The sequence below is a fragment of the Chitinophaga rhizosphaerae genome, from assembly GCF_003958645.1.
Classification (GTDB): Bacteria; Bacteroidota; Bacteroidia; order Chitinophagales; family Chitinophagaceae; genus Chitinophaga; species Chitinophaga rhizosphaerae.
This window is the reverse complement of the sequence record NZ_RXLO01000011.1, coordinates 57,672-115,342: the sequence shown is the minus strand read 5'-3', so window position 1 is coordinate 115,342 and position 57,671 is coordinate 57,672. Positions and strand designations below refer to the sequence as shown.

At 55.7% G+C, this 57,671-nt stretch carries 40 protein-coding genes (2 of these 40 cut by a window edge); 23 read left to right on the top strand and 17 right to left on the bottom strand.

Annotated elements, in window-relative coordinates:
• From EJ361_RS21815 to EJ361_RS21775, 8 genes are all read right to left on the bottom strand, one after another.
• Window positions 1–343 carry the beginning of a SusD/RagB family nutrient-binding outer membrane lipoprotein gene (locus EJ361_RS21815; protein WP_126248315.1) on the bottom strand. 1,148 nt of this gene lie to the left of the window's left edge, so 343 of the gene's 1,491 nt are visible here — the first part of the coding sequence; the start codon lies at window positions 341–343; the stop codon falls past the left edge of the window.
• A 2-nt stretch (window positions 344–345) separates the two neighbouring features.
• Entirely contained in the window at window positions 346–3,714 is a 3,369-nt protein-coding gene (locus EJ361_RS21810) for a SusC/RagA family TonB-linked outer membrane protein (protein ID WP_126248313.1), read from the bottom strand.
• Window positions 3,715–3,741: 27 nt separating this feature from the next.
• Window positions 3,742–4,815: a FecR family protein gene (locus EJ361_RS21805; protein WP_126248311.1), complete on the bottom strand. Its 1,074-nt coding sequence runs from the start codon at window positions 4,813–4,815 to the stop codon at window positions 3,742–3,744.
• A gap of 62 nt (window positions 4,816–4,877) precedes the next feature.
• Window positions 4,878–5,450 (bottom strand): RNA polymerase sigma-70 factor, encoded by a 573-nt coding sequence (locus EJ361_RS21800; protein ID WP_164714360.1) that lies wholly within the window; start codon window positions 5,448–5,450, stop codon window positions 4,878–4,880.
• 422 nt (window positions 5,451–5,872) lie between these two features.
• Window positions 5,873–7,222, bottom strand: coding sequence for a DUF3526 domain-containing protein (locus EJ361_RS21790; protein WP_126248306.1), 1,350 nt, complete (start codon window positions 7,220–7,222; stop codon window positions 5,873–5,875).
• A gap of 3 nt (window positions 7,223–7,225) precedes the next feature.
• Window positions 7,226–8,662, bottom strand: coding sequence for an ABC transporter permease (locus EJ361_RS21785; protein ID WP_126248304.1), 1,437 nt, complete (start codon window positions 8,660–8,662; stop codon window positions 7,226–7,228).
• A gap of 44 nt (window positions 8,663–8,706) precedes the next feature.
• Window positions 8,707–11,199 carry a TonB-dependent receptor gene (locus EJ361_RS21780; protein WP_126248302.1) on the bottom strand — a complete coding sequence of 831 codons (2,493 nt, stop codon included), beginning with the start codon at window positions 11,197–11,199 and terminating at the stop codon, window positions 8,707–8,709.
• Window positions 11,200–11,261: 62 nt separating this feature from the next.
• Window positions 11,262–11,966, bottom strand: a complete 705-nt coding sequence (locus EJ361_RS21775; RefSeq protein ID WP_126248300.1) for an ABC transporter ATP-binding protein — start codon at window positions 11,964–11,966, stop codon at window positions 11,262–11,264.
• A gap of 9 nt (window positions 11,967–11,975) precedes the next feature.
• Here EJ361_RS21775 and EJ361_RS25690 point away from each other — a divergent pair, with 9 nt between their 5' ends.
• Window positions 11,976–12,116: a hypothetical protein gene (locus EJ361_RS25690; RefSeq protein ID WP_164714359.1), complete on the top strand. Its 141-nt coding sequence runs from the start codon at window positions 11,976–11,978 to the stop codon at window positions 12,114–12,116.
• A gap of 516 nt (window positions 12,117–12,632) precedes the next feature.
• On the opposite strand, the gene EJ361_RS21770 is transcribed toward EJ361_RS25690, so the two are convergent.
• Window positions 12,633–13,250: an RNA polymerase sigma factor gene (locus EJ361_RS21770; RefSeq protein WP_126248298.1), complete on the bottom strand. Its 618-nt coding sequence runs from the start codon at window positions 13,248–13,250 to the stop codon at window positions 12,633–12,635.
• Between the two features lie 112 nt (window positions 13,251–13,362).
• On the opposite strand from EJ361_RS21770, the gene EJ361_RS21765 reads away from it, so the two are divergent.
• From EJ361_RS21765 to EJ361_RS21705, 13 genes are all read left to right on the top strand, one after another.
• Window positions 13,363–14,325, top strand: a complete 963-nt coding sequence (locus EJ361_RS21765) for a FecR domain-containing protein (RefSeq protein WP_126248295.1) — start codon at window positions 13,363–13,365, stop codon at window positions 14,323–14,325.
• Between the two features lie 218 nt (window positions 14,326–14,543).
• Window positions 14,544–17,732: a TonB-dependent receptor gene (locus EJ361_RS21760; RefSeq protein ID WP_126248293.1), complete on the top strand. Its 3,189-nt coding sequence runs from the start codon at window positions 14,544–14,546 to the stop codon at window positions 17,730–17,732.
• Window positions 17,733–17,749: 17 nt separating this feature from the next.
• Window positions 17,750–19,363, top strand: a complete 1,614-nt coding sequence (locus EJ361_RS21755; protein WP_126248291.1) for a RagB/SusD family nutrient uptake outer membrane protein — start codon at window positions 17,750–17,752, stop codon at window positions 19,361–19,363.
• Window positions 19,364–19,412: 49 nt separating this feature from the next.
• Window positions 19,413–21,200 (top strand): alpha-L-fucosidase, encoded by a 1,788-nt coding sequence (locus tag EJ361_RS21750; protein ID WP_164714358.1) that lies wholly within the window; start codon window positions 19,413–19,415, stop codon window positions 21,198–21,200.
• 135 nt (window positions 21,201–21,335) lie between these two features.
• Complete coding sequence (locus EJ361_RS21745; protein ID WP_126248287.1) at window positions 21,336–21,911, top strand: hypothetical protein; 576 nt, start codon at window positions 21,336–21,338, stop codon at window positions 21,909–21,911.
• Window positions 21,912–22,336: 425 nt separating this feature from the next.
• On the top strand, window positions 22,337–24,322 hold the full coding sequence (locus tag EJ361_RS21740) for a DUF4135 domain-containing protein (protein ID WP_126248285.1): 1,986 nt from the start codon (window positions 22,337–22,339) through the stop codon (window positions 24,320–24,322).
• Between the two features lie 462 nt (window positions 24,323–24,784).
• Window positions 24,785–26,758, top strand: coding sequence for a DUF4135 domain-containing protein (locus EJ361_RS21735; RefSeq protein WP_126248283.1), 1,974 nt, complete (start codon window positions 24,785–24,787; stop codon window positions 26,756–26,758).
• 14 nt (window positions 26,759–26,772) lie between these two features.
• A complete protein-coding gene (locus tag EJ361_RS21730; protein ID WP_126248281.1) occupies window positions 26,773–31,524 on the top strand; it encodes a DUF6603 domain-containing protein in 4,752 nt (1,583 codons plus the stop codon).
• A 3-nt stretch (window positions 31,525–31,527) separates the two neighbouring features.
• On the top strand, window positions 31,528–33,681 hold the full coding sequence (locus EJ361_RS21725; RefSeq protein ID WP_126248279.1) for a hypothetical protein: 2,154 nt from the start codon (window positions 31,528–31,530) through the stop codon (window positions 33,679–33,681).
• Between the two features lie 3 nt (window positions 33,682–33,684).
• Window positions 33,685–37,746 (top strand): hypothetical protein, encoded by a 4,062-nt coding sequence (locus tag EJ361_RS21720; protein ID WP_126248277.1) that lies wholly within the window; start codon window positions 33,685–33,687, stop codon window positions 37,744–37,746.
• A 30-nt stretch (window positions 37,747–37,776) separates the two neighbouring features.
• Window positions 37,777–41,307, top strand: a complete 3,531-nt coding sequence (locus EJ361_RS21715) for a YncE family protein (RefSeq protein ID WP_126248275.1) — start codon at window positions 37,777–37,779, stop codon at window positions 41,305–41,307.
• A gap of 18 nt (window positions 41,308–41,325) precedes the next feature.
• Entirely contained in the window at window positions 41,326–41,817 is a 492-nt protein-coding gene (locus tag EJ361_RS21710; RefSeq protein WP_126248273.1) for a hypothetical protein, read from the top strand.
• Window positions 41,818–41,829: 12 nt separating this feature from the next.
• The gene (locus tag EJ361_RS21705; protein ID WP_126248272.1) at window positions 41,830–42,366 is read left to right on the top strand and encodes a hypothetical protein; all 537 of its coding nucleotides are present in this window, start codon (window positions 41,830–41,832) and stop codon (window positions 42,364–42,366) included.
• A gap of 125 nt (window positions 42,367–42,491) precedes the next feature.
• Here the strand turns inward: EJ361_RS21705 and EJ361_RS21700 are convergent, their stop codons facing one another.
• A complete protein-coding gene (locus EJ361_RS21700; RefSeq protein WP_126248271.1) occupies window positions 42,492–43,982 on the bottom strand; it encodes an endonuclease/exonuclease/phosphatase family protein in 1,491 nt (496 codons plus the stop codon).
• A gap of 330 nt (window positions 43,983–44,312) precedes the next feature.
• Between EJ361_RS21700 and EJ361_RS21695 the strand changes: the two genes are divergently transcribed.
• Window positions 44,313–44,768, top strand: a complete 456-nt coding sequence (locus tag EJ361_RS21695) for an OsmC family protein (protein WP_126248270.1) — start codon at window positions 44,313–44,315, stop codon at window positions 44,766–44,768.
• A 19-nt stretch (window positions 44,769–44,787) separates the two neighbouring features.
• Here EJ361_RS21695 and EJ361_RS21690 read toward each other — a convergent pair whose 3' ends face one another.
• Complete coding sequence (locus EJ361_RS21690; protein ID WP_126248269.1) at window positions 44,788–45,450, bottom strand: Crp/Fnr family transcriptional regulator; 663 nt, start codon at window positions 45,448–45,450, stop codon at window positions 44,788–44,790.
• A gap of 200 nt (window positions 45,451–45,650) precedes the next feature.
• Here EJ361_RS21690 and EJ361_RS21685 point away from each other — a divergent pair, with 200 nt between their 5' ends.
• From EJ361_RS21685 to EJ361_RS21660, 6 genes are all read left to right on the top strand, one after another.
• A complete protein-coding gene (locus EJ361_RS21685) occupies window positions 45,651–46,031 on the top strand; it encodes a helix-turn-helix domain-containing protein (protein WP_126248267.1) in 381 nt (126 codons plus the stop codon).
• A 73-nt stretch (window positions 46,032–46,104) separates the two neighbouring features.
• Complete coding sequence (locus EJ361_RS21680) at window positions 46,105–46,860, top strand: SDR family oxidoreductase (protein WP_126248265.1); 756 nt, start codon at window positions 46,105–46,107, stop codon at window positions 46,858–46,860.
• 58 nt (window positions 46,861–46,918) lie between these two features.
• The gene (locus EJ361_RS21675; protein ID WP_126248263.1) at window positions 46,919–47,266 is read left to right on the top strand and encodes a DoxX family protein; all 348 of its coding nucleotides are present in this window, start codon (window positions 46,919–46,921) and stop codon (window positions 47,264–47,266) included.
• Window positions 47,263–47,499, top strand: a complete 237-nt coding sequence (locus EJ361_RS21670; protein WP_164714357.1) for a hypothetical protein — start codon at window positions 47,263–47,265, stop codon at window positions 47,497–47,499. The genes EJ361_RS21675 and EJ361_RS21670 overlap by 4 nt, the downstream gene beginning before the upstream one ends.
• 586 nt (window positions 47,500–48,085) lie before the next feature.
• Window positions 48,086–51,115 (top strand): SusC/RagA family TonB-linked outer membrane protein, encoded by a 3,030-nt coding sequence (locus EJ361_RS21665; protein WP_126248259.1) that lies wholly within the window; start codon window positions 48,086–48,088, stop codon window positions 51,113–51,115.
• A gap of 11 nt (window positions 51,116–51,126) precedes the next feature.
• Window positions 51,127–52,857, top strand: coding sequence for a RagB/SusD family nutrient uptake outer membrane protein (locus EJ361_RS21660; RefSeq protein WP_126248257.1), 1,731 nt, complete (start codon window positions 51,127–51,129; stop codon window positions 52,855–52,857).
• 50 nt (window positions 52,858–52,907) lie between these two features.
• On the opposite strand, the gene EJ361_RS21655 is transcribed toward EJ361_RS21660, so the two are convergent.
• The 6 genes from EJ361_RS21655 to EJ361_RS21630 all read right to left on the bottom strand — a co-directional run bounded on the left by EJ361_RS21655 (window position 52,908) and on the right by EJ361_RS21630 (window position 56,538).
• Entirely contained in the window at window positions 52,908–53,360 is a 453-nt protein-coding gene (locus EJ361_RS21655; RefSeq protein WP_126248255.1) for a hypothetical protein, read from the bottom strand.
• Entirely contained in the window at window positions 53,357–54,580 is a 1,224-nt protein-coding gene (locus EJ361_RS21650) for a hypothetical protein (RefSeq protein ID WP_126248253.1), read from the bottom strand. Before EJ361_RS21650 ends, EJ361_RS21655 begins: the two co-directional genes overlap by 4 nt.
• Complete coding sequence (locus EJ361_RS21645) at window positions 54,568–54,804, bottom strand: hypothetical protein (protein ID WP_126248251.1); 237 nt, start codon at window positions 54,802–54,804, stop codon at window positions 54,568–54,570. The genes EJ361_RS21650 and EJ361_RS21645 overlap by 13 nt, the downstream gene beginning before the upstream one ends.
• A 253-nt stretch (window positions 54,805–55,057) precedes the next feature.
• Complete coding sequence (locus tag EJ361_RS21640) at window positions 55,058–55,816, bottom strand: DUF2314 domain-containing protein (RefSeq protein ID WP_126248249.1); 759 nt, start codon at window positions 55,814–55,816, stop codon at window positions 55,058–55,060.
• Window positions 55,817–55,822: 6 nt separating this feature from the next.
• On the bottom strand, window positions 55,823–56,218 hold the full coding sequence (locus tag EJ361_RS21635; protein WP_126248247.1) for a hypothetical protein: 396 nt from the start codon (window positions 56,216–56,218) through the stop codon (window positions 55,823–55,825).
• Window positions 56,218–56,538 (bottom strand): DUF4870 domain-containing protein, encoded by a 321-nt coding sequence (locus EJ361_RS21630; RefSeq protein WP_126248245.1) that lies wholly within the window; start codon window positions 56,536–56,538, stop codon window positions 56,218–56,220. The genes EJ361_RS21635 and EJ361_RS21630 overlap by 1 nt, the downstream gene beginning before the upstream one ends.
• 249 nt (window positions 56,539–56,787) lie before the next feature.
• Between EJ361_RS21630 and EJ361_RS21625 the strand changes: the two genes are divergently transcribed.
• The gene (locus EJ361_RS21625) at window positions 56,788–57,057 is read left to right on the top strand and encodes a hypothetical protein (RefSeq protein ID WP_126248243.1); all 270 of its coding nucleotides are present in this window, start codon (window positions 56,788–56,790) and stop codon (window positions 57,055–57,057) included.
• Window positions 57,047–57,671 carry the 5' portion of an SMI1/KNR4 family protein gene (locus EJ361_RS21620; protein ID WP_126248241.1) on the top strand. The gene runs 26 nt beyond the window's last position, so 625 of the gene's 651 nt are visible here — the first part of the coding sequence; its start codon is at window positions 57,047–57,049; its stop codon lies beyond the right edge, outside the window. Before EJ361_RS21625 ends, EJ361_RS21620 begins: the two co-directional genes overlap by 11 nt.

The following is a 57,671-nucleotide window of genomic DNA, read 5'->3' as shown; positions in this document are numbered from 1 at the left end:
GCAGGAACAGCCCGAGCGCCAGGTAAGCACGGCTGTCGGGCCCGCCGGTGCGCCGCGCTTCCTTTTCCATCTGCATCACGTTGCGGAGCTGGTAGTATCGGTGCGAGGCGGCACCAAAGTCGTAGCTCTGCGATCCATAGTAGGCATTCACCACACAGTGATACTGGCTGCTTCGTTGCGCAAATCCCCACTGGCTGGTGAACATATCTTCCTCCACGCCTGTCAGCACGCTGCCCGGCGTTGCCACGTTGGCTTTATTCGGGTTCTTCTGCAACTCCTCAGGCTTCATGCAGGCCACCAACAGCAACAGCAAAACAATTGAAGGCAGCAGTAACTTCTTCATGTTTAGAAATTAAGGTGTACGTTAAAGCCGATACTTCTCATCGATGGTTCTTCCAGGTCGCTGCCGGAGGTGTACGACCAGCGGTCGAGATCGATCTGTTTCTCTTTCGATAAATACATAATGTTCCGCCCCACCAGCGATACGCTTCCGCCATGCAGCCCCTTTATCCTCCGAAGCATCGCCGCAGGCAGCGTATAGGTGAGCGTAACCCCGCGCATCTTGAAGTAGGATTTGGACTGGTACCTCCGTTCGTCGGCCGTTTCGTAGGTTGTGGCCCAATCCTGTTCCAGTACGGGCGTTGTGTTGGGGGCAAAGGTCCGGGTGTCTGTCAGTATCTTTCCATCGGCGTCATAGGTCACTGTTCCGCCCGTCACCACATCGCCCACACCAATGCGCGTACCGCGATAGCCGGGGTCTTTATAATGCAGCCAGTCCTGGTACCGGAAATAATTATCCGAATCCGGGTGGGAACCGGACTGCCACATTTTCAGGTTCAGGTAATTGGAAAAAATGCCGCCGAAGCTGCCGTCGAAATCCAGCGTGAGCTGAAAACATTTATACTTCAGTTGTTGCTGCATCCCCACCAGCCAGTCGGGATCGGTGTTCCCGAAACTTACGAACCGTTGCCGGTTAATGACGGGCGTTCCGTTGGGATGGAACAGGATGGCGCCGGTGTGCGGGTTCCGTTCGAAGGGGTTGACGAACAGCTGATCGAACCGCTCGCCTACGTTGACGCGGATATGATGGTCCAGCGAATCGTAGACTTTTCTGAGATACCGGATGTTGCGGCTGACATTGCCCGCCATCGTCCAGGTAAAATGCTTGCGTTGCACGGGTATGGCGTCAACGATCAATTCAAAGCCCCGGCGCTCCAGCTCCAACCCGTTCATTTTCTGATACCCCCAGCCCGAAGCGGCGGAGATGGACAAATTAAATATCTGCGGCCCGTCTACCGTCCGGTACACCTGTGCCTTCAGGCCGGCGCGCTGGTGGAAGAAGCGGGCGTCCAGCCCGGTTTCCATGGTAGTATGAAACTCCGGTTTGATATCGGGGTTGTACAGCACGTTGTCGGGCGCGTATGTTACACCCTGGTTGCCGAGCCAGGCCGTCGCCCACCCGTAGGTCTGCGCCAGGGAATAAGGGCTCAGCCCTTCTCCTACCCTGGCCAGGGAGCCGGTCCATTTCAGAAAAGATATGGCGCGGGGGAGCTTCACCATATCGGAAATGATGGCGCTGAGGCTGGCCTGGGGATAGAAATAGATATTGTTACGCAGCGGCATATTGGAATTGCGGTCGAACCGGCCAGACACATCGAGGTATAACAGATTTTTGTAAGCCACGTCCGCATATCCGTAAAAACTGGCCACCTGCATGAGGCTGCGGTAATTCTCCGCATTATTGACAGGCATGGCGGAATTCTGGAGATTGTATACGCCCGGAACGGAAAGCCCGCCGGAGGTATGGGCGGAGTAGTTTTTCCGCCGGATGGTTTGGAGGTTGCCGCCGGTGGAAAGCTTTACCGACCAGTTGTTCTCGATCTTCCGCTGGAAATTCAGCATGAAAGAAGCATTCTGCTGGCTGAACCGGGAACTGGCTTCCATATAAGCGCCCACTTTATAGAAGTCCAGCCCGTAGAAATTCCCCGACACCGGGAAACGCCATTCCTGGCCGGTGTAATGGATATTGAAATCCGATTTCAATTGCAGGTTGAAAGCGGGCGAAATTTTATACGCTAACGAAACGAATCCCGTGAACACGTCTTTACTGAACGCTTTGGTATTTTCATACGCATTGAACCAGGGATTATTGTACCGCACATATTCCAGCCATTGCTGCTGAACGCCCTCCTGCCCCGGCTTCCAGTAGTTCCGCAGCCGCGGGTCGTTGATATCGAAATTGGCGCCGTTCCAGATCAGCAATTCGTACACCGCACTTTCCGGGCCGTAGTAAATGCTGGGGTAATTGGGAGTGTGCTGCCGGTTGTAATTGACCATCACGTCGGCCCGCAGCCGCTTGCCGATGTTTTGCCCGAGTGACATGTTCACGGTCGTAATCCCCAGCTTCGAATTGGGCACGATGCCGCGCTGGAAATGCCGGGTCAGCGAAATCCTGAAATCTCCCTGGTCGTTTTTAGTGGTGAGGGCGAGGTTGCTGATGGTCAACATCCCGTTGCGCAAAAAATCGCGGAGGTTGTTTTTATTCCGCGGCAGCCAGGGCAGCGGCACCAGGTTGCCATTGGCATCGAGGGGGCTGTCCCACTGCGTGATGAGCTGCCCTTCCATGCGAGGCCCCCAGATATTGTAATCGAAATCGTTGATACCGCCGCCCTTGCCGTCTTTGTAAGCATACTTGAAATAATCCCCCGGCCCGTAGCTGCCCTGCGAATGCGGAAAGGCCACCGGGCTTACCTGCCATTCTGTAGTGGAGCTGAACGACATTTCAACCGGCCTTTTGTTGGAAGCGCCCCGCCTGGTCTTGATCTGCACGGCGCCATTGGCGCCCTGCTGGCCGTACAAAGCGCCGGCAGCAGGCCCTTTCAGTACGGTAATCGATTCCACGTCGTCCATATTGATATCCCAGGAGTCGGTATCAACGGGTATCCCATCCACCACCACCAGCGGCCGCTGGCCCCGGAGATACAGGGAAGGGTTATTGAAGAGATAGCGGGAATTCTGCACGCCCAGGCCCGCCACTTTTCCGTACAGCGACGTAAAGGCATTCGGTTCCCGCGATTTGACGATATCCGTGCCGGCCACTTTGAATGATTGGGTGGCATAACCTATCGACCGGGTTTCTTTCGGTATTTCCAGGGCGGTGACCGTTATTTCTTCGAGGTCTTTGTGCTTTTCGGCCAGTTCCAGCCGGATGTGGGACAGGCCGGCGGTAGACACATTTTTGGCGTAGTACCCGATATGGCTGATCCGCAACACGGATTCCCGTTTGATCTCCAGGGTAAAAAATCCGCTGGAATCGGAGACTGTGCCGGCCGCTTCGCCTTCTGTATGAATGGAAGCCCCCGGCACGGGCTGTTCCCGCCCATTGGTGAGCACTCCGGTGATCGTGCGGCTGGCCGGCGCGCCGATGGCCGATATCACGATCAGTTTGTTGTCGAGGATATTGAATTGAAGGCTGTCGCCCAGCAAGCGCGACAGGATGCGCGGCAGTGTAGCCTTGTGGACAGTAAAGTTGAGGGGACTGGAGGGGATGTTGCGGGAATTATACAGGAATTTGTAACCGGTTTCCGTGCCGATTTCAGTCAATATCTGGTCCATCCCCACATTCCGGAAAGAAAAGGAATAACGCTCCTGCCCTTTGGCAGTGAGACTTACCACAACAACAACCAGCATGCATAGCCATACACGCGCGCTCATACGATTCCATTGGTTGATACTACTGAACTACCTGCGGATATACACATCCGCCCCATTCCGGGTATAGGTGAAAGGAGTTGCGATCTGCAGCGCCTTTAATGCTTCGTTGATATCCTGTTTGTCGAATACGCCGCTGAACAGTTCTTTTCCCAGCGCGGCGTCTTCGAGGTGAATCTTCACGTTATACCAGCGTTCCATATCCCGGGCGAGCGATCGGAACGGAACGTCCCGGAACACGAGCCGGTCGTTTATCCAGGCAATTTCGTCGCAATCGGCCGGGTTCACGGCCCCTACTTCCAAGGGGAGCTGCAATTCGCTATCGGCCACCCCTTCCCCGGCCACCGTGCCGAGCGTCACTTTCTGGCCCGGTGCGATCAGCAGGTCTTTTTCCTGGCCGCCGGCGGTATTGCGGAGCGTTAATTTCACTTTGCCGCTCAACAACACGGCTTGCGCCTGCCCGTCTTCCGGGTAAGCTTTTACGTTGAAGCGGGTCCCGAGTACAAGGACGTCCATGTTCCCCGTGCGGACCACAAAAGGCCGTTTTTCATCGGGCGCCACCTCGAAGCAGGCTTCCCCTTCCAGGTACACTTCCCTGTTGCTGTGGCCGAACGCCTCCCCGTACGACAGTTTGCTGCCGCCGTTCACCCATACTTTGGTGCCATCGGGCAGGCCGAGGCTGGAGCGCTCCCCTTTCGCGATAACGATGTTACGCTGCGCTTCCTGTTGAACGTCCGCTTTATCCCCGAAGAGGAAAGGAATGGCCACCGCAACGGCGATAGCCGCGGCGGCGGCGTAATACCATGGCCGCCAACGGCGGACCTTGGCAACGGGCGCGGCTTCCTTCGGGGCGGCCGGCGCTGCGGGTGCGTTCATGGCGGCTTCCAGCGAAGACCAGCTTCTTTCCGCCCACTTACCGGGATCGGCCAGTTCGGGATCGCGGCCCGGCGTTACGGTTTGTACAGCGTTCAGCACTTCCATCATAAAAGCCGCGTCGGCGTGGCCCTTCAGCAACTGCTGCAGCTCCTCCCGCTCGGCCGGCGTGATCTCGCCTGCCATATGCCTTGCCAATAATATATCGATCCGCTGTTGCTCTGCTGTCATTTCAAAATTAAGTTCTGCTGTCGTTTAGACACATTTTTTTGCCTTTACCCCCAAAAAGGCGTTTAAATATTGGAAGTACGCTCCGCCGGCCGGCCTTCGCCCGTGCGCAGGTATATTTCGTCCCCGATTTTCCGGATAGCGATGGTGACCTGGTTTTCGATCGTTTTCACGGAAAGATTGAGGATTTCCGCTACTTCCCGGTACTTCAGCCCGTCTTCCCGGATCAGTTTGAAAATAACGCGGCACCGGGGCGGCAGGCCTGCCACCGCGGTTTCGATCCGGGCCCGCAATTCGGAGGAAATCATCTGCTGCTCCGGATCGATGGCGAGTTCCAGGGCGACGTCCGACACGGTATCGATGTCTACATGCTCCCATTCCCTGTTGCGGGTGAAGTAATTGGAAATGCCGTTCCGGATACCTACGTACAGGTATACCTTGAGATCGGAAATCTCGTCGAGGTGCTGCCGCCTGTGCCAGAGGCGCAGGAACACATCGTTCACCACTTCCTCCGCAATGAACTTGCTTTTGATATACAGGTAGGCGAATTTGAGGAGTTGCGGTGCGAGGGACTGGTACAATTCCCTGAACGCCGCCTGGTCGTCTTCCTCCTGTATCCGTCTTAACAAATGCACCATAATCTCGGATAAATAATTGTTCACGTCCACGGTTGCCCCCCATCCACATGCACAATATAAGCACCAGCGCGACATTTTTACTTACTTTTTCAGAAAGTTTCCGGGTGAACAAGACCCTAGTATTACGATACTCTTACCGTGTACGGATGCATCCCGTCATTTCCTGATCTGCCCCGGGAAAACCTGTAGAAAGTCCGGGTACGCGGTACGCTCCCGCGCTATCTGCGCGCGTGCCAGACAAACCTCCGGCCTGCAACGGCTTAACGGTAACCACCGCATGGGGCAAGGCCCCGCCTGCGGTATCCGTCACCTTGCCATAGCGCGTCCGATGCTGGGCGGCCGTACATATCGGCGCCAGCAACACCAGGCAAATCGGCCAAAATTCCATGATCGGTCAAAAGGTTAAGCGGTTACATCCCGGATCAGTTCGCCGGTTTCCTGTTGAACAGGAACACGCCGGCCGCAGCCAGCACGATAATGTACAACACGAACGGCGTCACCAAAGCCGCCCAGCGAACGGGGTTTTCCGGCCGGAAATATGCAGGTACATGTTTCGCCCAATCTTCCCCCGCCACCGCACTGTCGCCGAAAATCTTCGGGTAGAAATGCAGCTTTTTGTCTTCGTGGAACACCGCCGTGCTGTCCAGGAATTGTAAATGCTGCGACAAACCCGTGCCCGCAACATCGGTAAACTGCAACTGCGCATGCATGGGCGGAAAGAAAAACGCAGCTACGGAAGCGGAAGCCTGCCGGAGGCGTAGTTTTTCGAACATCGCGCTACTGCCTGCCGCGGCCTCGTCGTCGCCTGCCTGCTGCATCGCGTAATACCACATGTAATTAAACTTTTCGCTTTTCCACCGATACTCCCTGAATTGCGGATAATGGCGGAAGAAGGCGTTCATCGTGGAGTCGGCGGGTTGATCCCATTTATTATGATACCCGTCGCGCTGTTTGAGGAAGGTGCTGAATGCTTCCTTTACGGGATAGCGTGCCGTGAGGTAATTATTGATGGCGGCCGGTACCAGCAGGCAGATCGACACCCAGGCCCCCAGCAACACCAGCGCATTCACACTACTGCTTTTACGCAGTGCGATTACCACGAAGCAAACCGCGAACCAGAAAAGGATATACAATACCGAGATGGCGGTAAATGCGAGCAGGCGCTCGTTTACCGGGATCCCCGCAATGAAGGCGGCCAGTATCAATAATACGAACAGCAACGCCAGTACCACCACGAGGCGGATGCTCAACTTCTGCAAAATGAACGTGAGCGGCCAGGGCGATTGCACCTTTACCATCGGCCAGGTGCCTTGCTCCTTTTCCTGCGACAGCGCGTTGAAGCAAAAAGCGATGATCAGCAGCGGAAAGAGGAACAGGATCAGGAAGCTGAGGTCGAGATTGCCCGCGAGCTGGTTGTAAGGGTTATACAACCCGGTATCGTAGCGCTGTCCTTCCAGCCCGCGGATGGTGAGGTACTGGATCGACGCGTTGAAGTCGCGCTGGCCGATGGCGAGCGCCGCCACCGGATCGGGCTTATCGATGAACGCGAAACGCAGGTAATACGTCAGCAGGCCAAACTGGTCGTTGACGTAAGTCACGTTCCTTTCGATCTGTTCTTTTTGCAACCGGGTTACCGCATCTGCGGAAGCCTGCTGTTTTTCCTGGAACGAGCGGCCGATCAGGATGCTGACAATGCCGGTGGCCAGGAACAATACCAGGGCGATATAGACGGCCCTGCTGCGGATGAAATGCTTGAATGCCAAACGGTACATAAGTTACAGCGCTTTCGCTTTTCTGGAGGTGAAGAATATCAGGACGAACGAAAGTCCGAACCAGGTCAGGACAGCCACGATGGCGGGCAGCTCCTGGCCGAGCACGGTGGGGACGGGTTGAAATTCATGCTGAAAATCACCGAACTCCGCCCAATGTTCCCGGCCGATCTGGTGGGGCTTTTCGTTTTTGGCAGGTTGCGCATTGGGGATGTATTCGATCTGAAGCTCGTTCATCGTTTGCGCCAATTGATAGCGGTACGCTTCCGCATCGTCCTGGAACTTGCGGTATGCGCCGAAATCGGTACCGCTGAGCGCCATGCTCAGGTTCCTGATGCCGATAACGGGATCGGCGAACGCCGCCCAGGCGCTGACGGCGTTCTGCCGGCCATAGATATCGTATAATCCCTGCAGGTGCGCGTTATACACTTCGGCGCTCATCCGCTCCCCTTCCCGCATCACGAAGCCGCCGTAGTTGAACGGCAGTTGCTGTACCGAGTCTACACCATTGGCCTTCAATACCGAATCTTTCATATGCTTGAAATGGGGATCGTTGGGATTATGGCTGTCGCCGATCGCCAGCACATCTTTTTCCACCGCCGTGTCGAAAGCGATCTTCCCCGGGGCGGGGAACAGGGCGCTGCCGGCCGACTGCAGGGTCTTGGGCAGCACGATGGTCATGAACAGCCACAGCCCCAGCAACTTCAGCAAAGCGGTACGCCCCGAATCGCTGCGGGCGGAAACGCATATCGCCACAACGCCGGCAAGCCACAAATAAGCCAGGCATATCGCCAACAGCAGGCTGCCGCGCAACAACCCTCCGGCCATGGGCGCATCCTGCATGCCCAGGAGCACCGCCACGGCAATCACCACCGGCAACAAAAAGCCGATGGCCAGCACAAACATCCCGAGACAGTTGCCCCAAATCACCGGCGTAAAGCCCGCTCCCTGTATGAGCAGAATTTTAAGGGTACCGTTCTCCTTTTGCCGCGCCACCGCATCGAAACCGAGAAAGAATAAGATCAGCGGCAACAATACGATCACCAGCATGGCCAGGCTGATTTCGCCGAAACGCAACAACCCGGTGCTGAAGCCGGCTTCGCTGAAATTGACGGTATTCTGTTTATGCGCTTCAAGGAACACGGCGTTGCCGGTAAACGACTCCATGCCGTAATCGAACATGCTCAGCGGATGCTTCTGCCGGAAAGCGAACGTCCCGAAGTGCGCCATGCGGTGCGGATGCTTGTCGGGATTGGCTTCCCAACTCTGGCGCGCGGCCTGCTGCATCTGCGTCCGAATTCCCTGCTGACCGGCATAGGTCTTCCAGCCCGTTGCCGCCGCAAAAGCAACCAGCAGCAGCCAGATAGCGTAAATGGCGGCCAGCGCCCTGTTCCGGAAAACGACTTTCAAAAAAAGACCGGCTATAATGCGGATTTGTTTCATGTAATCCCTGGTTTTCGCTACCGGCCGTTCCAGACCGGCAACTGTTAGAATGAATATGTGCCTGTTAGCATCGCGCTGCGCGGAGCGCCGGGGAACAGGCGCTGGTAGCTTTGCGCGCCGATCCAGTAGGTCGTGTTCAACACATTGTTCACGTTTATCGAGATCTGCATGTTGCCGCTGCCCGGCGCGTAATACAGCGCGAGGTCGACCAGCGTGTAGGCAGGTGTGCGGAACGCACGGGTGAACCATGGCAGCCGGTCGCCGTTATGCTGCACCCCGGCACCGATACCCACGTCTTTCAGCAGGCCTTTCGACTTAAAATTGTACCGCGTCCAAAGATTGGCGCTGTTGAATGGCGTATTCTGCTTGCGCGCGCCTTTGAGCGCGGGATCATTGTCTTCCACGATCCTCGCGTCGGTATAACTATATGAAGCGTATACCTGCCAGTTGGGCAAAAGATGGCCGGTAACGTCGATCTCGAAGCCGCGGCTCCGTTCCGCGCCCCGGGTGATCATGGAATCCGGCCAGGCCGGCAGGTTGGCGTTCATCAACAGGTTTTGCTGCCTGATCTCGTACACCGCTGCATTGACGTGCAGTTTCCCATTCCAGAGCTCCGCCTTGGCACCGAATTCCTTCAGATCGCTGATCAGCGGTTTGAACCGGGAGGCCGACTGGTCCGTCCAGAAATAACCGCCGGTATTCGGCATGAGCGTCACGGTGTTGCTCTGCGGCTGATATCCCTCGAGGTAGGTGCCGTACACGTTCACCTGTTTCGTGAGCGCGTAAGTGAGGCCCACACGGGGCAGGAGTTTGCTGTTAGTGAACGATAGCTCCCGGGGCGCCTTGTAATTAGTTACGTCTTCGAACCACTCCTGCCGCAGGCCCAGCAACAGGATGAACCCGTTCCAGCGCAACTGTTCCTGCACATACACCGCATTGGTGGTAGTGATCGCGGCGGGAATGGATATCCGGGAATTGATGTTGTAATCGCTGGCGTTGCGGATCGTATAGGCGGGATCGTTCAGATCGAAATGGGGGACATTGGGGCGGGGCAAGGTTTTACCGTTGTATGTCACCGTCTGGTAATCTGCTGCGTTCGCAGGAACAAAGGATCCCGCCACCGCACCGCTTTTCAGCAGGAAGCCCCGCGCAGCGTTCTGTCCGCCGCCTTTCATTTTGCGCCAGCTGCTCAGGTCGTACCCGGCCAGCAACTCATGTTTCGCCCCGCCGGTGTTAAAACGGAAATTGAAGTACGCGTTTACGTTATCGGTATTCCAGGTCTGTTGCCGCTGCACCAACTGCATGCCCACCAGCGATGTCACCGGCCGGTTATCGATATCCACGGCAAACGCGTTATTGGTACGGTGTTCCTGGAGGTCTTCCGACCAGGTCTGCTTCATATACGCAGCGTTAAAACTGATGGCCTCGCTGAATTTATGGGAAAGGCTGGTGGTGATGATGAACTCCTTCGACCGGAAAAAATCGTTGGGTGCGCCCAGGTTCAGGCTGACGGGGGTGCTATGCAGGTCCGTCTTGCCCGCTACCGCTCCGAAAATGGGCTGACCACGGTCCAGGTTGCCGTCCATATCGCTGTAGATGACTTCCACGTTGACGGCCGTTTTATCGTTCGGGATGTAGGAAACCGAAGGGGAGATGAGCAGGGCGTTGTTGCGGACAAGGTCGCGGTAGCTTTGTGCGCGCTGAACGGCGCCGTTGAGGCGGTACAACAGCGTCTTATCTTTGTTAAGCGGCCCCGTAAAGTCCAGCGAACCCCGGATCGTACTGAAACTGCCGGCGCTGAAGGAGATTTCGCGCCGGTGGAAAGGCAGCGGCTTTTTGGTCACCATATTGATGCTGCCGCCCGGGTCCACACTGGCGAAGGTGGCACTGGCAGGGCCTTTTATCACCTCCACCCTTTCGATGTTGGCGGTAAGGGGCTGCAGAAAATAATACTGGCGGGTACGCATGCCGTTGAGTATCTGTCCTTCCTCGTTCTGACTGATCCCGCGGATGGTATACTGGTTGTAAAAACTGGCAGGGACTACGCCCGGAATCACCTTCACGGCATCGGCGAGCTGGAACGACTGCCGGTCTTTGATCAGTTCCTTTGTAACCGTACCGATGGATTGCGGCAGTTCCTTATTCAGAATAGCAGTGCGGGTAGCGCTGAAGCTGTAATCGCTGTTGTACATTTTGGCAGACCGGCCCAACACTTCCACCGCCTGCAACTGCGCGGAGCGTGAAATGAGACTGGCATTGAATTCCCTATCGCCGGAGACGGGCAACGATTCATGAACGGTTTGGTGGCCAACTGCGGAAACGGTGATATCGGCGTGGCCAGGCGCCAGGTTAGCGAAGGTGTACCGGCCGGCGCTATCCGTGATGGCCGATTGTAACCGCGGTTTTTGCCGGACAACGACCGATGCGCCCGGCACGGGCTGGTTGTTTTCGTCACTGATCCGGCCCTTCAAAGTATGTTGGCCATACCCATAGGTAGCAGGCAATAAGGCGATAATCAGGAAAAAGATTGATTTCATGGTAATATTTTGATAACGCCCGCGCGGCATCGAAGCGGAACGGGCATTGGCATAGTAGAGGCTCAGATGGTTTCCAGATAAAGTTGTTGCAATTCGTTGGCCGTGATGCCCGCAGTTTCCGCCACATGAACGAGGCTTCCCTGTTTCATGATACCGATGCGGGAACCGACGTTTACGGCATTGAAAATGTCGTGCGTGGCCATAAAAATGGTTTTGCCGTCGGCCGCCAGTTCTTTGCAGACGGCCGTAAACTCCGCCGTGGCATGAGGATCGAGGCCGCTGGTAGGCTCGTCCATGAAAATGACGTCGGCGTTTTTGGCGATCGCGATCGCAATGCCGACTTTCTGCCGCATCCCTTTGCTGTAGAACGATAGGCGCTTATGATGCGCGTCGGCCTGCAGCCCTGCTTTGGACAGGAAAGCCTGGAGTTCCGCCGCGGAATAGCTGAAGCCCGCGAGCCGACTGAAAAAATCGAGGTTCTCGATCCCGCTGAGATTGCCGTACAATTGCACGACTTCGGGTATGTAGGCCACCATCCGCTGCGTTTCGGCATTGCCGGGTTTTACTTCCACGCCTTTGATCAGGGCTTTTCCGCCGCTGGCTTCCAGGAAACCGAGGAATAAGTTGATGGTGGTGGTTTTCCCCGCGCCGTTCTGCCCTAGCAGGCAGAAGATTTCCCCGGCATGGATGCTCAGGGATAATTTTTGCAGGGCAGTATACTGCTGGTAAATCCTCGTCAGGTTCACCGCTTCTAAAACGACTGGCATATTTCAGGTTTGACTTTACAGGTGAGCGCGCCGGACGAAGGCCGTCCGCCGGAAAAAGCATGTCTTACCGCTATGAACGGCAATCAGGTGGAAAAGGGAAGCTACCCCGCCATGGGAGAACCCCTGCTGCTGCAGCGGGGCCGGGGTTGACTAGTAAATGTGGAAACGGGAGCATCCCCCACTACCGGGTAACTGGCCGCGGGACCATGAAATCCCGGTTCGTCGATGTAAATATAGGGTGCATAGGCGTGGTCGCAGATGGAGCAGACGTGCCCGGCCTTGCCGAAGCCGCTCCCGGCAGGAGGTTGCCGCCTGGCGTCTTCACAAACGTTACCGCAGGCATGGGAATGCCATACGATTACGGGGGTGATGATAAACCCGTATAACGCGAGCAGGATGACCGCAAGTGTCCGTTTTATGTGAATGTCGGCACGCACTGAAAATGTAACAAAGTTGCAAATATAGCCATCCATCGCAACTTTTGCAACAATATTGCATTTTCAAGATTTGGAGATTTGCTATTGCCGCCTTATCATTTCCAGCCGGGGAAAACATCAATCCGGCAATGACAACGCCTGCTCGATGTCTGAATTGTATTGCAAGTCCCACGTAGTGATGTGCCATCGGAAAAAAGGGCATTCGATGGTAGATACTTCCTGAACGGTATCAGAAGGGGTACAGCCACATCAACAGCAACAGCAGCCCCGTATCGTTCAACTGCAACCGCAGCAGCCGGAGCGCCTTGCCCACGTGCTTTTCCACCGTGTTCACAGACACTTTCAATATCCCGGCGATCTCTTTATACGACAACCCCTCATACCTGCTCAGCAGAAACGCTTCCCGGCATTTATCGGGCAATTGCGCGATCGCTTTCCGGATACTTATTTCCAGTTCCTTCTGCTCGAGCTGATGATCGATTTCCGTGTGGGGCGTTTGCAATAACCGCATTTGCCGGTGGTGAGACGCGTGCAGCAGGTCGGTCCTGATGATGTCGAGCACCTTGTTGCGCAGCGCGGTAAACAGATAGCCTGATAAATTGCCCGCATGCCTGATCGCATCTTTTTTCAGAAATAAACTGATGAAAACTTCCTGCACTACCTCCTTCGCTTCTTCTTCCGATTGAAGCCGCTTGTAGGCCGCGTTGAGCAATGGCAGCGCATACCGGTCGTAAATGGCGCCGAACGCTTCTTCCTTTCCCGCCAGTAGCATGCGGAAAAGCTCTTCCTCGTTATATGTTGGTGTATGGTTGATAATGAAGCGTATGTCTCCTGCAAACGTAACCATATTCAGCGCGGGCCGGTAATATTATTTTCCCTTAAAATGAATGAATATTGACTATCCGATTTTTGAGTGGCGGTAAGTACCGTGTGGATCGTTAAGTATAGAAAGCGCCTACATGGATAATGATCATTTATTGATCCTGATCGAAAAATACCTGAACGGAGAAGCCACACCGGCCGAACAGCGATGGGTCGAAAACTGGTACGCATCTTTCGACCAAACGGAGAACTGGCTGGAAGCACAAACGGAAGAAGCCGCACAGGTCCGGCAGGAACTGAAGCAGTCGATCGGTGAGCGCATCGCCGGCATCCGGCAGCTGGACAGCCTGCACGAGCAGGTGTTCACCCCGCGCATCCGCCCCTGGTGGAAATGGGCGGCGGCCGTGCTGATGCTCGTCGGCAGCGCCGCGGCGTTTTTCTATCTGCGGCCACGGCCGAAGGAAATGGAAGTATGGGCGGCGATCGGCAAGCCCCGAACGGCTGCGTTGCCAGACGGCTCCGTGGTAAGCCTGCAACCGGGCAGTAGCATCCGTTTCGAGAAAAAATTTTCCGGTAAGCAACGGGAAGTTTCGCTGGAAGGGAACGCCAGTTTCGACGTAGCTGCCGCCAGCGTGCCGTTTGTCGTAATTACCGGGAATGTGGCCACCCAGGTGCTGGGCACCGTTTTTTACATCGCAACGGTTCCGGGAACGGATAGTTTGACGGTAACGGTGCTGGAAGGGAAAGTAAGCGTGAGCAGCAACCGCCGGGTACTGGGCACCCTCACTGCGGGCGACAGGCTCCTTTCGGCGAATGGCAGCGCGTCGCAGTTCAAATTAAGCCCCCTGCAACTGGCGGAGCTGGAGAACGGGGAATTACAGTTCGACAAACAATCGCTGGCGGAAATCATGGCCATCTTCGAACAATGGTACGGATATACGATCCGGACGACCGACCACAACATCCTGCAGCAACAATTTACCGGCAGCTTCAACAGGAGCGCGCCGCTGGAAGAACTACTCAGTATTATATGTGATGTGAACAATATTCGTTACCACGTAAACAAACAACAAAAACAGATCACGCTCAGCCGGGATTAACGACCGCTGGCACCAGCAACATTCACGACAGGAGAAAAAATTAAACGGAACGGAAAGCCGCCCTGTGGTCAGACAGGGCGGCCGGAATTCGAGTTCTATTTGCGTAACAAACAAACCCTTACAAATCTATGCAATTTCATGGAAATGAAATGGCACGGGCAGCTTTTGTGCCTCGGGCACCGCTGCGCTGTGCTGTCAACCAAAACCTTTTAGCGTTCATGCGGATCTCCACTTTACTCATCGCGCTATTCGCCGCCACATTTTCCACGTTAAAAGCGGAAAATGTTTCCGCCCAGCGGCTGAAAGAAATCAAGCTCACGCTTAAAGCCGGGAACGAGCCCCTGCTGCAGGTATTGCGCCGGATAGAAAAAGCGACCCCGCTTCGCTTCGCCTACAACGCCACGCAGGTGAACGGCGACCAGCTGGTGACCGCCTCCTTCCACGACACACCGCTGGAAGATGTACTGAACGCCCTGCTGCTCCAGCGCCGCTACGCCTGGAAGGAAAAAGGGAACAACATCCTGATTTTCCCCAGCGCACAACCGGTAAAAGCCACCGCGGATTCCGTGCTGGTCAGGGGCCGCATCCTCGACCAGGCCGAGCCTCCGCAACCCATCCCCGGCGCTACGGTTTCCGTAAAAGGAACGCCCCGAGGCATGATCGCCGACCCGGACGGTTATTTCGAGATCAAGGCCAGCGCCAATGAAGTGCTCGTTTTCTCCATGATCGGTTACAAACCCAGGGAACACACCGTAACCGCCGGCCAGCGAAACCTCATCATCTCCCTCGCGGAAAACGTGAGCAGCCTCAACGAACTCGTGGTAACGGGGTTCACGGAACAAAAAGTAAAACACATGGCCAGCTCCGTAGGCACGGTTAACCTGGCCAACCTGAATAACAAACCCATCACCCAGCTGTCGCAGGCCCTGCAGGGCGGCGTTACCGGCATCAACGTTTCCCAGGGCTCCGGCCTGCCCGGCGGCGATGCGGCCGCCATCAAGATACGCGGCGTTGGCACGTTCCTCAGCTCCGACCCGCTGGTGCTGGTAGACGGCGTTCCGTTCGACATGAACAAGCTCGATCCCAATACCATCGAAAGCATTTCCGTGCTCAAGGATGCCGCCGCAGCATCCGTTTATGGCGCCAGGGCGGGCAACGGCGTGATCCTCATCACCACCAAAAGAGGCGTGCCCGGCGTGGTCAACCTCCAGTACAACGGGTACGCAGGCTTCCAGACGCCTACCTTCACCCCGGATTTCGTGGATGCGGCCACTTACATGCGCATGACCAACGAAGCCCTGAAAAACAACGGCGGTGATCCCCTGTATTCCGATGACGCCATCCGGCAAACGGCCGGCAAATCGGACCCCGTTCGCTACCCGGACACGCATTGGCGTGATGAGGTCGTTCGGCCGAAGTCTTCCATCCAGCAACATTCCATTTCCGTATCGGGCGGCAGCAGCGCCGCACGATTCGCGCTCACGGCCAACTATCTCAGCCAGCAGGGCATGGTGAGCAACTCAGCGTTCAACCGGGGAAGCGTAAGGGCCAATACCAGCGTAGATCTCAGCAAGAACATCGTGGTGTTCATGGACCTCTTCGCCTCGCGCGACGAGCAGAAGGAACCCTACGCACTGGGGCGCGGCACCGGCGGCATTTTGAGCTGGGTGTACACGGCGCCCCCGAACCTGGCGTCCAAATTCCCCGACAAACCGGAAAGGCCCGGATACACATACTACGGCACTTACGGCGAAAGCTGGAACCCCGTCGCCAATACGGAAAGAGGCGGCCTCATCAACCGGATCCGGGACGAGGTGCTCATCAACCTCCGGCCCAAATGGGAACTGCTGCCGGGATTGCTCCTGAAAGGACAATTCAGCTACCGCGTTTCCTCCGGCGGCGACAAGCAAAACCGCGACGCCTATCTCTTCTTCGATTATTTTACCGACCAGAAAACAGGGCGCGATTTCACCGACATCAAATCCGCCTACCCCACCAACCGCTCCAGCTATTACTACACCGGCGGCAACCTCGATTACACGAAAACATTCGGGAAGCACCGCCTGAACGTGATCGGCGGATATTCGAAGGAAATGAACAATTCCGACGCATGGACGGAAAAAACGCTCACCTCCGTTTTCGGGAAGGCGTATTACAGCTTTAACGATAAATACCTGCTGGAAGCGGGCATCAGGCGGGATGGCTCCTCGCTCTTCGCGCCGGGCAAAAAATGGGGCAATTTCCCCTCCATCGCCGCAGGATGGAACGTGGGCAACGAGGAATTCATGCAATCCCTCACCTTCCTCGACCAGTTCAAAATCCGCGCGTCGTACGGCAAACTGGGCAATCACGAAATCGGCGCCTATAAATACCAATCCACCATCGACGCCGGCAGCGGCAACGAAACCACTTTCGGCAACCCGGACATCACCTGGGAGAAAGTCGGCATCCTGGACATCGGTACAGACATCAGTTTCTTCAAAAACAAGCTGGACGTCACGTTCGACTGGTACAACAAGAAAACGACCGACCTCATCCTCTATCCCCAACCCAGCCTCACTTCCGCCATCAGCAGCGCGCCTGTCAACATTGGCAGCATGAAGAACGTGGGATGGGAAATAAAGCTGTCTTACAACGCAGATATCACCAAAGATCTCAATATCGCTTTCAACGTAGGGTATTCGCGTAACCAATCCACCCTGTTGAAACTGGCGCAGGCCACGCCGCTGATCGACGGCAACATCATCCGCGAAAAGGGCGGCATCCTGTCTGAATATTTCGGGTTCAAAAGCCTGGGGCTCCTCCAGCAGGGCGACATCGAAAAAGGCGTAGCCATCATCCAGGGCCAGGCCCCGGGCGATATCCGGTATGCCGACACCGACGGTAACGGCGTCATCAATGACAACGACAAGGTGAAACTCGGCAATGCAGATCCTAACACCAACTGGTTCACCAGCCTTTCCCTCAAATGGAAACAGTTCGATTTCGAGACCATGGTAACCGGCATCGGCCAGGTGGTTTCCTTCTACAACGGCAGAATGGCGATTCCGTTCAACGCCGCCGGCGAAGGGGGTACGCCGCTGACCTGGCACCTGGATTACTGGACGCCCGAAAACCCCGGCGCCCGCTTCCCGCGCCTGTTGCCCTCTCCCGGCCCCAATGAGAAATTCTCCGATTTCTGGGCCGTTAACGGTGCTTTCGCCCGCGTGAAATACATCCAGCTGGGGTACAACATTCCCATGCCGAAAACCGCGCCCGTCCATATCAAGGGTGTGCGCATCTATGTCAATACCCAGAACCCGTTCACTTTCAGCAAAAGGGAAGTTGGCGACCCCGAAAGCAAGGGCGACCAGTCTACCTACCCGGTCATGAAAATGTACACCGCCGGCCTGAACGTTACTTTCTGATCCACAAACTATCATTCATGAAAAGGAATTCAATCATACTGTTATCGATCATTTTCTCCATTCCCTTCTTTGCCGCCTGCAAGAAGGACTTCCTCGTCCGCGATAACCCAACCGCCACGACCGATGAAAAATGGTGGAAACTGGAAACCGACCTGCAAAGTGCACTGGGCGGCATTTACGCGGGCCTGCCCACCGGTTCCCTCGGCAATTACGACTATATGTCGAACTGCAGGATGCACCTCGCCGGCACTACCGACGAAGCGGTTTTCCGCGGGAACTACGGCGACTGGCAAACCTATCCCGTAGGCCTGGCCACCAGCCAGACCAATTCGGTGTATGAAATTTACAAGAACAGCTATTCCTTCATCCGCAAAGCCAGCCGTTTCCTCGAAAACTACAGCCGCGCCTATGTGGAAGATGCCAACCGCAAAAACCGCTACGCATGCGAAGCCCGCGCCCTCCGCGCCTGGTACCACCTCGACCTGTTCCTGCTCTACGGCCCCGTCCCGATCGTAAACCATTCGCTGACGCCCAACGAACAGTTCGCCAAACGCAGCACCCGCGAGGAAGTGATCGCATTCATCGCGGCCGAGCTCGATACCGCCGCGGCCGGCCTGCCCGCTACCTACCCGGAGGCCGATGCTTACCGCATGAGCAAAGGCACCTGCTATGCGCTGCAAACCTTGCTGTACCTCAATGCCGGCGATTACGCCAAATGTGCGGAAGCGGCCAAAAAGGTCATCGACCTCAACGTGTACGAACTGTACCACAGCAGCGACGCCGCTGTCGGCAACTATGCCTCCCTCTTTTCGTATAGCGGAATGATCAATAAGGAAAGGATATTTTTCCGCGTGCGGGGACAAAAGGAAGCGTTCTTCCGGTTCGGGCCCAAAAGCCTTAGCGGACAGGCCACGACCAGCCCCACCGCCGCGATCGTGAACACTTACGAAACGCTGCAGGGCAAAACGATCGACGAACTGGGGCCAGACAGCGTCGCTATTTACCAGGCCAACCCGGCGTTCAAAAACAACCGCGATCCCCGTTTGGCCGCCAGCGTGCTCCTGCCCGGAGAAACTTTCGTGAACAGGAAACTGGAACCCTTTAAAGTAGGCAGCCCCGATCAGATCGGCCTCACCCAATCCACCCAAACCGGTTTCTGGATCAAAAAATACCTCGACCCCCAAGATGCAGGAACGCCCTGGGAAGGATCGCTCAACTTCATGATCATCCGGTATGCGGAAGTGCTGCTCAGTTACGTGGAAAGCCTCGTGGAAATGAACGACTGGCAAAACCCCGATGTATTGCGCTATCTCAACATGATCCGGGCACGCGCGGGTATGCCGGATGTGGATGTGAGCCGGTATAATTCACAGGCGAGCCTGCGGCAACTGGTGCGCCGGGAAAGGCAGGTGGAACTGGCTTTCGAAGGACAGCGGCTGTTCGACATCCGCCGCTGGAAAACCGCCGAAATCCTCCTGAACGAGCCCGCCAAAGGCGCGATAGACCCCGCCACCGGCAAAGCCGTCATCATCGAGCAAAGGAAGTTCAACCCGGCCAGGGATTACGTTTGGCCGATCCCTTTGGTAGAACTGAACGCCAACCCGAACATGGAGCAGAACCCGAACTGGTAATTAGTACATGAATTTGACTTACATAGCGAATAAGATGGGAAAAAACTTTTTGAAGACGTACCTGCTGGGCGGGATGCTGCTTTCCGGATATGTAACGCTCGCGCAGGCCGGTGGTGGGCTGAAAGCCAATGCGGCAGAGCCGGAAGCGGTCCGGGACGCGCGTATGCGCTGGTTCCGCGACGCGCATTTCGGGATGTTCGTGCACTGGGGACTTTACAGCGCCGCAGCCGGTGAATGGAACGGGAAAGATTACGAAGGATGCGTGGAATGGATACAAAACATGGCCAACGTTCCGGCAGCCGTCTATGAAAAACAGCTCACCCCGCTGTTCCGGCCGAAGCCCGGTTTTGCGCGCGAATGGGCGAAAATGGCCAAAGAAGCCGGGTGCCGGTATGTGATTTTCACTACCCGCCATCACGAAGGCTTTGCACTGCACGACAGCAAAACCACCACCTTCGACGGAAAAGACGTTACCGGCCGCGATCTCATGCGGGAAATCGTGAACGCCCTGCACGAACAGGGGTTGCGGGTGGGCGTGTATTTTTCGCTGCTGGACTGGCACCATCCCGATGCATATGTGGAACACGGCCTGCCGGCGCCCGGCGGCGTAAAAAACGATACCCGCAACAACGCGAACTATGTGACCTACATGCATCAGCAGGCCGAGGAAATTTTCTCCAACTACGGGCCTATCGACGTGGTGTGGTGGGATTACAGTTCGCCCGGGATCCAGGGAGAGAAATGGGGCGCCAACGCGCTGGTGGACATGGTCAAGAAGCACCACCCCAACATCATCATGAACAACAGGCTGTATCATTTCGACGACAACAGCGATTATACCCGCGCCAACGGCGACCTCGTGACGCCGGAGCAGTTCATCCCCGAAACGGGCTATAAAAACATGGACTGGGAATCGTGCATGACCATGAACGGCACCTGGGGCTACAGCAAAAACAACCAACGCTGGCATACCGATAAGGAACTGGTGCAAAACCTGGTCGACATCGTATCCAAAGGCGGCAATTACCTCCTGAACGTGGGGCCCATGGCCGACGGGACCATCCCCGGCAAAAGCGTGGAACTGATGCAGGGCATCGGCGGCTGGATGAAAATGAACGGTGAAGCGATCTATGGTTCCCGCGCCAACACCGTAGGCAAAGTGAACTGGGGGCGGATCACCACCAAGCCCGGTAAATATTTCCTGCATATTTTCCATTGGCCGGAAAACAACCGGCTGCATGTGCCCATCGCTCCGGACGCAGGCAGCACACCGCGCGCCTTCGTACTGGCAGACGCCGCACGCTCGCCCCTGCGCACGGAAGTGAACGAACAGGGCATTTTCATCGATCTCGCCAATGCAAACCGGAACGAGCTCGCCACGGTGATAGAATTGGATGTTACAGGAAGCTCCCTGGTTCCCATGGGGATTTTCCCGGATGCCGACGGCGGCTACCGCCTGCACGCAGGGGATGCGATCCTCACGCCCGGCGTAGGGCTTTCGGTGGGCGATAAACCGGTCATTTACAGCTGGACGGCCCTGACAGGAACGGCAACCTGGAACCTGCGCGTGAAGCAACCCGGAAAGTACAAAGTGGTATTCCGGGCGGCTTGTACGGACGAGTCCGCCGGATCGAAAATCGCGGTGACAGCGGGTAAATCCACCCTTACCGGTGTGGTGAAAAGTACCGACAATAACTGGAGCGCTTACCGCGACTGGGACCTCGGCACCGTGAACCTCCCCGCTTCGGGCGTGAACGCCATAACGATCAAACCGCTGACCAAACCCGGCCTGGGCGTGATGAACCTCCAGGAGGTACGGCTGGTGCGCGTGAAATAACAAACCCGTCAAAAAAGGAAGGGCAGCTGGCTGCAACTGGCCAGCTACCCTTTTTTATTTCCGCTCCGGAAGCAGGTTTCAACGCGCGAAGGCCTATTAATTCGCCATTTACGCGAATTGTACTTTCTTTGCAGCATGCAACAAATACAGGAACTCATCCAGTCGGGGCAAATCGAAACGGCCATCCGGGAAGCGGAAACGATGCTGGGCCAGCTGCCGGCGTCCGGATTCCAGCAAGTGACCGGCAAAAACCTCTTGCACCTCCAGGCGCCGCTTACGGCGTATTTCAATCATTCCTGGACGTACATGACGGATGAAGCGGAACTCGAGATCAAGGCGCTTTACCTCGAAATGAACAGTTTTACGACGCATTACGACCGTTGGTTCCTGCACCTGCTGGCTTACGAATCCATCGCCAACCGCGACAACCTCGACTGGCTGCAGGATTTCAGCGGCGAATCCGAAAAAACCCTTACTATCACGGGCTTCGAACCCCTGCAGGAAGCCAACAAAAAATATATGGAAACGGAAGGCTACCGCGACGATCAGTTGCGGCAGGCTTGCGAGCTGCATGAATACCTCGTCATCCTCCGGGTGCAGGAACTGGCCAAACATACCGTGGCCGCCGCCAAAGGAAAGGCGCCCTGGGCCGAAGTGCCCGTGTATGTAGCCGCGCATGATTATGAAGACATGTTGTATGTAGTGAAATAGTCATCCATTAAATCGACAACGCGTTGAAAAGGTATCCCCTGCCGTGGCACGGGATACCTTTTTCAATTTCATGCGAAAACCCGCACCAACATGCATTTCCGCCAGCCGCTGTGTTGCACCGGACATAAAACGTCACATCATCTGCAGAAAAAACTTTTGCTTAAATAAAATAATTAGTGCTAATTTCATACTGCCCTATTTTGACAAATCGTCTAACATTGATTGTTCATTCCTAAAATGTATTGAACCCGTAATTCATCATTCATCTTCCTGTCAGCGTTTCAGTAGTTAAGATCCATCACGTAGCTATGCCGTGCATCGCGTAAAAACCGCATTTCCCTTACGGATGCAGGTTTTGGAACCGATTGCCCGGAATGGATGCGCCCGTACAATGTGTCATACATGGCTTTAAAAACCGTTTTTAAATGAACAGAGCCCAACTAGAAGCTATCCTCAGCACTATGGGTGTAACGCCGCCGGATGTGAACCGCGCGTCTTTGTACCTCGACTATCTGCAACAGGCGCAAGTTTTCTTCCAGACTACCCTGGCCGCCAATATCGGCGCGCCGAATTACAACTTCGTGAGAACGGCCGTCAGATCCGCCAACCTGCTGAATGAAATGGCGGCGATGTTTGACTTGTACATTGGCGCTGCGGTGGATGCGGCACTGTTGCTCAATGTTCCCAACAACGAAACGTACCAGCAATACTTCGATAACAATATCCTGAATGCCGGCTATCCCGGGACCCGGAACACCTTCCGGGGTATTTACACCGTATCGGCCAATGCGCTGCAATCGCTGTACAATCATTTCACCGGCAATATCCAGCAGGCCTGCCAGCGCGTGTATGCCGACAGGAATGCACTGGGCACTTTTTTCGATGAACTGTCTCCCAACACGACCAACGTGGTCTGGGGGCTTTCGCGCATTAAATCCACCGGCTCGGATTTTCACAAGGGAGGGAAGCAAGTGCTGATTTTTACCTTAACGGTGGATGTGACCGCAGCCTTCGGTGACTCTACCATGACCACGGATAAACGGATCGTGTACAAACCCAGCGACATCGAAGCCGATTGCCTGCTGGCGGGCAAATCGGCGGTGATCAATGCCATTTCGCCCGGCTTTATGACCGCCAGCCTGTTTGAAATATACAACACGCAACTGGCGGCCTACAAGCTCGCCAATCCCGGGTTTACCGGGCTGCCGGTAACGACTTACGGTATGCTGCCGCGCAATTTTCAATCGGCGCATGTCGGCGGGCCGCCCCTGCCGGTGCGCGCAGCTTACGGATACCTCGAATATCTCAACAACGATCTTTCCGGCACTACCATCCAGTATAACGGCTACTTCCCCTTAGGGCAGAGCGATTACATGATCTTCAAAAGCCAGAACGCCGCAGCCATTACGCAGGCTTTTTACCGGACGGAAGGCGCAACGGCCGCACTGGCTTGCAGCTTTTCCATACAGGACCTCCACCTGGAAAACGTGCGGGTAAAAGGGTATCTGCCATACCTGATAGACATGGAAGTATGCCTGGCGAAGGCGTCGAACAGTATCGAGTCGACGGTGCTCATCGCCAATGTATTCGGCCTGGCTGCCGGCGGTATCAACGGCTTGTACCTCGATGCGCAGGACTTCGGATGGAGTACCCCGGCGCCCACCGCCGCCGGTGCGAATTGTTACCTCGACCAGGAATATGAAACGGTATTTTACCAGAACCGTTTATGGACATGGTCTGGCACGCGGAACAAACAAAACGTGATGATAGACCAGCCGGCGCTGTTGACAGGCTTTGCAGAAGGGATGGCCGTATTGGCGTTCGCGGAACAGAACCTGGCTTTCAACGGCTGGTTTGCGCGGTTGAACAACGTGGTGGTGCGCTATCTCCCCTATCCAACGTCCTTTTTCAAAAACAGTTTCGTTTCGCCGTATTACCTGAACCCCGTCAATGCAACCGGCAATGCATATACGTTACAAATGCTCATCACGGCCGAGCTTACCGCGAAAACCAACAATTATGTTCCGGGTGCGAATCCGGACTTCCTATCATTGGCGGGCATACAATGCCTGACAGACCTCCAGCAGGTGGATATCCCGATTTATTATTACCGGATCGGCATGCAGGAAATCATCGACTCCAATGGCGCACAGGTACCCATCCCCGCTACGGTAACGATCAACAACGCCGCACCGCCGCCGCCTACCGTTCAGTTCCAGGTGGCACCGGTGCTGGGAAGGGCTACGTTCCTGGCTAACATTCCCACTACCACCATCGTTTACCAGGGGCAGGTGTTTCCGCTGGCCAATCCGCCGGGCAACCCGGCGCGCTCACTGCTGTTAACACCCACCATCACGAATGCACTGGGTGCAGCAGGCATGAATCCGCAACAGGTAATTCCCGTCAATTGATTACCCATCATCCAATGAATGCACAAACAAGTTAGTCATCCCGCAACATACACCAAAAACAGCCGTAACTGGCCATGGCAGGTAATGGCCTACCATAACAGGAAGCTGTTTTCCACCGTAGGAAAAAGCTATGATCAGGTGCGAATTGAATTGTTAAGTTTTTATTTTTGCTAAAATACTTTTGTCGAAATAAAATAATTAGTGCTAATTTCATATCGCCCTATTTAACTGATCGTCTAGCCCTAAAATAGATTCATTGTAAAATCCATTAAACCCGTAATCGGTAATTCATCATTCATCTTCCTGCTGAGTTTTTATTTGTGATCAACTAGTCACGTAGTCCTGCTATGCAGCTGGTACAACCGACATTCCAGTTATCCGGTGTCGGCCAGCCATTGCCTCATCTCGCGCAAACATGCGCCAGGTGTACGTGTCGCGTATTGTCCGAAAAACCTTATTGTTATGACATATCCTGAATTGGCCGCCGAACTGAAAGCCCTGCGCGTTACGCCACCAGACATCTATCGCGCATCGTTATACCTCGATTATCTGCAAAATGCGCAAACATTTTTTCAAACAACGCTGGCCGTAAATCTCGGCGCAGCCAACTACAGCTTTGTACAAACTGCCGTGAGATCCGCCAGTCTCATGAATGAAATGGCAATGATGTTTGACTTATTTATCGGAACGGCGGTAGACCAGGCATTAAGTCTCAACATTCCCAACAACCAGACATATACGCAATATTTCGACACCAATATCCTGAACAATGACTACCCCGCCAACCTTGTGGATTTCCGGAGAACTTTCATTGTTTCCACGGGCGCCCTGCAATTGCTCTACAATCATTTCACAGGGAACATCGAACAGGCCTGCCGGCGGATGTATGCCGATAAAGCACTGCTCGAGGCCTTTTTCGACGCATTGACGCCTAATACCATACACGCTATCCAGGAACTGACCGCCATCAAATCCACCGGTTCCGATTTCCATAAAGGCGGCACGCAGGTATTGATCCTTGCATTTGATGTGGATGTGGTAGGATTATTCGACTACAACCCGGTCACCGAAATTAAAAGGCTCGTTTACAAACCCAGCGATATTGAGGCCGACTGTCTGCTGGCGGGCCGGTCAGACGTCGTAAACGCCGTTGTTCCCGGTTTCATGACGGCCAGTCTTTTCGAGATTTACAACGCACAACTGGCGGCATACAAAGCCACCCATCCCGGATTTACAGGATTACCCGTACCTGTCTACGGCATACTGCCACGCAATTACCAGTCGTTGCATCCGGCCGGCCCGCCCCTTCCGGTGCGCGCTGCATATGGCTACATCGAATTCCTCAACAACGATCTGTCTGGCACATCCATTCAATTCAACGGATATTATCCTTTTGCGCAGAGCGATTACCTCATTTTCAAAAGCCAGGACGCCGCGGCCATCACCCGGACGTTTTACCGGACGGAAGGCGCGATCGCCGCACTGGCCTGCAGCTTTTCCATCCAGGACCTTCACCTGGAAAACCTCCGGGTGAAAACGTACCTGCCGTACCTGATAGACATGGAAATATCGCTGAACAAGGAAACCAACTCCATCGGGGCCACCAGCCTGATTTCCGGCCTGGGAATGCCAATCGGTGGGATCAACGGGCTCTTCCTGAATGCGCAGGATTTCACATGGGTAACCCCGCCACCGGCAGCCACCGGGAACAATTGCTTCCTGAACCGGCGTTACGAAACGGATTACAAGGAAAACCGGCTATGGCGGTGGGAAGGCGTACGGAACAAGCAGTACGTGCCGATAGACCAGCCAGCTTTGCTGACGGGGTTCACAGACGGCATGACGGTATTACGGGCCGCCCAGCAAAACCTTGCGTTCAACGACTGGTTCGACCGGCTAAACAATGTGGTCGTGAGATACATCCCATACGCTACCGCGGAATTCAAGAACTCCTTTATCTCGCCCTACTACTTCGATCCATCAAATGCCACCGGCCAGCTGTTTACGATGCAAACGCTCGTCAGGGGCCGCCTTGAGGTGGATGCGAGCAATTACCAGGAGCCCGACCTGCCGAACTTCTACGTATTGGCGGGCAGCCAATGCCTGGACGACCTTAATCAGCTGGACATTCCCATTTATTACTACCGTATTGGCATGCAGCAGATCGTAGATTCCATCGGCGCCCAGGTGCAGATAACGCCCTCCGTGACGATAGACAATCCCGATCCACCGCCGCCTACACAGCAGCTTCCCGTTACGTACCCCCTGCCTGACTTTTTTCCCAATATCCCGACCGACGTGGTCATCGACCAGCAGCAGGTACAGGCATTGGGAGACGCGCGATATCCCGCCCGGTTGCTGTTACTGCAAACCTCCATTACCAATTCATTGCACGTAGAAGACGTAAGCCTGCACGATGCACTTCCCGTTAACTGACAATCCACCAAATTATGGCCTCACTGATAGCACAGATCATCGAGAAAATGGAAGCCATCCCCATACAGGCGAACGGGGACATGCTGATCACCCCGGCGGATTTCGGGCTGGACTTCATGGACACGTTCTTCCGGGATGTGTTGCAACAGGAAACACTGCTGCTCGCCAATGCCGAAAAACCCGCGCCCGGAACGGATTCGGTGACCGTGAAAGGAACTTCAGGATTGCTGGGATATAAAACCCTCGCGCTGACGCTCACCTTTGACCTGCAGGAAGACCAGGTAGTGGGTACGGCCAATGCCGTATTCCCGGCCAGCTATACGCCCACCCTGCCCGTCATAGACTGGATCACGGCGGGCAACATTTCCTTCCAAAAAACACTGTCTGAAAAATTCAGCCTGGTGGGTTTCCGGTTCAACCTCAACGTGACCAGCAAAGGCGTTTCCGGCAGCGGCATCCCCATCGTGCTGCAAAGCGGCACGGGCGGCGACTGGCAGATCGGTATCGCCGAAGGCGGCGATCAAAACCTGACGCCGGCCGAAATCAGTTCCCTCCTCGCCGGCCAGGACATCACGCAGTTCCTCCCTTCAGCGCTGGCCGGTGCGCTCACCGGGATCCAGATCAACAGTTTCGACGTTTCGTACAACGTCGACATAAAATCCATCACCTACTTCACCATCGGCGTTTCCGTGACCAACGGCTGGACGATCGTGGACAAACAGATCCTCCTGCTGCCGGGGCTCCAGGTCAACCTCACGCTCACCAAACAGGCGCCTGCCGCCAACTGGCAAACCACCGCCAGCGTTACCGGCACCTTCGTGCTGGGCGGCGTCAACGTGCCCGCATACCTCGGCGCCAGCCTGGGAAGTACCACAGAATGGGCTTTCGGGCTGCAACCCGGCGAAAAAGTAACGTTGCCCAGTTTCTCGGACCTGCTCGCCCTGGCGGGCGGGACCGATTTCCTGAACTCCCTCCCCGCAGGTTTAAGCAGCATTCCGCAGATCGATATCAACGCGCTGTTCGTCAATTTCAACGCCACTACCAGCGTGCTCACGCAATTGCAGTTCGAAGTGGCCACGGCTTCTTCCTGGCCCGTGATCGAAGGGTATTTCTCCATCACGAAGATTTCCATCGGGTTCAATATCTACAACCTCACCGATCCCCTCACGCGGAATGTGCTGGGCGATCTGTACGGAATTTTCGAAGTGGGGACGGGCAACTTCCTCCTGTGCGCGCTCCGGAAAACGGAAGACAACCCGGATTGGGCCATCACGGCGGGGCTCGCACCCGGAAAAACGCTGAGCCTTACCGCTATCGCCATGCAGCTTTTCGAAGGAACGGTGACCGTACCCGACGGTGTGCCCGACTTTTCGTTTTCCGTGCTCGAGATCGGCGTGGTGCCCTCGCTGCAAAGCTTCCGGTTCGATGCACAATCGGCCACAGTCTGGCAGATCACGAACAATATTGCCATCAACGTATTCAAGCTCCACTTCACCCGCGACCCTGCCAATATCCAGCAACCGATACAGGGAAGCGTGGCCACCGTTTTGCAGATCAGCAAAGTGGGCGTGGAACTGAGCGCGTCCATCAACAACACGCCCGAAGGCGGATGGCAGTTCAGCGGCCGCACCAAAGACGGCGACCCCATCGTTATCGGCGACCTCATCTCCTACGTGGTACAGATGTTCGGCGTATCCGACCCACCGAAATGGATGCAAACCATCACGCTGATGAACCTGGCCGTCAGCTTCAATTCCACCACCAAAAACTTCTCCTTCGGCGCTACGGCCAAAATCACGTTCACGACTACGGAACTGGCCATCAACGTGAAGTTTTCGCTCGAAAACGAGGGCAATAACAATTTCAAAAACGTGATGTCGGGAGACATTACCCTCAAGCATGTGTCTAACGGCGGCGAGTCCGTTTTCCATATCAATTTCACTTCCGGCACCACGGATTCCCAGCTCACCGCCTCCTGGGAGGCCCTCACGCCATCCGAATACCTGCAACTGGCCGATATCGTGGGCGCTTTCGGGTTCGACATGCCTGCCGTTCCCGCCGGCCTCGACCTGGCGCTAAAAAGCGCCTCCATGATGTACGATTTCACCTCCAGTACGCTGGCTTTCTCCCTGGAATCCGCCAACTATGGAAAAGCGGTTTTCCTCGCCATGAAAAACCCTGCAGACCAGCAATGGATCTATTATTTCGGGCTGGCCTCCGACCTGGTGATCGATCTCGCCAACCTGCCCATCATTGATAAAGTCGCAACGCTGATCCCGGCCGGGAAACTCGAAATCACGGCGGTGGACGTAAACTTCGTTTCCGTCGTCACCACCAAAGCGCTCGCCACCAACATCAACAATCAGATCAAAGCCCTCGTCGCCAACCCGGCCGGCTATCCGCTGTTGCCCGAAGACGGCCTGAACGGGAAGGTTTCCTTTTCCATGACCGTCAACATCGGCGGCACGCTGTACCCGCTCAGCCTTGTTCTGGGCGGCGACAGCAGCGACAGCCCCACTTTGGAGCTGGCAGCGGTGGGAGATGATGCCGTGAAAGCGAAATGGTTCAACATCCAGAAGAATTTCGGGCCGCTGTATTTCGACAAGATCGGTATCGGGTACAAGGAATCCCGGATTTACGTCATGGTAAACGTAACCGCCACCGCCAGCGGCCTCAGCATCGGCCTGAACGGTTTCGGCATCAGTTCCGCCATCAGTACGTTCGACATCTCTTTCGCCCTCAGCGGCATTTCCATCACCTACAACAGCGGCCCCATCCTTATTTCCGGCGGGCTGATGGGCAGCTTCTCGCCCGTCAACCTCTATGGCGACATCCTCGTAAAAACACCCGCGCTTACCATCGGCGGCATCGGCGGGTATACGGAAGTGGAAGGAAAACCCTCCATGTTCCTGTACGCCGTGTTGAATTTCCCCATCGGCGGGCCGCCGTTCTTCTTCGTGACCGGGCTTTCCGCCGGGTTCGGCTTCAACCGCAAACTCGTGATCCCCGACATTACCGGCGTGGCGACCTTCCCGTTCGTGGTTTGGGCCACGGGCGGCGGACCGGCGCCCGATCCTACCAAAGACATTGCCGAACAGGTGAACGGCGTGCTGGCAGACATCGTGCAGAAAGGCATCGTGGCCCCGCAGATCGGCAGTTCCTGGCTGGCGGCGGGCATCAACTTTACGTCGTTCGAAATGGTGAACTCCTTCGCCCTGCTCACCGTGATGTTCGGCACCCGCCTGGAGATCGCACTGCTCGGGCTTTCCCGCGTGGTACTCCCCCCGGGTACGGGCGGCAGCACGGGCATTCCGGCGGTAGCGTATGCAGAACTGGCCATCAAGGCTTCTTATGTGGACGGGTCGGGAATGATTTCGATACAGGGACAGTTGACAGACAGTTCGTACGTGCTGGCCAAGGCTTGTCACCTCACCGGCGGGTTCGCGTTCTACTTCTGGTTCGGCGGCGATCATGAAGGCGATTTCGTTATTACGCTTGGCGGATACAATTCCAATTACACAGTCCCCGACTGGTACCCGAAAGTACCCCGGCTGGGGGTTTCGTGGAAGGTAGACAGTCACCTCATGATCAAGGGCGCCCTGTACTTTGCGCTCACCTCCAATGCCATCATGGCCGGCGGATTGATGGAAGCCGTATGGCAAAGCGGCGGCATCCGCGCCTGGTTCATCCTCCAGGCCGATTTCCTCATCTTGTGGAAGCCTTTCCATTACGACATCGTCGCCAATACGGACATCGGCGCGTCTTTCACCGTCAACCTGCTATTCACGAAGAAAACCATCACCATCCATGTTGGCGTAGGCCTTCACGTCTGGGGACCGGAATTCAGCGGAAAGGCGACCATTCACGTCACCATCATTTCCTTCACCATATCCTTCGGTGCGGGCAGCCAGAACAAACCGCAGCAAATCGGTTGGGACGAGTTCACGCGAGACATGCTTCCCCAGTTACCGGCCGGCGCAAGTCAAGGCATACAAACCGGCAGCAATGCGGACGTATGTAAAATTCTGGTAGCCGATGGATTGCTGGCGCAACTGAGCGATAAACCCGGCGAACTGAACTGGATCGTGAACGCGGAAAAATTCGAACTGACGACAGACGCCATCATTCCTTCGAAAGAATGGGATTTCACCAATAACAAAAACGATAAGATCAGCATCGTCATCGATCCGGACATTCCGGCGCCGTTACAGAACACGGATTTCGGAGTGCGCCCCGTGGGGCTCGACAGCTCCGCCTTCCAGTCCAAACAGGTCGTCGAGATCATCAGCGACAGCGGCGATTCGTCCACCTTCCACGCCACGCCCATCCTGAAAAACGTACCGAAAGGTTTATGGCAGAAGGTGAGCTTCAACCGGAACGGCAATCCGAATGTGGGCGATCCGTTGAACGATACAACGCTCAAAGATGTGCTCACCGGGTTTACCATGGTGCCGTACAAGGATTGTCCTGCCAGCACCTTGCCCATCGACCTGCAATACCTGCAATTCCGCCTTGATCCCGAGCTCCAGCATTTCACCTGGACGGAAACGTTCGTGCCGCTGACCGATGATTTCAAAGACGTAACCGTATCGGGCACCATCATGGCCAACAAGGCGCAGGCCAACCGGCCCATGCTGCTAAGCGCCGTTACCGATCTTGGATTCGATCTGGACGTGCAGATCAACGTGGTGGAACTGGCAGACCCGGAAACTTATTATTTACTGGCCAGTCCGCTCTTCCGGTTATTGGGAGAAGAAAAAAACTAAGCTATGAAGAACACCACACCCGCGGAAAATGAGGTAATTTTTATCCAGTATGATATTCCGCCGCTGAAATCCGCCGAGTATACGATCACGGTGAAGCAGCAGACGAATCAACAGCCGGGGGAATTTTCGGCCAGCCGGAAATTTGCGGTTACCAGCGAACGGTTTTCCCTCGACCCGGACGATATCAATTCCAACTTCCCGCAGAACCTGGCCAACGGCGAATTCGGCGGAACGCTGCCCCATGTGCTGTTCAACCGCCGGATTCTGCCCTGGGAAAGAAGCAGCGTAAAAGGCGATGCCACGGCGCCATGGCTGGCGGTGCTGTTGTTCGGCGAAGGCGAGCAGCCCGTGGTTGTGCGGGAGAAAGCGAAAGCCCTCGTGCCCGCGGGTACCGCCATCACCGTGGCGGGCTCCACCACCACGGGCACCGGCACCATGCCCACAGGTACTTTCTCCTACCCCGGCATGCAAAAACTGGACTACGGCGAAACGCCCGACGACGATTGCAACATCATCGACATCCCCGCGGCATTGTTCAACCAGATCGCACCCACGAAGAAAGACCTCCCCTTCCTGGCGCACATCCGTAAAATGCAGACGCTCGACAAAACGGATAAACTGGCGAAAGAAGTGGAAAACTTTACCGTGGTGCTGGGAAACCGCCTGCCGCAAAACGATACCGCCAATTACGCTTTCCTCGTTTCCCTCGAAAATTTCGGCGATTACCTGCCCGATGACGACGGCAAGAGCAATCTGCCCGCCGGCATTACTACCGTTCGGCTGTTAACTTACATCAATTGGAGCTACACCGTCAATTCCCGGGACGAAACCTTCAAAAGCCTCCTCGAGCACCTGAACAAAAACGAGCTCGGCCAGCAGGGGCTCACGGTGCTGCAGGTGCCCTTCAAAGGAACGCCGCCCACCACCGACGCCGTGAAAGCCGCCCTGGCAAAGCAGGCGCTGGGCACGCTGAGCCCGGCCGACGCTACCGTGCTGGTGCAAAACGCCATCATGATGGGATATACGCCCCACGGGCATTCGCTGCGGCACAGCGGCCATACCGTTTCCTGGTACCGCAGTCCGCTATTGCCTTACATGGTCAGGGAAACGATTGAATTTCCCGTATCCTGCTCCGACGCGGCGAACCGCTACAATCCCGACACCGGCCTGTTCGACATTTCCTACGGCGCCGCCTGGCAGCTGGGGCAGTTGCTGGCGTTGCAGAACAAGAACTTCGCATCGTCGCTCTACAACTGGAAAAAAGGCTTGTACGCCTGGCAGGTGATCGACGAAGAAAATAAAATCATCAACAACAAATACCAGGGCATCGAAGCCTTCGGCGACGTATTCGCCGCCAGGAGCGTACGCATGGAAAAAGACATTTCACCGCCGGAAGACGTCGTGAACTGGATGGCCCGGCTGAGCTTGCTGAACGGCGTGCCGTTCAATTACCTCGTGGCCGACGAACGCATGTTGCCGCCGGAATCGCTGCGGTTCTTCTACATCGATAATAATTGGGTAGACGCGCTGATGGACGGGGCTTTCAGCATCGGGCGCTCCACAACGGCGTCCATGATCGTGGAAACGCCTTTCCTGGCGAAGCTGCGCGTCAACGCAAGAAAAACGGCCACGCAATTCAGGAAAAGGAAAAAATCATTGAAGGGATATGTGAACAATACCGGTACCATCACCGGTTTCCTGCTGCGGTCTGCCGTACTGAAAGGCTGGCCCGGTATGGAAATCACGGGATACGACGATGCCGCCGGGACATCGGAGGTCCAGCAGCTGCGGATGGAGCACCTGTCAGAAGAAGTACTGCTGTGCATCTTCGACGGCGTGGTACAGCGGGTTTCCATCCACGAACCGCCGGAGGCGCTGCATTCCGGCGTGGAAGGCGTGTATCCCGATCTCGTTACCACCCTGCGCGTGATCCAGGGCGGCGGAGACCCCGGCTCGGGGATCGACGGATATACCGCGAAGATCACTACCCGCAGCAACCAGCAAACCCTGCAGGTCAGCAAAGCCGCGGACGCCATCAAAACGGTGCTGAACGCCCCGCCCCTCAGCGAAGGGATCTCCGATTTCACCGCAGCGCAATTTGCGCTGGAAATGATCAAGGGAGTCGTAAAAGTTGATTTTCTCAATACTAAAGCCTGACGTATGCCTCAAGCAGAAAACGGACTGATCGTACCGGTGGATATCACCGCATTGTGCGTGGGAATCAAGGACCAGGAAGACGCCAACGGTACCAGCACCTTCGCCGGCGCTACCACCACGTTCATCAACCAGACCGGCATCTACGACGCCTTCCTCGGCTCCAACGTAGTGCGCAAGCTCACCGACGCACCGCTGAACCCCCTGAAAAAAGGGATCCACCTGCACTGGGCGCTCCCCGAAGCCCTCACCAGGGGCAACTATGACCCGGCAACCAATCAAACCAATTTTGCCGTTACGCCCAACCGGTGGCTGCTGAGCCGTATCATTATCACTAACGGCGCGCCTTCCCGCACCTCCTGGATCATCGAGAGCGACGGCCTGTACGACGCCGGCGTTCACCCCACCGATGCCGTTGTGACCCTGCCGGTTAAAACCGTCAGTAACAAGGAACAAAACTACCGGTACACGGGCATCTCCGCATTGTTTACCACCAGTTGGAACGAACCCGCCGACCCCAACAAATTCAAGGACCTCACGGGGCAGGACCTGAGCGCCGTTGCGAACGGCGATACGTGTTTCGCCGCCTTCTATCCCAACTCCCGGAACATCTTCGGCTTCTATGACGATATGGATAAACTCGATGGCCCCCTGGATGTGATGTACCAGGTAACCGGCTGGTACAGCCAGCCTGCCAACGACCCCCTTAGTGGCGGCAAAACGAAAGACCAGTTACAAACCGCCTATGGATGGACGTTCAAAGACAGCGACGCCACGCCGGTCTATTCGTTTTACAGCGGTTTGACGGAAGCCATCACCTGGAACGTAAAAACCAGTTACATCGTGGACAGTCCCAACCAGGGGCCCATTCCCGCAGCGGTTACCATCGGCAACAATCCTTCGGAAACATTTTCCGCCTATTTCAAAAAGCGGCTGCATCCGGATATCGATTTCTTCGAAGATTTGCTGAACGCTTTCCAGACGGGCATCCTGCCTATTTTCCGGGAACCGGAGGCCGGCCAGCTCGCGCAGCTGCAGGAACTGCTCCACGGCAAACAGTTCAATCCATCGGATGCCGGCATCACCTACCTCATCGTCCAAAAACCGGACGAAGACGATATCAACGATCCCGGGAACGACACTCCGGCCACCGATATCCCGCTACAGATGGGCATCTCCCTGAACCAGCTGAACATCATCCAGCAGCAATATGATTACTATTCCGATTATGACGCCCATTTCAAAGGCACGCTGTTCGCGAACTGGTACCGGTTGATGAAAGCCGACGACGATACCACCAAAAACGAGCTCGACGCCATCATCCGCTCACAGATCAGCTATTACGAAGACGCCATTTTCCCGAAACTCACTTCCTTACAAGACGAGCTCGACGCACAGCGCAAACTCGTAGGCGATCAGCTCGGCGCGCTTAACCAGGAACGCAGGATCAAGCCGCAGCTCGAATTGAAGGAAACCCCGGCCAGCAGGTACTGGCAGCCGAACGAACCGGTGCTCCTCCTCACCGCGCCGGAATTCGCCGGCACGGCGCGCTTCAGCGTTACCGCCAGCGTAGATGCAGACGGGTACCTGGTTTGCCGGATCAACGATCAACTGCTTTCCTCCATCGTTGTCAACAACATCACCATCCCGGCAACGCAGTTCAACACCATCGACCTTCCCGGCCCGAACAATTTACCGCAAGCCACCATTTTCAACAGCCTGATCGAAGAAAGCTGCCTGCTGAACACGAACATCGTATCCAGCCTCACCGGCATTGCCGTCTCCGTTTTGCAAGACAGTTTGCAGGCAGCGCTGGATGGATCGCCCCAATCCACTTACACCTTTACCGGCCAGTTGCCGGCACCCAAAGCCGTGCGCTGGTGGAACGGCAATCCCTGGAACCCCATCATGGTGATCTGGGAAGCGGATTTTTCGCCGTTACAGCCCACGATGCAGGGCGAAAACCTCCAACAGTACAGTGCCAATTTCTTCACCAACAATTACGACGTAGACCAGAACGCCGGCGGTTTCATCACGTATAAAGGTCCATCCGACCCCACACAGTTCATCGCGCATAACCGGGAAGGCTACAGCGGCTCCGCGATCCTTACGCTCAGCGCGGCCGACAGCTTCGCCAAACAACTGGCGGAATACCTGGAAGACCATACCGACAAAACGCTGCAAACCATCCTGGACGATCTTGGAACGGGCAAGTACGTCACCTTTTCCATCAACGGGTTCGGGAATTCGCTCATCATGCAGGACCAGGACCTGCAACTGAACATCAAGGTACCGGGCAATAACCCGTATGCGCCCCTTACCGAAAGCGTGAACGAGATCGTCGGGGATTCCTATAGCGTATCGCCCGAACCGAACGGGTTTTACAACCCCATCCGCGCGGGGTACCTCAACGCGCGGCTCACCGCCGTAGACGTGTACGGCAACAAACGTGCAATCCAGATTTCCGACCAGTGCTATGCCAATTCCATGATCAGCTGGTACAATGGCAAGCAGATCCCGGAAACGGCGTTCCTGCCGCCGCGGATTTCACAACCCTCACGGCTGATTTTCAGATGGCTGTCCGCCGATGGCGACCAATCCCAGGAAATGACCGTACATCCGGCCACCTCACCCATTTGCGGTTGGGTCATGCCCAATCACCTCGACGCCAGCCTGTTTTTCTATGACCAGCAGGGCCACGCCCTCGGCACCATGTTCCTCGACGGCGACCACACCACCATCCTCTGGCAATCCGCCCCGGGCGACAACAAAACCATCAACCAGTCCGTAGCTTCCGTTTTTGCGTACCAGAATTCCGTTTTCGCCGCTTTCGCCGAAAGTCTCGCTGCCAGTACGCCCGCCTTCTTCCTCGATTTCTGGACGGCGGTGGATTCCATGCATAATTTCGTGAACCCTTCCAACTACGCGCAAAACAATGACCTGGCGGTACTGATCGGCCGGCCGGTAGCCATTACGCAAGCCATGTTGCGGCTGGAAGCGGCGGGCAGCCCGGCGGCCAACCAAAGCTGGTATACGCTGGAGCCGGAGGACAATGGTTTCACCGGCGTGCAGTTCCCTGTCATCCTTGGCGACCTGGACAATATCGACGATGGCCTGATCGGGTATTTTAAACAGGGAACGGCGGGATACGATTTCTCATCTTTCTACTGTGAAGCCGCCACCGGCGCCAGCGGCGTAGTAAAGCCTGCCAGCACTAACCTGATGGTGAACGTTTCCCCGAAAATCGATGCGCCCGACCCGGCCAACGTGATGCAGGATGCGGTGAAAATCCTCATGCTGGTAGACCCCAGGGCCGCCATTTACGCCACCAGCGGCATTCAACCCGTGATGTCCATCGAGATCCCGCCCGATGAGTACACCGACATCGTCAGCACCCTCGAAATGACGTTCCTCACCACGCCCGTGCTGCAGGGCATTACCGGTTTCAACCTGCCCCTGCCCGCGGAAGAAGGCTATCAATGGAGCTGGGTGGAAGAAACACTCGTGGCCGACAAGCCCGTCTGGGCCGTAGCCCCCGATATCAGCTTCACGACCAGCGAGGCCATCGCCACCTATACGCCCCAGGCCATCCGGGAAGGCTGGCTGCGGCTCAATCCGCAGTTGCTCAGTTTCACGCTGCTGAATCCACTGGGCCAGCCGGTAGCGGTGCCGGGGCAGGACAACGACTTCACCCTAACCGTAAAAAACCGAAAACCCACAGCCATCACGTTCAAAGCCGGCCAATTATTGCCCGAAGGCGACCCCAATACCGGCGCTGTTTTCTATCTGCATTTCGGCCAGCTGATCGGCGACGATAAAGTCCCGGACATAGCGATCTCCCGCACCGGCTGGACGTTCAAATGCCTCAACAACCTGCAATACGGGAACTACTGGGCCTGCACGCCTTCGGCAGACATTGATCTGGCGCCCGGTGCGGAGATCATGTTCAACATCACGAAAGCGTTCGTTGCCGAAAACAGCGGACAGGTGCAGGTCTATGTCGATTACATGGATGTGACCGGCGTCAACAACGGCACCGATGCATCCCTCCTGTCTATCACCCAATAAACTGTATTCCAAAACATTTAATACACGCATATGGAAACATTACAAAACAAACTGCCGCAACTGACACATGCCACAGAAGCATCGCAGGGCACGTTGCCGCAGCTGTCTTTCGAGATGGGGAACCCGTCGGCCGCCAATACGATATACATTACGACAGACCCGGCGGTAAACAAGCTCTCGCTCGCCATCACCTTAAATATCGGTGATGCCACATTCACGCCCGGCGAGCTCGTTCCCAAAAGCGATGCTCCCAAGGCCACGGGGTCGATCCTGTACCTCGACCTCAGCGCGCTGCAGCTCACCGCTGCCGAATTCGGGGCCCTGGCCTGTGCGGCGACCGGCTGGCAGTTTGAACTGTTCCCGGAAGACGACCTCATCTGCATGACGCCCACGAAAAACATCACGCTGGGCAGTGGCGCGGGCGATGCGATCAACATTGCCATCAACGGGTTAACGATGAGCAATCCGCCGGCGGCGCCCAATGCCAGCCTGAACGTGAGCTGTTTCAGGGTGAGCCCGGCTTCCAGCGGCAAACTCCCGGAGGTATCGTTCTTCAAGGTACTGTTGCAAAATGCGCCCGACGGCCAGAAAGACCTCAATGCCGCCATCGGTTGCGAGCTCAATTCCGCCAGCGATATTTTCAACAGCATCGATGGGTACGATCCGGTGATGAACAGTATTTCCTTCATCTTCAAGCCCGGGCCCTCGCCAGCTGTCGTGAAAGCCGGGCCGAAAACGGTGTTCACCGTATCGTTCGTGTACGCAGCCGACTGGCCGGGATACGGTGCGTTGACGACGCCCGCATCCGCCGCGAAAATTAAGGTACGGCAGGGCCAGAACGCCGGCGATTGGGTCATCACTCAAAACGCGGACCAGCAAAACCCCTGCTGGCTCATGGTTCCTCCAGACGGCCAGCCCATCATCGGCACCGGCACCAAATCCGTTGTGCAGATAGACATCGACCAGATCGTGACCACCTTCGAGCCGGGGCCCACGCTCATGTTCGTGCAATACCAGGACGTTCCCGGGTACAACGATGGGTCTTACTACATCCTGCTGAACAAAATCCCCCATGTAGCCATCGATAATATCACCATCACGCCCAACCCCGCCATCGTGCAGAATGGTGTGGCGGAAGTAACGGTGAGCTGGTCGGCCAAAAACTTCAAGCTGCTGACGCTGATGCCGTTCTACGAAGACGTGACGAAGGTGACAAGCTACAAAGCCCTCCTTACCGAAACCACCGACATCACGCTGGTGGCCAATGGCGCCGGCGGCCCGAGCAATACGGTGATGAAAACCGTAACGGCGAACGTGCTGCCCGAGATCAACTCTTTCGTAGCTACCCCAACCGCCATTTACAAAAAGGATTTCCCGCACGATGTGAAGTTCTACTGGGACGTAGACACCAACGAAGCCGTGTACCTCGTCAACGTCCGCGATAACACCAAAGAGCCGGTCGACAAATCGGGAACGCTGTACAAGTCAGTGAAAAACCCGGGGATGTGGTCGATCGTCCCGAAAAACTCCGCGAAGCTATACGAACTGCAACGCAGCGTGCTGATCCAGGCGTTTGACCAGGAGCCGCGGAACGTGAACATCGATTTCGTTCCGAAACAGGTCGTAGCCTCTCCAGACGCGCAATTCGTAGCGGCCATCAACCAGTCGGCCAACAGCGTGGAAATCCTCAATTCGCTGACCTACGACCGTTACACAGATCCCATCCGTGTAGGCGGCAAACCGGTAGACATCCTGTTTTCCACGAATGGGAAATACCTGTATTCAGTGGAAGATAACGGTACGCTTACCGTGATCGGGGTAACGTATAACGAGCGTACCGCTTCCTATAGTTTCGGCATCGTCTGCACCGTTCCGCTCGACAATCCTCCCGCTCACATCGCAGTAGGGCCGGACGAAGACTATGTTTTCGTGACCTGTAACGATACGGAAGACCAGCAGGGGCACCTGATCGTGATCGAAAAACTGAGCGACACCGTTTTCTCCGTAAAAAACGATGTTTCGGTAGGGCTTTCCGCCATGGGCCTGGCAACCGACCCCACCGGCGCGCTGGTGTATGTGGCCAATGCGGGCAGCAACAACGTTTCCGTGGTGGGGTACAGCTCGCTGGACGACAGTTTCAATTTCATCCGCAACATTTCCGACCTGGATTCGCAGCCGGTAGACGTGGCCGTGGGCGACCCAACGGGCGATACGTTGCTCGTGGTTTGCAAGGGCAGCAACAAGCTCATCGCGGTGCATCACGACGACAGGGGCTCGTCGCTGCGCCAGGAGCTGCCGCTCGGCAATTCGCCCATGGGCATAGACACGGATACCAGCCGTGCGTACGCATTTGTCACCAACGCCGGCAGCAACACCGTGACGCTGGTGAGCTGCGGCGCCGGAGTTTCCAATTGCAAAATCCTGGAAGCCGGCATTCCGACGGTGAACATTCCGGCGGGGATTTCCCTCTCGACCGACGACGCCATGGTGTTTGCCGCGAGCAGCACTGACCCGTCTCTCACGGTGATCAAGCTCATCAATTACCAGATGCAGAACGCGCCGGTGAAAGTGGGCAATCTGCCGACGGATGTGGTGATCAGTAACGACAACAAATCCGTCGTGTCCTGGCACAATGCCCTGATCACGATCGGCAAGGGCACCTATTCCAAAGGGCTGTACGTTTACAACGTAGCTACGGGCGCCGTGGTGAACAAGATGAACACCACCGATGTGATCGGTTGCGTGTTCTCACCGCAGATACCTGTTAAAAAGCTCTTCCTCATCGCCAGTGCAGACGATTCAGTGGAAGTGCTGGATGCCACTACGTTCGCTTCGCAGCTGAAAATACCCATTCCGACCGGTACGGGCGGCGTCACGCGGCAACCGATCAATATTTCCATGTCTGCCGCCGGCGATTATATGTACCTGGTCGTAAAAGAAGCCACCGGGCAGCATGCGCTGGTGACGTACGCCTGCGATGTGAATGCGAATATTTACACCGTGGTTTCCGACAACAACCTGTTCGTATCCACCGTAAAATCCAACACCATCCTGCTGGCCAATACACCGGACGGTTCTGCGGTATTTGTGCTGGACGCGTTCGCAGGCAACATTTACACGATCAACCGGGATGCCGGCGGAACTTACCAGCCATCCTCCAAGATCTACACGATCACGAGCATCGCCAAATCCATGGTAGTGTCTCCAGACAACGGAACGGTGTACATCCTGGCGCAAACCAATATGATGACCAGTTTCCTGCTGATCGACATTGCGAAACAGGAGCTGCGGGAATACAAATATCCCGACTCCTACGGCACGGTGATCAACCTGCAGCGTTTATGCATTTCGCCAGACGGCAGCCGGCTGTTCATTACCGACGCGGACATTACCGGCGTAAGGGTAGTGAGCACCGAATCGCTCCGTATCGTGCAAACGCTCTCCTGGGAGCGCGACCTCCGCTACCCCATGGGCATCACGATGTTGCCGGATGCCTCTTCCATTTACCTGGCCTGTGTAAACAGCAACAATATTGCACAAGTGTTTCAAATCAATTCCTAATCCTTAAATTTTTTTCTTATGGGATACCAAGGACTATTTATCAGGGACTACGTTGGCGAAACGCCCGACAATGCGAAAGGCCCCAGCTGGACGCAATCGCCCGACATCTGTATTTCCGGGACGGTGCCGCTGAAAGATCCGCTGTCGCTGCTGGATATGGACAATTACAACAAGGGCCTGCCCGATGGCGACAACCAGACGCCTTTGCAAACCAACTTCGTGTATGCCCGCGGTATCAACACGGAACAGGTGGGCATCACTTCCACGATCTACCTGTATTATGTGGATACCAGTATCGTGTTGTGGCCGCAGAACTGGAAGATGGATACCATTATGCATACCGAAGGCACCAACGTACCCATCAACGCCGCGCAGGTGGTGGCGCAGGCGCAGGGGCTGGCCGCCACGATCGAGCCGTTCAAATGGACACCTCCGCGGCAGGATAACCACTATTGCCTGGTGGCGTGGGTGAAGAACGGCGACGACCAGCTGGAACCGCCCGACCTGTAAAGCATCGGCACGGTGAACGACATGGCCAACTTCATCCTGACGCATCCCAACGTTGGCTGGAAAAACACGATAGAAGTTGACGCCACGCAACCCACCATCGAAAACTACGCGACCATTTACGGCGCAGAAAACGGCGGCCTGCTGAACATCGGCGTGCAATGCCAGAACCTGCCCACGGATGGCGAAATCGAGTTTTCCGTGCCCGGCCCGGATGCGCAGAACACCATCATCTTCCCCAGGCAGGCCATCCCGAACCCCAACTTCGCGCCCACCGTACAGGTGCGCTGGCCGGACAATTTCGATTCCACCATTACGTTTAAATACTACAAAGGCAAAACCGATCCGCCCGATGGCGCCAACATCATCCCGATCGTGGGCACCAATGGCACGGGGGCCGATTTCATCGAGCATGTAAAACGCGTAGCGCCGCAATACCTGGCAGACGTGAATTACTACGCTTCTCCCGCAGAAATCCATTCCAATCCGCAAGGCATTCCCATCAAAAAGATCATGATCGTGGGAAGCGTTCCGTTTGAACTGAAGAAATAGTTTTTGGGGCTTTACAACTGGCAAAACCCGCTCATGCAGCGGGTTTTGCTGCTTTCACGACGGCCTTCCGGGTCAACTTCCCGAAGGGTTCTTTCCGGCCAGCGGCTTGTCGGTTATGTCCATGGTTAAGGTTTCCAGTCGAACACGGTGATCAGCGCCGCATGATCCGACGGATATTTTACCGGGTGGCGATCAATGAGGAACGATTTTACGGGGTGGAGTTTTTCGCCTTTGTAATAAATATAATCGATCCGGTCTTTGAACGCCGTGGTGAATTCAGGGCTCCAGGTGGTGCCGCGGTCTTTCAACGGATCGGGATGCACTTTCCGGTAGCTGTCCGTAAACCCCGCTTCCGCCATGTAGATGCTTTGCGGGAAGGGCACCACCAGCCCGCCGTTCAAATGCTTCGTCTTTTCGACGTAATCCAGATGCGAACCGCTGTTGAGATCGCCGCAGAAAATGACGGGCACATCGCTGGCCCGTTGAATCACGGGTGATAACTTTTCCAGCGTGGCAGTGAGCTGCGCGGCATTGTGGGTTTTCATGCCGGCGACGAGCGTATCCAGTTCCAGCTTCTCCCCTTTCTCCAGCATGGCCCAATAATCGAAAGGATAGCTGAGCCAGTTGGTGATGAAGGCGACTTTCGCCTTATCGTTCAGCCGGATCAATGCGCCGCCATTGAAGAACGAACGGGAGCCCGGCAAAGTGGAGTCTATCGGGAAACGGCTCATGATGCTGAGGTTGCTGCTGCGGAGATAGAAATAATATCCCAGCGCATCCGCGATCTTCTCGCCCGAACCGTAGGTTTCCTGCATAGACACGATGTCGGCGCCGGATTGACGGATGATATCCACCACCCGCGCAGGCCCTGCGTCTTTCCCGGTTTCATTGCCGCCGTGCCAGATGTTGAAGTTCATGACCGACAGTTGTTTCCCCGCCGGCAGGCGCTTTTCGGGCGGCAGCGGGAAATGCCTGCGCCAGGAAGCCGCCACGCTTGCGGGGGAAAGTACGCCGTCGAACAACGTTACTTCATCCAGCTGCCCGGGAAAAGTGTTCCATTCTCCACGGTCGCCCTGCGGGCGCCCGCCGGCAAACAATGTATCGGCGCCGGTGGCTTTGGAAATACCTTCTATGTTATAAATGGCTACCTGCCTTCCATCGAAATACAGGGTAGCTTCCTGTTTGTCGACATGATGGCAGAATGTGAGCTGATGCCAGCGTTTGTCGCGGATTTGCTGGCGTAGCGGGGTGGGCTGATAGCGATACGCCGTTTTCCCCTGCTGCATTTCCCAGAACCATGCGCCGTTTTCCTGGATACCTATTCGCCAGCCGTTCCCGGCAGACGTTGCTTCCAAAAATGTGTACCTCGACGAACCTTCACCGGTCTTTACCCAAACCTGTACGCTATACGATCCTGCATGCGATTGGAGGGCATAGGGGAATGTAACGGGGTGCCTTGTGGCGGCGGTACTGCTGAGGTCTAACGCCTTGCCGGCGATGCCTGTGGTGGTGGAGACCGAAACGGAATCGAAACCGTGCAGGGCTACCCTTGCCTGGCCCGAGGCCTTCGTAGCCGCGAACATGGCCGCTACCGCCAATATACATGGAAAACGCATGATCAGTATTTACATTAAATGGAAGGATGCGCGGGCCCGTCCGGTTGCTTATCATACTTACATCCGTCCCGCCATCCAAATATACGGCTTTCGCTATAAGCCGCAAGCCCCCATCCCACAAGCGGAAGCGCGCATGGCCGGCCATTACGTCCGCAGATGCTATCGTGCTTCCCAGGCTTCATTCGCGGAACGAATATGTGAAGGGAGTTCGGAAGATGCGCGCTAAGATTTCGCGCGCTGAAAATTGCGCTATGTGATCGATGTTACTAAACGCCGGCCGGGAAGATGGGAACTTTGGGCCGTATTCAACAATCAAAACCCAAACACATCATGCAACACGAAATCGTGTCCCAATGGATGGGCAAAATGCAATTCAACTCCCTCGTCAATGGTCACACCATCATTATGGACGGCCCGGAAAAAGCCGGCGGCGAAAACAACGGCCCTATTCCCAAACCGCTGGTATTGACCGCCCTTTCCGGCTGCACGGGGATGGACGTTATTGCCCTTCTGCGCAAGGCGCATCAGGAAATTACCAATTTCGACGTGAAGGTGCGGGGCCAGTTGTCGACCGGCCACCCGATGCAATATACCGCCATCCATCTCGACTATATATTCGAAGGCCCGGAAACGGCTTCCGGCGCGGCATTGCAGGCGGTACAGGATTCCCAGGAGAAATTCTGCGGCGTGAGCGATATGTTGAAAAAGATATTGCCCCTGAGCTGGGACGTGGTATACAACGGGACCGTCCTGTATTCCAATAAACCCGCGGAAATGAGCGCCTGATGGCCTGCCGGCATCGTTCCTACCGCTTCCGGACGATGCCGGTTTTCAATAACAGGCTGTTGCGGTTGATGGCCAGAAGCCCCTGCTGCTCCATGCTTTTCAGTAACCGCGACACCGCCTCCCGGGTGGAATGCAGATCGTCGGCGATTTGCTGATGCGTGATCTGGAGGGTTCGGCTATTGACGCGGGACACCTGGGCATGGAGGTAATCCAGCAATCGCTCATCCAGCTTTTTGAAAACGACGCTGTCGAACGCCTGCAGGAGGCTATCGAACCGCGCGCGGTAAGTATTCACCACAAACTGGTTCCAGTCGTGGCTTTCGCGCATGAGCCTGTCCATCACCGAAAGCGGCAGGAGGATGACGAGACTGTCTTCCAGCGCCGTGATCATCACCCCGCTCACTTCGCTGCCCTGTGCACAGACGAAGGTCATGGCGCAGGCGTGCCCTGCTTCGAGGTAATACATAAATATCTCTCCCTCCGGCCCTTCGCGGTACACCTTCATATATCCCGAACCCACCAGGATGGCGTTCCGCAGCCATTGTCCCTGCCGTGCGATCGTTTCCCCTTTCCTGGCGGGCAACAGGGCGGCCGATCGGCAGATGATGTCTTTCACCGGCTCCGGCAGCAAGGGGTAGCTCCGGTTGAGCAGTGTCCTGATTTCTTCCTGGTTTGCATCCATGATCCGCTAAATTGCCCCATTCCCGGCCGGGAAACGATGATCTCATACGGGGGCCGGGATGATTCGCGTCAAGATCATCCGTAAGCTACCGATATGCCATTACATATTGATTATCAATTCATAATGCAACAACTCCATTTAACCCGGGATTTTGCGTATTTTAAACAGCAAATCCATCTTACACCCAACCCCGGCATACGATGAAGCATAATGAAACGAAAGAGAAAAGGAGCACCGCGATCGTACTGCGGTATTTTGATTTCATCAACCGCCATATCGATGATGTGCTGGAAGGCGCAGCGCCGGAATTCCTGGAGCTGAACCAGATCGCGCGGGAACTGGCCGTGTCGCACCAGCATCTTACAGACATCGTTCAAAAGGAAAAAGGGAATCACCCTTGTCATTTCTATGATGCGAAAATTATCGAGAAAGCGAAAGTGATGCTTGCCGACCAGGAAGTATCTATCGCCGAAGTGGCCATGAAACTGACCTACGACCCGTCCAACTTTTCCAAGTTCTTCAAAAAATGGACGGGCAAAACGCCGGGCGAATTCCGAAAATCCCAAAACAAGGGAAAATAAAATACCGAAAAGTTCACCATAATGCATCCGTCAATAGTGCTGAATTTTGAGTTCACAAAAAAAACTCACGATCATGGCACGAAACGACGTAAAAGGGAAAACGATACTGATAGCCGGCGGCGCAAAAAACCTGGGAGGCTTGCTCAGCCGGAATTTCGCCGCAAAGGGCGCTAACCTGGTGATCCATTACAATAGCGACAGCAGCGGCGCCGATGCGATAAAAACCTATGCCGATGTGCGCGCAGCAGGTGCGGAAGCGGTGTTGGTACAGGCAGACCTCAGAAGCATATCGAATATCACCAAGCTCTTCGACGCCGGCATCGAAAAATTCGGAGGGGTGGATATCGCGATCAATACCGTGGGCAAAGTATTGAAGAAGCCCATGGTAGACACCACGGAAGCGGAATTCGACAGTATGAGCGACATCAACGCGAAAGTGGCGTATTTCTTCCTCCAGGAAGCTGGAAAAAAACTGAACGACAACGGGAAGATCTGCACGATCGTCACCTCCCTGCTGGCTGCCTACACCGGTTTTTACGCTACGTACGGCGGGATGAAGGCCCCTGTCGAGCATTTCACCAGGGCCGCGTCCAAAGAATTCGGCAGCCGGGGCATTTCCGTGACCGCCGTTGGCCCGGGGCCCATGGATACGCCGTTCTTCTACGGCCAGGAAACGCCCGAAGCCGTTGCCTACCACAAATCCGCCTCGGCACTCGGCGGCCTCACCGATATCCGGGACATCGCCCCGCTTATCGAATTCCTCGTATCGGACGGATGGTGGATCACCGGCCAAACGATTTTCGCCAATGGCGGATATACCACCCGGTAAATTAACATCAACGTTAAGGCGCCCGGCCGGGCGCCTTAACGTTTTAAACAAACCGCTTATGATCCTCAAATTCATCAATGCCGCGCTGATCCTCTTTGCCGTGTTCATGGGCATCAAACAGGGTTACGCCATGCTTTCCTGTAAAAGTGAAATGCTGGCCATGTTCTCGAAATGGGGGTTCAATAAAACCGGGCTGATGATCAACGGCGCCGTTACCATCATCGCCGCCGTGCTCATCCTGTTCCCGAAAACGTTCGTGTGGGGCAATTTCCTCATGGCAGCGGGAATTTTGCTGATCATGTGCTTCCACCTGCTAGATAGAGATATGAAAGGCGTGGCGATCGAACTGCCGTTCCTGCTGCTGAATTTCGTCATTATCTATTTGCAGCATCCTTTGCCGCGGTGAGCGTAGGCCGATGGATGGCCGGTTTCACCTTAGCGTGCAAGACAAAGTTGGGGCCGACCGATGAAAATATCACCACCCGGAAGATCAACGGGTTGAAAGCAGTCGAATGCACTTTCGGGCCGGCTTCGCAGACGGATCGCCGTAAGGCCGAGCTGATCGTCATCTCCAACGACAGGCACAGCCTCATCTTCAAAGGCTCCGTTCCCCAGCACGATGTTGCCCCTTTTCAATAAAATGAAGGAATTTGCGCAGACGATCCGGCTGACATAATACATCCTTTCTTTGATCAACGATATCCAGTGAAGCCTGGTTATGCGAACCGGCAGTTGCCGGAACGTATTTTTCCCCGTCTACAGCTATGATTGAATTTTGATCAATCCGCATTGTTTATTCACAACTCCATAATTTATACCGCGCACCATATTGTCCGGATGATATTTTTTCATATCATTGTTTCCTGCTGCGGTCCGGCAACCCGATGCAACCACGATTTGAAAAACTGAAGAATACCGGGCAAGCACCATACGTACTTCATCAAACATTTGCGAGAACACCAGGATCAAAACACGTATTCACCCTACTAAAAAAGATCATTTACTTCCGGCGAAACCAACTGCCGGGGCTTCCGATTTCCACACATTCCAAATCATCTAAAACTACGTTATGATGTTTCGCCGAACTATGTCCGGCCCGCTTTGACGGCCCACAATACAATCGATTGAAATAACAGTATGGATTCGCTTCCGGGGAGATGGAAACCTCCCTGCGGACGGGTATTGCTGTTCCCATCCACTTTTTAAACGATCAAAAATCCTAACGATGATGCTACACACGACGTTCAAGACGATGTTGCTGACCATCCTCTCCATTTGCGGCTGCGCCGCAGGTTACGGACAGTCGCCCACCGGGCGCGTCACCGATGTGGGGAACCTCCCGCTGGCGGGCGTTTCGGTCCGCAGCAGCGATGGCACCAAAGCCACGCAGACCAACGAAAAAGGGGAATTCACCCTGCAGGTAAAATCCGGAACGGTACTGCGGCTGACCTACGTCGGCTTTACACCGCAGGATATCACCTACAACGGCAGCCCGCTCCGGATCATCATGGAGCGCCAGGCAGAAACCATCGTCACCGATGTGGTGGTGATCGGATATGGCACCGCCCGGAAAAAAGACATCACGGGCACCACCGCCCGGGCCAACCTCACGGCTTTCCGCGAATCACCGAACGTCAACATCCTCCAATCCCTGCAAGGCTCCGTTCCGGGGCTGAACGTGGGCGCCGTGACCACCGCAGGCTCCAGTCCGTCGGTAAGCATCCGCGGCCGCACATCGCTGAGCGGCACTACCAGTCCGCTGATCGTACTGGACGGCATCATCTTCCGCGGCAACCTGGCAGACATCAACCCGGCAGACATCGCCTCGGTAGCCGTGTTGAAAGACGCGAGCGCCACGGCCATTTATGGCTCCCAGGCATCGAACGGCGTGTTGCTCATGACCACCAAAACGGGGCGCGCCGGCAAAAAGCCGCTCATCTCCTACAATGGCGCCCTTACGCTTTCGCAGGTTTCCAACCGCGACATGCTCCCGCTCAATAAAGAAGGATACCTGCAGTTCGTGGCCGACCGATGGATCAACGAAAGCCGTACCGGCGCCAACCTCGACGCGCCAAACCCAGACTGGGACCCGCTCACCCGCATGTCCGCCGAATCCGCCAAAGGCTTCCAGGCCGGCGTGAACACCGACTGGTGGAAACTGCTCACCAACCGGAACCCGCTCATGCAAAACCATGACGTGAGCGTTTCCGGCCGCTCGGAAAACACCGCCTACTTCTTTTCCCTCGGCTATACCAACCAGGAAAACATCATCGTCAACGATACTTACAAACGCTACAGCTTCCGGGTGAACCTGGAAAGCAAAGTGGCGAGCTGGCTGAAAGTAGGCGTTCAATCCAGTTACAGCATCAGCGATTATTCGGGCGTGGCGCCGACTTTGACGACCGTCATCCGCAATACGCCCTTCCTGTCTGCCTATGATTCTACCGGGAAACCGGTACGCCTGCCAGACGGCTCCAACCTCAACCCCATTCTTCAAACGCAGCAGCATAACCTCGACAAACGGTATAACCTGTTCGGGCTGATGTATGCGGATATCACGATCCCCTGGATCAGGGGGCTCACCTACCGCGTCAATTTCGGGCAGAACTATATCACCGCCAAACAGTTCAACTTCAACCTGTACGGCGCCAATTTCACGGGGAGCGGCAGCAAGATGGACTCGTCCCAATACAGCCAGACGCTCGACCATATCGTCAACTACCGCCGCGAATTCGGGGACCACCACGTGAATGCCACTTTCGTCTACGGTTTCGAGAAGCGGAATTTCGAGCAAACGCTCGCCGCCGCCAGCAACTTCGCCAATCCCGCGCTCGGCTACAACAGCCTGGAGGCAGGACAACCCAGCTTGCAGACCGTCAGCTCCGACGCCTGGAAAGAAACCAGCCTTTACCAGATGTACCGGTTGATCTATAGCTACAAAGACCGGTACGTTTTCACGGGAACGGTGCGCAACGATGGTTTCTCCGGCTTCGGGCCCGGCAACAAGACCGGCGTGTTCCCCTCCGCCGCGGTGGCCTGGCGGATCACCGAAGAGCCCTGGGCCAGGGGCAAACTCGGGAAAATCGACGATCTCAAGTTCCGCCTGAGCTACGGCGCCAACGGCAACCGCACCGTAGGCCGCTACCAAACGCTTTCGCGCATGAACGCCTCCATCGCCAACGGTTATTTGTTCGGCGACGGCGGATTGGCGCTCCAGGGCCAGGGCATCGGCAGCCTCGCCAACCAGGGCCTGAAATGGGAAACCACCAAAACGCTTAATTTCGGGCTGGACTTCTCCCTTTACAGCGGCCGCCTTTCCGGCGAAATCAATTATTACACGGCCAACACTTCCAACCTGCTGTATACCGTCAACATTCCGTCGGTCAACGGCCAAACGAGCATTCCCTTCAACGTCGGAAAGCTGGAGAACAGCGGCGTCGAACTGGCATTGAACGGTACGCCGGTCCGTAAAAAAGACTTTTCCTGGGACGTGAATACCAGTTTCTCGCTGAACCGCAACAAGGTGGCGAGAATCACTGGCATAGATGCGAACAAGGACGGGAAGGAAGACGACCTCGTGGCCTCGAAGATCTTTATCGGCCAGCCTTACGGCGTGGCGTACGATTACAACATCATCGGGATGTGGCAGGTGGCCGACAAGAACGCCGGCATCATTCCCGGCGGGTTTACATATGGCACGTATAAAGTGGAAGATGTGAACGGCGACGGGTCGTATACCGCTTCGGCAGACCGGAAGATCCTCGGCTACACGGATCCCTCATACCGCTTCAGTGTGCTCAATACCCTACGATACAAGGCTTTCGAGTTCAAAATGTTCGTGAACTCCATACAGGGCGGCAAAAAATATTACTACGGCCAGCCTGGCTCCACGCTGCCTAACCCGGATAACATGCAAAACCGCAACTTCTTCAAATTCGACTATTGGACGCCCGAAAACCCGGGCGCCAGGTACCGCCAGACGGGATATTACACCGCCGCGCTGGGAGATGCATCGTTCTCGCCATATGTGCAGCGCAGCTTCGTTCGCCTGCAAGACGTAACGCTCAGCTACTCCCTGCCCGCGTCCATCACGCAGAAGCTGCGCATCAGCCGCCTCAGCGCCTATTTGAACGGAAAGAACCTGCTCACCTTCACCGATTGGGATGGCTGGGACCCCGAAACCGGCACTGGCCTCAATATGGAGGCGTTCCCCCTGCTCAGGAGCTATACCGTTGGTTTACATGTTGAATTCTAAACTTCGAACCCATGAACAAGATCTTCCGATACGGCTGCATGACCGCCTTCGCAATAATGCTCGTCGCCAGCTGCAATACCGAGAAATTCCTCAAAGAGGAACCACTCGATTTCTATACGCCCGATAATGCACTCAATACCGCGGCGGATTTCCAGTCGGCCACCAACTACCTGCACAACCGCATGCGCCACATCCTGTTCGGCGGCATCAACCTCGACGCGAACTTTTCGCTGCGGTACGCTACGGATTTCGCGGTGAACGCTACCGATTACAACCCGCCGGTGAAGCTCAACGATTATAAAAACACCATGGTGCCTACTTTCAACGTGGTGGAAGTGATCTGGCAGAACGTGTACACCGTTATCTCGAACGCCAATGTCATCATCAGCCGGGTGCCTAAAGCTACGGCGCTTTCCGAGGCCGACCGGAATTCCTTCAAGGCGCAGGCGCTGTTCTTCCGCGCATGGGGCTACAACCTGCTCGCCAACCTTTATGGCGGCGTGCCCCTTATCACGGAGGAAATCACCATCCCGCGGACGGATTACGTGCGGGCCACGCGCGACGAAGTGTACAACCTCTGCCGCAAAGACCTCACCGAAGCGTTGCTGTACCTCAAAGACATCGATGCCGTGAAAGACGGCGCCGTCAACAAGCAGGCCGCCAGCCACCTGCTCACCGAAGTACTGATCTCGCTGAAAGCCTATGACGATGCCATCAATGCCGCTACGCAGGTCATCAACCATCCGGCGCTGTCGCTCATGACGCAGCGTTTCGGCCGCCGGGCCGGCAAGGCGGGCGACGTGTACCGCGATCTCTTCGAGCTGAACAATCAAAACCGTACCAGCGGCAACAAAGAAGGCATTTTCGTGATCCAGACCGATTATCTCAATCCCGCAGCGCCCGCGCGCGACGTGATCCAATGGGCCATCATGCCCAACCTGACCAACCTCCGGGTGATGACGTCCGTCAACGGAGCGCCTCCTTCCAGCCAGCCCGCCGTTCTGGCCTTCAACGACCTGCTCGCGGGGCGCGGCATCGGGTGGATACGGCCTACGAAATATTTCCTGTACGACATCTGGACCGATCCCAACGATATCCGGAACAGCGAATACAACATCGTCCGCGATTTCATCATGGATGGCGTGCCGAAAAATTCCGATGCGTATGGGAAATGGTATGTGAAAGACGGGTTCAAGGCCAAGGCGGCCAACTTTGCCGATACCATCAGGAGCTGGTACCCCGTTCTCAAAAAAGCGACTTTCTCCGAAGGGGATTTTCCGATAGAAGTGATCCAGAAAGACGCGAACGGCAATCCCCTGAAATCGCCCTTCGCCGGCCGGCTGCTGTTCAACTCCAGCGGCGACGTGTATAGCAAAGACGCGTACCTCATGCGCCTGGCCGAAACTTACCTCCTCCGCGCCGAAGCATATATTAAGAAAGGCGATAAATCGAAAGCGGCCGAAGACATCAACAAGATACGCGCCCGGTCTAACGCCGCTCCTGTGGCGGAGGCCGACGTAACGATCGATTATCTCCTCGATGAAAGATTGCGGGAATTGTACGTGGAAGAACTGCGCATGGTAACGCTTTGCCGCATGGGCCTGCTGTACGACCGCGACAAGAAATACAATGAAAAATCAGGTCTCACCATCCAGCCGTACCACAACCTCTGGCCGGTTCCTTTCTCGGAAATCGAACGGAATACGGGTGCGGTGATCACCCAGAACCCCGAATACAAGTAAGCGTATCCGCTATAATTGCTGCCAGGCTGTGCTTTCAGCCTGGCAGTTTTTTATTCGGGGGATTCCTGCACAATTTCCATTTGTGCTTCGTGGCCGTTGCAGGGATTGTGCACGATCAATCCATCTTTGCCGTCTGGCCGGATATGTAGTGTGATGAACGACCTGAACGGCACGCCGTCGTCCCGCTGAAAATCGCCTTCAAATGCAACGATCAATGTCCCGAACTGGCTGCTGCGGTTGTCGATGGCAACGGCCGATGTGAATTCGCTGACGGCGCGCTTTCCGTCGGTAATTTCCTGGGGAAGGACCAATTGCACGCCTTTGTAGAATACTTCATAATGGGCGTATGTGCCGATGGAGAAATGCCGTTTTTTGATGAAATATACTTTCCAGTGATGTACCCTGTTTTCGAAGAGCAGGGTTTTCCGCGTGCCATAGCAGGAACTGATCAGGATGACGCAAGCTATCACCAGCGCGGCGGCCATGTATATTTTCCAGTTCATTTCAGTAAGGATTTATTTTGAAGGATACGCTCCATGGCAGGGGCTTCCGCCAGGATATCGTCGCCGTCTTCGTCCTGGGCGATCAATTCGGGAAGAAACACTTCGCGAAGCTCCGCGGTACCGGGCGTTTGCAGCCATTCTCCCACCGCAGCGTCCATGGAATAAAAATTCATCCCCATCATGCTGATCAAACGGGTTGTTGGTGTTCTTTCCCGGATGAAAACGGGCGTGGCATCGGCGAGGACCACTTTAGCAGTTACGCTTCCGTCGAAACAAATGGTGGATCCACCCGCCCAGATCAAACCGGCGGTTACATTTCCGCCGAAATAATGCCGGCCGCCCTGAAGCCGGATTTGCGGGCACGCTACATCTCCGAACACGATCAAAGGCACGTTGGAGGAGGATATCAGTCGATCGCGAATGATCAGGCCGCGAATAAAAATCCAACCCAGGACAGTGAGGTTTTCCATTCCGGGAATATCCGACGTAATGGAAAAATCCTCCGCCCGCGCATCTCCCTCCACCACCAGGTAAAAAGCATTACCGGGAACATTTTCGGCCCAGACATCGTACGGTTTCTCATATCCGGGCAGATCGCGGATGACGGGCATGAGGATTTCGGCGGACGACCGGTTGATCAGTTTACAAGTGATGCCTTGATAAAGAACGGTACCTCCCGGCGCGGGTGATTCGTTCCGCTGCCGTTCCTCCTGCAACCGGTCCTCTTCCGCGATCACCTGCTTTGCCGCGGTAATGCCCGCGGCGATATTTGCATCCCAGGGATGCAGTTCTTCCGCGGCCGCACGGATACATGCCATAGTTTCGTGATGCACCCGGGCGGGCAGTGCCGCATCTTCCGCGAGCTTTACCAAACGCTGCAGAAGTTCCGCCTGCCGGGGATTGTTATCGTCTCGCGCAACGCGGTCGAGGAGATAAACGGTGTAGACGGTTGGTTTCCGGTCTAAAGAAGCCAGCAGCTGCGGCTCGTACACGCTATCGTAGAATGATTCGAGGAAGGCGCCCAACGGACCCGGCCCGCCGAAGTCTATTTCCGGGCATCGCTCGATGAGGCGGAACAATGGCTCCAGGGCCGTAGCGGGCGATTCCAGTTCTTCCAATTGCCCGCATAATTCATATGCAGGGTCGATAAAATCGAATTTATTGCCGGATTGGAACGCTTTCCTGGCGAGCTTTTCCAGTTGGTCGATTATTGCTTCCATAAGGATGGTGTGAGGGTTTGCAATTCCATTTCGCCGGCTGCCGGATCATAGCGCCAGACCCAGATGCGGCCCTTGCTATCCATATTGACCAGCAGCATTTTCAATTCCGTTTCCAGCACATCAAACGCATCAGTTGCAGGCAAAATAATAATATGCTCATGGCACGTCGGGATTACCGGGTTCGAACAAGGCCACTGCGCCGATTTGCAGCAAATCTTCCGCATAACCTTTCGGGTGAACGAAAAACCCTTCCGCCGGCACAAATTCCGGCCCGGTAGTCCCCCCACCCCGCTTGGTGGACGGGCGTTTGGCCCATCACGGTCAGCAGCGGTTTGAAATACATGGCCGTGGCGGGATCGGCGAACACGGTGGCCGGATCGGGATACAGCAGGGTATTTTCCATTGCAGGAAGGTTTGAAAATACGTAAAAACCGCCGGCGCCCGGGGGCGCCGGCCTTGTCTTCAGCCGTTTATCGATCAGGCAGGTTGTAAAAGCGGAAGGAGATGCTGCCAGTTGAGTTGCCGCGCGAAATCAAGCGCCGTTTTACCGGAACGGGTTTGGGCGGATTTGTCGGCGCCCGCCTGCAGCAATGCTTCCACCGTGCTCCTGTTGCCGGCGATAGCTTCGCGGTGCAGCATGGTATATCCTTCTTCGTCGGCCTTGCCGGCCTCCGCGGGATTTTTCTGCAGGAAGTCTCGCAGGCTGTCTTTCATGTTAACGCTCATGGGATGTTCCACCTGGGCCGAGGGATCCGTTTCTTCGTCGCGCACCACGAATACCGTGTCCGGCTCAGCGAAATCGAGCCCCCAGGCTTCGTCGTGCGCATCCCGCTCATCTTCGTCCATTTCACTGCGCAGCACCTGGATGCTGAAACCGCCGTACGGCGTATCGTTGCTGGCGAAAAGCCAGTCACACAGCCGGTTAAGCGGCGCTTCGATCACATCGCCCTTTGCCACATTACTGACAATGCCGGGCGAGTTGATAAGCGTTCCATAAATGAGGTCGCCGTCGAATCCGATATCGGCCACCCACATATATTCGACTTTCGGTTTATCGGGAACCCCGGATGGCTGTACGAAAGCGATCTTAACGTAGGCCAGGTCGAGTGCGGGCACGATGCGGCGGGCTTCCCAGCTCAGTTCGCGCCAGCAGTATTTGAATGTTTCCTGTGCTTTGGCGATGGCCTGGAGCATGACAGGGCTGTCTCCATTGGTGTAAAAGATATTTTCTTTCATCACTGATCATTTTATATCTGCCGCCAGGTATTGCCCGGGCGCCAGCGGTGAGGAATATTGTTCGATAGCGGGGCTTGCCGGGCCGTAATGCGGATCTTTTCCCCGGCTCCGGTCCAGGTTCGCCCCTTTGTGCCGTTTTGTAAAAGGCCGGAGCAGACTTACGCAGAAGGGGCCTTCGGGCCAGCTGAAAACCGTTCGCACGCGGTTCCCGGACAGCAATTCCACGTCCAGCACCTCGGCCAGCGCGGGATGGAGGGCGGTCAGCAGCTGGAGTAGGTGGCAGACGAGGGCTTCGTTCGTCTGAACCGATGCCGGCAAGCAACCCGCATCCCGGTATTGTGCAAGTTTTTTGCCGTTTCCGGCGGTAAACCCGGGGTCGAGGTGCGCGACGGTGTACGTCATCAAAAGAAATTGAGCTTTGCTTCCGCGAACCCGCCCACGAGCGGCAATGGTTTCTGCGCGCCGTTGGCGGCATTGATGATGCCCAGTATCCAGAGGATGAGCACGAAGGTGTTCGCATAAGCCAGTATTCCCAATGCCGGAACGATGGTAGTTACGACGGTGACCGCCACTGCCAGCGCCACGCCGAGGATCATGACGCCCAGCGATTGTTTCAGGTGGAAGCGCACGGCGGCGTCTTTTCCGTTGTTGTACTGCAGCAGCGCAACGATCCAGCCGATGATGGTGATGTAGGCTACGATGGATTGTGTTTTTTTGTCCATAAAAGTGATGTTTGATGTTAGACCGGCCCTGGGGCCGGTGTGTTTTTCGGGATGATGAAAGGCCGGAATTCCGGTTCGGCAAAGTTGCGCCCGCAGCCGTTCCCTTCCAAATAAACAGCACTTACAAAGCGTCTACATCCCCAAACCGGAAGCGTCTACAAAGTGTCTACAACTTTCCAAACTGAGCCACAGCACTTTATATTTGCGTTGTAGACGACCGGCTCGCTTAATTCATTAATTTCGTTTCGCATGGACAAGGAACAATTAAAAAGCCATATCAGCCGCCAGGCCACCGGGATGAGTACCGGCGGGTACAGGCCTACGCAGGCGCTGACGGAAAGCTGGGTATCGCCGGTGTTCCTGTACCGGGAGAACGAGGCCATTCCCCTCTACAGGTCCGGCCAACCCATGTTCCCCCTTTTCCAGCTTTGCCTGGAAGGCCTGCCTTTCGTGCCCGGCATCGTAAAAAAAAGCTTCAAACGCGAATACAAACTCGTACTGAAACAGCATGACCTATAAACCCCTCCTCCGGCAGCTCTTCTCCCTCCCCGACAATCCGCAGGGATTTGAAGAAACCGACATCGCCGCCGCCGAAACCCGCCTAGGCTGCCGTTTACCGGCCGTATTGCGGGACTATTACAGCACGATGGGCCGCTTCGAAGCCCTGAACTCCGCCTTCAACCGGCTGTTGCCGCCGGAAAAACTGTACCTCTCAGACAGCGGCATGCTCGTGTTTTACACCGAAAACCAGGATCTGGTGATCTGGGGGATCGATCATGAAGACTTCGGAAAGCCCGACCCCGCCGTATATGGCAGCTACGATGCAGACCGCGAAGAATGGCTGCTGGACGCGGATACGATGGAACATTTCCTCTGGTCGATGGCGTATGTACAGGCCGGTATGGGCGGATTGGCGCACCTCGCGTTCGCGGAAGGCCTCACCGAAGCCACCATCCGCCGACTGGAAAACGAATGGACGGAGGTAAAGGGCATCACCCATCAATACTACCGTTTCTTCCTGCAAAACAACACCGCCATCGCGCTGGTGCCAACCAACGACAAAGGCGCGCCGCTGTGCGTTTACCTCGCTTCCAACGACGGTTATCTGCACCGGCAGCTGCTGAAAAGCATTC

Bases quoted from the DNA above. Each gene is read 5' to 3' on its own strand.
- EJ361_RS21775 (WP_126248300.1), bottom strand. From the start codon at position 11,966: ATGCCAGTCGTTTTAGAAGCGGTGAACCTGACGAGGATTTACCAGCAG.
- EJ361_RS21810 (WP_126248313.1), bottom strand. From the start codon at position 3,714: ATGAGCGCGCGTGTATGGCTATGCATGCTGGTTGTTGTTGTGGTAAGT.
- EJ361_RS21805 (WP_126248311.1), bottom strand. From the start codon at position 4,815: ATGACAGCAGAGCAACAGCGGATCGATATATTATTGGCAAGGCATATG.
- EJ361_RS21655 (WP_126248255.1), bottom strand. From the start codon at position 53,360: ATGAACTGGAAAATATACATGGCCGCCGCGCTGGTGATAGCTTGCGTC.
- EJ361_RS21695 (WP_126248270.1), top strand. From the start codon at position 44,313: ATGCAACACGAAATCGTGTCCCAATGGATGGGCAAAATGCAATTCAAC.
- EJ361_RS21625 (WP_126248243.1), top strand. From the start codon at position 56,788: ATGGACAAGGAACAATTAAAAAGCCATATCAGCCGCCAGGCCACCGGG.
- EJ361_RS21690 (WP_126248269.1), bottom strand. From the start codon at position 45,450: ATGGATGCAAACCAGGAAGAAATCAGGACACTGCTCAACCGGAGCTAC.
- EJ361_RS21710 (WP_126248273.1), top strand. From the start codon at position 41,326: ATGGGATACCAAGGACTATTTATCAGGGACTACGTTGGCGAAACGCCC.
- EJ361_RS21645 (WP_126248251.1), bottom strand. From the start codon at position 54,804: ATGCGGAAGATTTGCTGCAAATCGGCGCAGTGGCCTTGTTCGAACCCG.
- EJ361_RS21785 (WP_126248304.1), bottom strand. From the start codon at position 8,662: ATGAAACAAATCCGCATTATAGCCGGTCTTTTTTTGAAAGTCGTTTTC.
- EJ361_RS21630 (WP_126248245.1), bottom strand. From the start codon at position 56,538: ATGGACAAAAAAACACAATCCATCGTAGCCTACATCACCATCATCGGC.
- EJ361_RS21765 (WP_126248295.1), top strand. From the start codon at position 13,363: ATGGATAATGATCATTTATTGATCCTGATCGAAAAATACCTGAACGGA.
- EJ361_RS21675 (WP_126248263.1), top strand. From the start codon at position 46,919: ATGATCCTCAAATTCATCAATGCCGCGCTGATCCTCTTTGCCGTGTTC.
- EJ361_RS21685 (WP_126248267.1), top strand. From the start codon at position 45,651: ATGAAGCATAATGAAACGAAAGAGAAAAGGAGCACCGCGATCGTACTG.
- EJ361_RS21715 (WP_126248275.1), top strand. From the start codon at position 37,777: ATGGAAACATTACAAAACAAACTGCCGCAACTGACACATGCCACAGAA.
- EJ361_RS21755 (WP_126248291.1), top strand. From the start codon at position 17,750: ATGAAAAGGAATTCAATCATACTGTTATCGATCATTTTCTCCATTCCC.
- EJ361_RS21665 (WP_126248259.1), top strand. From the start codon at position 48,086: ATGATGCTACACACGACGTTCAAGACGATGTTGCTGACCATCCTCTCC.
- EJ361_RS21735 (WP_126248283.1), top strand. From the start codon at position 24,785: ATGACATATCCTGAATTGGCCGCCGAACTGAAAGCCCTGCGCGTTACG.
- EJ361_RS21740 (WP_126248285.1), top strand. From the start codon at position 22,337: ATGAACAGAGCCCAACTAGAAGCTATCCTCAGCACTATGGGTGTAACG.
- EJ361_RS21780 (WP_126248302.1), bottom strand. From the start codon at position 11,199: ATGAAATCAATCTTTTTCCTGATTATCGCCTTATTGCCTGCTACCTAT.
- EJ361_RS21650 (WP_126248253.1), bottom strand. From the start codon at position 54,580: ATGGAAGCAATAATCGACCAACTGGAAAAGCTCGCCAGGAAAGCGTTC.
- EJ361_RS21800 (WP_164714360.1), bottom strand. From the start codon at position 5,450: ATGGTGCATTTGTTAAGACGGATACAGGAGGAAGACGACCAGGCGGCG.
- EJ361_RS21640 (WP_126248249.1), bottom strand. From the start codon at position 55,816: ATGAAAGAAAATATCTTTTACACCAATGGAGACAGCCCTGTCATGCTC.
- EJ361_RS21790 (WP_126248306.1), bottom strand. From the start codon at position 7,222: ATGTACCGTTTGGCATTCAAGCATTTCATCCGCAGCAGGGCCGTCTAT.
- EJ361_RS21700 (WP_126248271.1), bottom strand. From the start codon at position 43,982: ATGCGTTTTCCATGTATATTGGCGGTAGCGGCCATGTTCGCGGCTACG.
- EJ361_RS21725 (WP_126248279.1), top strand. From the start codon at position 31,528: ATGAAGAACACCACACCCGCGGAAAATGAGGTAATTTTTATCCAGTAT.
- EJ361_RS21680 (WP_126248265.1), top strand. From the start codon at position 46,105: ATGGCACGAAACGACGTAAAAGGGAAAACGATACTGATAGCCGGCGGC.
- EJ361_RS21760 (WP_126248293.1), top strand. From the start codon at position 14,544: ATGCGGATCTCCACTTTACTCATCGCGCTATTCGCCGCCACATTTTCC.
- EJ361_RS21770 (WP_126248298.1), bottom strand. From the start codon at position 13,250: ATGGTTACGTTTGCAGGAGACATACGCTTCATTATCAACCATACACCA.
- EJ361_RS21660 (WP_126248257.1), top strand. From the start codon at position 51,127: ATGAACAAGATCTTCCGATACGGCTGCATGACCGCCTTCGCAATAATG.
- EJ361_RS21635 (WP_126248247.1), bottom strand. From the start codon at position 56,218: ATGACGTACACCGTCGCGCACCTCGACCCCGGGTTTACCGCCGGAAAC.
- EJ361_RS21745 (WP_126248287.1), top strand. From the start codon at position 21,336: ATGCAACAAATACAGGAACTCATCCAGTCGGGGCAAATCGAAACGGCC.
- EJ361_RS21730 (WP_126248281.1), top strand. From the start codon at position 26,773: ATGGCCTCACTGATAGCACAGATCATCGAGAAAATGGAAGCCATCCCC.
- EJ361_RS21720 (WP_126248277.1), top strand. From the start codon at position 33,685: ATGCCTCAAGCAGAAAACGGACTGATCGTACCGGTGGATATCACCGCA.